Here is a 57,671-nt window from a genome sequence, read left to right as displayed (position 1 = left end):
AAAACATGGTTCCAAACACTCGACTTTATTGCCCCTTGTGTACCGACAGGCTTAATGTTCGGACGCTTCGGTAACTTTATTGGTGGAGAGTTATATGGCCGTGCGGTTACAGATCCGAATTATCCATTTGGAATGATTTTCCCAACGGATCCATTACATTTGGTTCGCCACCCTTCTCAAATTTATCAAGCACTTTGCGAAGGTCTAATTCTATTCATTATCTTGTGGTGGTTTAGTTCAAAACCTCGCCCACGTATGGCCGTTTCAGCGCTATTTTTAATGGGTTACGGCGTTGCACGTTTTGTAATGGAATTCTTCCGTCAACCCGATGCCGACCAAGGCTTTATTTTATTTGGTTGGATGACTAAAGGTCAGATTCTTACAGTTCCAATGTTGCTCATTGGCCTTTGGATGATGTGGTATGCCTATCAAAAGAAAATTTATGACTGGGGCCCACAAAAGAACAGTTAACATCTAAATCAGAGGAGTTTCGGCTCCTCTTTTTTATGCTACAGTTTTTATCTCCCAAGAAAGAAGATACACCATGCTGGAATTCTGGTTTAACAAGCAAGTCCCGACTTTTAAAAAATTAATCATTTTAATTATTACCCTCTTAATCTGTATTGGGTTATATCAATATCAACCATTGCCATTAGATACCATTTTAATGTTTACGGGAACTGGGGTTATTTTTTTAATCTGCCGTTACTTTAAATTGCATTTTGCTCAAAGCAATCCAACCGGTTTACTTTACCGCCTATTTACATGGGTGCCTATTGCCCTCTTGTTTGCTCTTATTTTTGTGAAAGCCATGCCGAACTTGCTTATTTGGGGCGTTCAAGGCATTGCATTTATGGCGCTTGCTGCTTTTATTTTTTCACCACAATCATTATTTAACAAATAGGCTCCCGTTTTATGTTGGCTTATTGGTACAACGCACCGCGTCACATCAAACTCATCTTCATTATTGCGGTTTGTGCTGCAATTTATATAGCCAATCAAGTCCAGCCTTTATCGCCGACTTATACTATTCTTAGCCTTGTGTTAGGTTTCGGGCTTCATTTCGGGCAATATTTACAAACAAAAATTCCAGCTCGTAGTTCATATAAATCTAACTTCCAGTTTCTGCTTAGAATTTACCCTTTCATTATTGTTGCTCTTGTTGTGTGGATGTTACCGCCTCAACACAATTGGATCGTAACGATACAAGCTTTAGGCTTTGTACTGGTTGGATTTTTTCTTGTTTCAATTTATCAAAATCGTGCCAAGCGTTTTGACTAATTATGCCTCCTGAAATGCCATAGAACTATTTTTAGATTTTCATCTTGAGCTACAACAGGTATCATCTTTGAGTATTTACACATTTATGTATTTACACATTTATGTATTTACACATTTATGTATTTACATATTTATGTATTTACACATTTATGTATTTACATATTTATGTATTTATACATTTATGTATTTATACATTTGAGTATTTATATATCATCTGACCTATCTTTCCCTTTTATTTGATGGAATTAATCCGAACTCGAGAGTGTTATGCGTGCATATTTAGACCTACTACAACATATCCTTGATAATGGCGGTGACAAAGGCGACCGTACAGGCACAGGAACCCGTTCTGTATTTGGTCATCAAATGCGTTTTGATCTCTCTAAAGGTTTTCCTTTACTCACCACAAAAAAAGTTCACTTCCGTTCTATTGTGATTGAGTTACTTTGGTTTTTAAAAGGCGACACCAACGTCCAATATCTAAAAGATAATAAAGTTTCAATTTGGGACGAATGGGCTACAGCAGAACAAACAGCTCGTTTTGGCCGCCCAGAACATGAACTAGGCCCAGTTTATGGCCACCAATGGCGTAATTTCGGCGCAACTAAAAATGCTGATGGTACTTATAATCAAGATGGTTTTGACCAAATTAAATGGTTAATTAACGAAATCAAAACTAACCCAAATTCGCGCCGTTTAATCGTTTCTGGCTGGAACCCGAATGAAGCTGGACAAGTTGCATTGCCACCTTGCCACACACTCTTCCAATTTTTCGTACAAGACAACAAATTGTCATGCCAGCTTTATCAACGTAGTGCTGACGTGTTCTTGGGCGTGCCATTTAATATTGCTAGTTATGCTCTACTCACTCATATGATTGCTCAAGTGTGCGGTTTAGGCGTAGGTGATTTTGTTTGGACAGGTGGCGATACGCATCTTTATGCCAACCATTTCGAGCAGGCACGACTACAATTAACACGTGAACCATTACCACTTTGCCAATTAAAACTTAATCCGGAAGTTAAAGACCTTTTCGATTTCAAATTTGAAGATATCGAGATTGTAGGTTACGAGTCACATCCAGCAATTAAAGCTCCGGTTGCAGTATAACGACGGCTTAAATTTCATTAGATTACGGTTTAGAGAATAAGATTATGGCATGGCAAAATGTAGAAGTTGTCCACGTTGTCGCAATGGACAAAAATCACTGTATTGGTAAAGGCAATGCGTTGCCATGGCATATCTCTGCCGACTTAAAACACTTTAAAGAAATCACCCAGCGTGGCGTGGTCATCATGGGCCGTAAAACCCTTGAGTCTATGGGCCGCGCTCTACCGAACCGTGTGAACTGGGTAATTACCCGTGATATTAACTGGCACTTTGACGGCGTAAAAATTGCGTATTCAATTGAAGATGCTTTAAACGCAGCTTTAGAAGACGCCAAAAACACCGAAAAGCAGGCGCTTTTCATCATTGGTGGTGGTGAAATATTTAAGCAAACCTTGTCAATTGCAGACCGTCTCGAGCTCACTCATGTTGACTTAGATGTACAAGGTGATGCACATTATCCAACTATACCGAGTGAATTTCATAAAACTGCGAGTGAGCAGCAAGTAGATGAAAAAACAGGAACTTCATTCGAATTTGCAACTTATAAAAAATAATTTTATGGCCGCCTATGCACAATATCGGAACACGTGAATTTATTATCGCCCTCCTCTTCGGCGCTTTACATGGTTTATTCACGTTGTTTATTGTGCTCTCCAGTATTTGGGTATGTTTAGCGCTTTGGGTGCAACAACCTTTTGGCTGGTTAGGCAGTCGCATTATTATCGGCATATGGATTGCCTTTGCATTAAGTATGGCTGGCTTATACTTCAATGGTCATATCATTAGCCGTCGTACAGATATCTTAATTTATCTTTTAGCTTTTGCTTGTTCTCTGGTTTGGTATTTCTCAATTACTGCGCGTCAAGACCGTGACTGGAACCCTGAAGTTGCCAATATGCTAAGTTACGAAAAACACGGCAACGTTGTTACTTTGCACAATGTACGTAACTTCAACTGGCATCCCGATGGTACTTATGACGCTCGCTGGGAAACCCGTACTTTTGACCTGAACCAGTTAAATGGCATAAATATTATTACCTCTTACTGGATGGGGCCACAAATTGCCCATACACTCGTCAGTTTCGAATTTAAGAATCAACAGCCTTTAGTTTTTTCAATCGAAATTCGAAAAGAAAAGACTGAGGAGTTTTCGGCAGTGGGTGGCTTTTTTAGAAAATATGAACTGAGCTTAATTGCATCTGATGAAAAAGATATTGTCTACACGCGTAGCAACATCCGTAAAGAGCAAGTTTATAATTTCCCAGTCAATATGCCACGCTCAGAACAAAAAGCGTTATTTTTAGAATATCTTAAAAAGTCAGATGAGCTACGTGCACAGCCAAAATGGTATAACACCCTCACAAGTAATTGTACAACCTTGATTTTTGATATGGTTCAAGCCATTAACCCATATCAGCTTCCTAAAGATTATCGGTTAATAGCCTCTGGTTATCTACCTAATTATTTATATGATCTTAAAGCGCTTAATCAAAATATTAGTTTAAAGCAGTGGTATCAAATCGCGCATATCAATCCACGTACTGAGCATTTTGAACAACTTTCAGATCAGAGTAGTGAACACTTCTCTCAAATTGTGCGACAAGGTTTACCCAAAGCTGACTAGAGTCTGCTTGATATTTTATAGACTCATTTTCGCTGACTATCAAAAGTACACTTTGATAGTCAGCGAAAATAATGTGCAAGAATCACAAAGTAACTCCATAACTTAAATTAACCAGTTTTCTAATAAAGGAAAATAATCATGACAGAAAAAATTACACCATTTAGTATTTCTAAAGTATTCAATGCACCTCGTGATCTTGTATTCAAGGTTCATACTGATATTAATCACTTACAAAATTGGATGAGTCCAAAAAATTTCAAAATCATTCATACCTCAATGGATTTTAGAGTTGGTGGAACTTATCACTATGGGTTAGAAGGACCCGATGGAACACAAATGTGGGGGAAGCAGGTGTTTCGTGAGATTGAACCTAATGAGCGATTAACGTTTATTCAATCTTTCTCAGACAAAGACGGTAACAACACACGACACCCTATGTCACCGACATGGCCCTTAGAAATGTTAGCAACCACAACTTTTGAAGATATTGATAATAAAACAAAAGTCACAATTACTTGGCAACCGTGGAACTCTGACGATATTGGGAATTCAACTTTTGATTCTGCTCGCGATGGAATGACACAAGGATTTAATGGCACACTCTCCAACTTAGAAGCATATCTAGAAACCCTTTAAATATAGAGGATCTGTTGGTGGCTATCGAAAACTAAATAAGTTATTCTCTTTTTCTTTACTTTTTTATACACGCTTTACTTTGTAATCTAGTTAGATAGACCCTATTGTAATAGGCAGGAAATAGAGGGAAAAACAATGCAACAGGCATTATTTGGCGGCGGCTGTTTTTGGTGCGTCGAAGCCGTATTTTTACAAATACGTGGTGTAGAAAAAGTAACAAGTGGTTATGCTGGTGGGCATACAACTCACCCAACCTATGAGCAAGTATGTCAAGGAGACACTCAGCATGCTGAAGTGGTCCTTATTGACTTTGATGAACAGCAAGTTACATATTCTCAGTTACTTGATGTCTTCTTTGCAACGCATGATCCAACGACTTTAAACCGCCAAGGTAATGATATTGGTACTCAGTACCGCTCTGTTATTTATTATTATAATGAAGAGCAAAAACAGGCAGCAGAACACACGATTCAAACGTTAAAAGATGACGATCTTGATATTGTGACTGAGCTGTCTCCTGTCCCGACATTCTATCCAGCCGAAGAATATCATCAGAATTACTATGCAAAGAACCCTTCACAAGGTTATTGCAACTTTGCGATTCCACCTAAGTTGCTCAAGCTGTATAGTAAATTCCAGCATCTGATGAAAGATCAATAAATCAGAGCAATAAAAAAGCAACCAAATTGGTTGCTTTTTTATTGAGTAAACTAAACTTTAGTTTTCACTGACAAAGGCAATATCGCTCAGTCCGGCTTCACTGGCGCGAGACATTACCTGAGCCACAGTATCGTACTTCGACTCTTTATCAGCACGAAGTTGAACGGTTGGTTTAACCGCACCTTGACCTGCTTCCTGGAAACGTTTTTGAAGCTCATCAAGGCTAATTACTTGAGTATCCCAAGCCACTTCACCATTTGCATTGATACTAATCGTAATTGCTTTTGGTGGTGGATCAATAATTTCAGCAGTTGTTTTAGGCAGTGTTAATGGAATCGATGGGTTGGCAACTGTTGCTGTGACCAAAAAGATGATCATTAACACCAACATAATGTCGATTAGCGGAATGAGGTTCATCTCATTTATGCCACTATCGTGGTCTTCACCCAATTGAAAAGCCATTAAGCTTGACCTCCAACATAACTTTGTTCTGCAGTTTTAACATCAGACTTTACAGTTGAGTCTTGCTGCAACATCGTATCAATTAATAAACTGTGTGCTTGATCTTGTAAATCATGAGCAAGACCACGATTAGCACGTACACAAATGTTATAAGCCAATACCGCAGGAATCGCAACTGCAAGACCAAGACCAGTCATAATAAGCGCTTCACCTACTGGTGTAGCCACTTGAGCCAATCCTGCTTGTCCGCTCTTACCTACAGCAACCAGCGCGTGGAAAATACCCCATACCGTACCAAACAAACCAACAAATGGTGCAATTGAAGCAATTGTTCCTAAAACAGAAATACCTTTCTCAGCATTGACTTTTTCAGCAGAAATTTGGCGCAATAATGCTTGCTCTGCAACTGCTTTACGCTGTTCAAAACTCAAAGGCTGTAACTTCGCTTTTAGCGAACTAATAGCTTTAGAGAGTTGAGCGTAAGCTTGTTGTTTTAGTTGGCGAGTCCCCATCAAACGTAAGATGAAAACTGTCCAAGTAGCAATCGACATTGCCAATAAGATGAAATACAGGGTTTTACTCACTGCATCTGCATGTTGCCAATAGATTGAAAAGTTCATATTCGAACTCCTGATTAAGGTTAGCCGTTGGGACTCAAATTTCGTTTAAGGGGTTAAATCAAACGGTTGCTCTGCTTTAATTGGATAAGCAACACCGTTTTCCATATAAGGTTTAAATTTTGCACCACGTACAGCACGGACTACTTTGTCATCTAGACTTGAAATGCCGCTGCTTCGGGTTACGCGCACATTGGTAATCTTGCCTTTTTCATCGGCTTCAATGAGTACAACAACTGAACGCGCTTCGCCTTGTAAATCTTTTGGTGAAACAGTCAAACGTGGTGAGCGACTCCACTGCACACCTGAACCACCAATTGAAACGCGTTTTGGTGATGGATCTGGCGCAGGTTGAGCTTTAGGTGCTTCTTGTACCACTGGTTTTGGCTTTTCAACGACTTTTTCAGTCACAGTAGTCGTTGGAGTAACTACTTTTGGTTCAACTTTAGGTTCTGTCTTTACTGTTTGTTTAGGAGTTTCAGCCTTTTTCACCTGCTGAATTTTTTCCACTGGTTTAGGTGGAATCACAGGTTTCTCAACAACCTTTACCTCTTTCACTTCTTTTTTGGGTTCCGGCTTTTTAGGCGGTTCTTTTGGTTTCGGTGGTAAAGGTTTTGGTTGTTCTTGAATTTTTACAAAGCGGACTTGTAAAGGCTTCTTGTCAATTGGCTTTAGTTCAGCAGGCTTAATGTGGCTAACTGCCCATAAGACCCCGATATGACCAATTGCAACCGCAATTAGCGCCGTGATGACTTTCTTTTTCATCGGATTGGGAGAGTTTAAGGCTGCGGAAGATTGACTCATAAGAATCTAATTACCTAATGGATGATGATCTCGACTTCAATTTATAGAAACGATTTCAAACATCGGATAGAACAATAAAGTGCCACAATAATAAATGAGAAGTGTTTTCATTTGCAACTAATTTTTTGCGAAAAACATTTCCTAGTATTGTGCAATCTAACTTCATAAAGTGATATCACCTTACTTTTCTCATGCTTAGACAACACACTAAAATTTGTTAGTTCCATAGACTACTTATCAAATCGTGCTCAACTTAAAAAGACATTAAGTAGTTACAATATTGAGAATAACCAATAGAACATCAAATTAAGGTTATGTTATAACATTTTAAATTTATTTTAGCCATAAAAAAGCACACTCAAAAGTGTGCTTTTAAAAATATAAGCTAATTAGAAAACAACTGTCTTATTACCATCTACAATAATGCGGTCTTCCAAATGCCATTTAACAGCACGAGCCAATACATTACGTTCTACATCTTCACCAAGCTCACGTAACTGCTCAACGTTATAATCATGGCTTACACGTTCAACGTCTTGCTCAATAATCGGGCCTTGGTCTAGGTCAGCAGTCACATAGTGAGCTGTTGCACCAATCAACTTCACACCTTTTTCATAGGCTTGCTTATATGGGTTTGCCCCAACGAAAGCAGGTAAGAATGAATGGTGAATATTGATGATTTTCATTTCCCATTTTGCAACAAAATCTTCGCTTAAAATCTGCATGTAACGTGCAAGAACTAATAAGTCGTTACCTTGCATCATTTCATCAATTTGAGCATAAGCTTCGGCTTTATTGTCTTTGGTTACTTTAATTACAGTAAACGGAATACCAAAGTTCTCAACAGATTCACGTAAATCTTCATGGTTAGAAATCACATGCGTAATTTCACAAGGTAAAGAACCACGCGCATGACGCCATAATAACTCAAGCAAAGCATGGTCGACTTTAGAAACTAAAATACCAACCTTTTTAATTTCGTTTACGAAAGCAAGACGCCATTGCATGCCATAACGTTCAGCAACGTTGGCAGCAAATGTTTGAATTAATGCATCTTTACGCGACTGTAAATGATCAAGTTCAAATTCAACACGCATGAAATAACGTCCGCCTTGAGCTTCCGTCGCATATTGATCAAGCGCGGTAATGTTTGCACCTTGATGGTACAAAAAGCTCGATACAGCCTGTACGATCCCAGGCTTGTCTTCACAAGTAATCAGTAAACGGGCTGTATTGGCAGTGGTCATATTCATTTTGTTAATATCACTTAATTGAGACAAATTTTTAATAAGCCGAGTATTCTAGCGCTCTAAATAAGCAAGCACAACTATTCATCTTTTAAGGATGACAAGCTTGCAAAAAGATCAGAAGGTCCAAGTGATTCGAGCAATTGTTCATAAGTCGCACGGCTTTCACCCATTAAATAAGGGCCCTCTAAGAAAACCATTTGGCGTAATGCTTGCCAAACCCATTTTTCCTCAAGGTGGTTATTGTCACTAATGTGTCCGGACATATATAAAAAGTTGGTCCAGTTGGTTAAGACAATCCAAAGGTTAATAATGAGTGCTTCAATTTCGGAAGCTGTCATTTTCATAAGACCCGCATCGACAAAGGCCTGATAAATTCTTTGTCCTTGCTGCATCACCTGTCCCGCAAAGCGCGGATAGATCTTCTTAAAGTCTTCGTTACTTTCAACTAAGTGATAAACATCGCGATGAATAAAGCGATAGTTCCACAACTGACCGCTGAGCACCTGAAAATAATTAATTTTGTCGTTGGTGGTTAATGGTCTGTCTTCAGGTAAAGAGAGCATTTCTAAAGTCTCGACCTGATACTGATACATTAATTCCTTAATAATTTCATGCTTGTTTCGAAAGTGATAATACAAGTTTCCAGGACTGATCCCCAGCTCTGCAGCAATATGATTGGTAGTGACAGACCGTTCGCCACGCTCATTAAAGAGCTGCAAACTGATTTGTAAAATCCGGTCTTTTGTCTTCAGAGCTTTAGGTAGAGACATTTTAATAACCTTCGTTAATTCATATGGTTAAGACTTGCACACAGAAACCAACTTGACTCTTTAGAGTATTTACTCTAAAAAATAAGTATATCAGTATATTTGGTAAGTACCGATGAACAGTCAAACAAAAACAAATCCAGAGACTCAGGTTCCTTATGATGTTAAGCATTTACAAGATTTGCTTGAGCAGCAAAAGATTGCCTACTTACGTCATCCGGTACCCACTGCTAAAGAGCGTATTGATCGTTTAGCTCGTCTTAAAAAAGTCTTGGTAAAATATCAAGATCAGATTGCCGAAGCAATTAACCTTGATTATGGCAATCGTGCCATTATGGAAACCAAAATTGGTGAGTTACTTACTTGTCTTGAACAAATCAAGTATTACAGTAAGAACCTAACCGGATGGATGAAACCATCAAAACGCCATATCAGTGTATTACATCAGCCAGCAAAAGGTTGGGTACAATATCAACCAATGGGTGTAATTGGCATTATTACACCATGGAACTACCCGTTACTACTGTCTGTTGGTCCACTCATCTGTGCTTTGGCTGCCGGCAACCATGCCATGATCAAAATTTCGAGTGCATCTCCAAATTTTGGACAGATTCTTGAAAATGCACTTTCTGAAGCTTTCCCACAAGAACTGGTTGCTGTAGTAAACGGCGGTGGCGTCATTTCTGATGCATTTAGTCATTTGCCTTTTGACAAAATGATTTTCACAGGCTCGACTTCTGTTGGCAAAACAGTCATGACAGCTGCGGCTCAAAACCTTGTGCCGGTTATTCTTGAGTTGGGTGGTAAATCCCCTGCTCTGGTACATGCTTCTGTAGATATGAAAGATGTCGCACAGCGTATTGCTGTGGGTAAACTATGGAATGCAGGCCAAACTTGCGTTGCACCAGACCATATTTTTTTGCCACGCGGGAAAACTGCCGAGTTTATCGAGAACTTTAAATTGATTGTGGCTGGAATGTATCCTCATTTCCGCAATAACCAAGACTACACTTCTATTATTAATGATAAACAGTACAACCGGATTCAAGGTTATCTTGAAAATGCCCGTGATCAGGGTGCTCGTATTGTTGAAATCAATCCGCAAAATGAAATTTTAGATGATGTCCGCAAAATTCCACCAACTTTAGTGACTGGTGTAACGACTGCAATGGATATCATGCAAAATGAAATTTTTGGCCCTGTGCTACCAATTTTAGAATATGACCAAATAGAAGAGGTCATTGAGTTCATTAATAGTCGTCCACGTCCTTTAGCAATGTATTATTTTGACTATGATCAGGCACGCGCTGATTACATCTCTCAGCATACTCATTCAGGACATTTCGGAATTAACATGGTCATTACCCATGTTGCTCAAGATGACTTGCCATTTGGCGGAATTGGGGCATCAGGTATGGGCAAATATCACGGACCAGAAGGCTTTTTTGGGCTTTCACATGAACGTTCGGTGATGTCAAATCCAAAACTTTATAGCCTGAAATACATTCTTCCACCGTTCAATAAACCAATTCATCGCTTCATTTCGAAAACCTTGTTGCGTTAACTGATCAAGGCATGATCTGTTACACTAGATCATGCCTCGTTTTTACCAATTTCGCTTGTCTTTTAATCGTATTTTTGGTATAAAACGCCCCTTGAATGAATTCATCCGTTTACATTTAGTATGACTGGCCACAGATTTGCTGTTGGCTAAATCAATGGAGTTACACCATGTCTAAGGTTTGCCAAGTTACCGGCAAGCGTCCAGTCGTTGGTAACAACGTCTCACACGCCAACAACAAAACCAAGCGCCGGTTCGAGCCGAACCTGCACCACCACCGTTTCTGGTTAGAAAGCGAAAAACGTTTTGTACGTCTTCGTTTAACCACTAAAGGTATGCGTATTATTGACAAATTGGGTATCGAAAAGGTTGTTGCAGACCTTCGTGCTCAAGGTCAAAAGATCTAAGGAGTCTGAGCAATGCGTGATAAGATTCGTCTCGTTTCTTCAGCTGGTACAGGTTATTTCTATACCACGACTAAAAACAAACGTACTATGCCGGAAAAAATGGAAATCAAAAAATTTGATCCAAAAATCCGTCAACACGTGATTTTCAAAGAAGCTAAAATCAAATAATTTTAGCCTCGAAAAAAACGACTTCTTTAAGAAGTCGTTTTTTTTTGCATTTTTTTTATACCCGCCTTTTTGTTAAACTTTCTACATATTCCGCCTTGGCATTTTTTATGCTTGTCTTTAGCCTAACTCACGTAAAAGGAGTTTTTAGTGCCGCATGACGTAGATTTAATTATTTTACTTGCTGTTGGTTTCGGCGTTGCCCTCTTTTTTGGCTATATTGCTGCCCGACTACGACTTCCCCCTCTTATCGGCTACTTAATTGCCGGAATTATTATTAGTCCCAATACCCCTGGCATAGAAGCAGATATTCATCTTGCCAACCAACTTGCTGAACTCGGTGTAATGTTCCTCATGTTTGGCGTTGGGATGCATTTTTCATTAAATGATCTTTTACAAGTTCGACGTATTGCCTTACCTGGTGCGATTTTACAAATTGCGGTTGCCACCTTACTTGGCGTTGGCGTTTCAATGTTATGGGGCTGGAGCTTTGGTTCAGCACTGGTTTTTGGCTTAAGCTTATCGTGTGCGAGTACCGTTGTATTATTAAAAGCTTTAGGAGACCGTGGTCTTTTAGACTCTGTAAACGGAAAAATTGCGGTAGGTTGGCTGTTAGTTGAAGATTTAGTGATGGTACTTGTTTTAGTACTTCTTCCAGCTACAGCAGTTTTACTCGGTGGAAAAGCACCGGCGGGCGCAGAAGGAAACATCTGGCTAACGCTTGGAATCACCCTATTAAAGGTGATCGGCTTTATTGCCTTTATGCTTATTGTGGGTAAGCGTGTTGTTCCTATCATAATGCAGTTTGTTGCGCGTTTAGGTTCAAGAGAGCTATTTACGCTGACCGTTGTAGCAGCAGCTGTTTCAATCGCCTATGGCTCTTATGCTATCTTTGGCGTTTCAATGGCCTTAGGGGCCTTCTTTGCGGGGATGGTCGTAAAAGAATCAGACTTTAGCCACCGTGCAGAAGAAGAGACTCTTCCCCTACGTGAAATTTTCTCAATTTTATTTTTCGTTTCGGTAGGAATGTTGTTTGATCCACATATTCTTATCGAGCGTCCACTGCATATTTTGGCAGTTATCGCGATTATTATGGTAGGTAAAACACTTGCTGCAATGGCCTTGGTTTTATTCTTCCGCTATCCAATTAATACTGCTTTGACTGTCGGGGCCAGCCTTGCACAAATTGGTGAGTTTTCATTTATTTTGGCTACACTGGGAGTTTCTTTAGGTCTATTAACCCTAGAAGCGCAAAACCTAATTTTAGCGGGTGCTTTATTCTCTATTACGCTTAACTCTTTTGTTTTCTCGGCAGTTGAACCTGTACAACGCTGGATTCGTGAACGCTCTCATTTGGCACGACTTCTTGAACGTAGTGGTGACCCACTCGCTATGTTGCCAGATGAAGTCGATCAGGCTTATCTACGCGATCAAGTGGTAATTGTAGGATATGGTGGCGTTGGACGACGTATTACTGAAAATTTAATTAATCAGAATATTAAAGTCGTGATTGCAGAAGAAAATCGTGAAATTGTAGAAAAGTTACGTCAAGCGAATATTGCTGCCGTAAGTGGTGTAGCAACTGAACCCGGCGTTCTCATTCAGGCCCATATCATGCATGCACGTCTTTTGGTGATTTCCCCTATGGATATTTTAGATATCCACCGGATTGTGGATATTGCCAAACAATTAAACCCTCAAATTCAGGTTTTAATTTGTGCAGAAAGTAAAGAAGAAGCTGCCGTTATTCGAGATGAAAATATTGGCGAAGTCTTCTATGCAAAAGAAGAAATGGCGAAGAATATGAGCCATCATATTTTAAATCAAATCGAGCTTGCGCATCAGTCAACACATCATTAACGCATACAAAAAAGCGTACTCAAGAGTACGCTTTTTTTAACTTAGGAATTTAGGCTGCTCATCTACAACTTCAGCCTGCCATTCATTAACCTGCTTCTCTAGCAGTCCAAATAAAGCAGCTTGAATCATATGCTGGGCAACGATAGGCGTTTGCTCGCCTAATATCTCTTTTAGTTCATCACTAAATTGAATTTTAACCAAAGGCTCTTTTTCAGAACCAGCATTACGCAAGGCGAGCTCACCACCTTCGAGTTGGACTAACTCCAACACTGCTTCTTGATTTCCAAATAACTCTTTCAATTGCTGTATAGACATATACTTCCTCCATGTTTCAACATGGTGGCAAAGCACCCTTGCACTTTGCATCTCTCGTCTTATTTATATAGGCGCACTGGGATTAAATTTCAAGCGCTCAGACAGTTTAATTTTAGAACTCGACCATTTCGTTACGAAAACCATCAATTAAATGACTTAACTCTCTATGCCATTCACGCAAAATTTTCACATCAGGTAACCATGATTGTGGCCCCTGAGTCACTTTAATGATCAAATTAGAAGAAGTTTCTTCTTCCGGTGTCGGTTCAGTAGGTTCCGGTGCATATTGGCACATGCGGTAAGCACGCTTTAACTCTGCAACAAAACCATCTTTTGCCAATTGCTGCAAAACAGAAACTTCAGGAGAAACCTGTCCTTTTGCCGCCATATGTTCTTCAATCGATTTTAATGTCGGCTGTGAATCGTTTAAACGGTAGTAACGTACCAGTTCTTGCAAAAATGCCAGCATCGCACCATGCAAGTGAAAGACAGCTGTTTCACGATACGCTTGCACCTGTTGTACATGATCAGTTTGCTCTGCTTGTTGACACGCTAAGCGTGCAAAATAGAGCTTTTGATTGGTACGATCGGCATGATAACGAGCAACACGTGACATAACTAAACTTTCCTGTTCTAAAATTGCCATCAATATGGCTATTCTTAGCTTAACGACTCCATTGATAAAATCAACGTTATTTATGGAAAATCCAAAGCGACTTGATAAATTTTTCGTTTAGCCTGCACTTTCAACTTCTGCTTCAATGGACGCACATTACTTAGAACCCAAGCGAAATATCCTTCACTCCAACCAGTAGCACAGGCAGGTTCAATCTCATCATTTTGCCAAACATGAATAGAGACAACATCGGCCAAAGCGACAGCTATTTCCTCTTCTTCATCACTATCATTGATTAAAAAATTCTGGTTTTCAACAATTAATAGATCTTTAAGAGGCAACTCTGTAGGCACCCATGAACGAACTTCTAGTGTCTTTACACCTTGGGCTATACGGGTCCCATTTGGAGCAACCACAGAAAGAGCTAAAAATTGTTGCATAAAAGCATTACTCTTCAGCGGCTTTAACGCGAATTCCGTAACCTTTTACTTTAAGTGTATTTAAGCCTTTAATGGCTTTGATCGCTTCACGTGGATTCGGCATTTCGACAAAGCCAAAACCTTTTGATTTACCTGTCTCTTTATCGGTTACAACGACGCAAGACTCAACTTTACCATAAGCCTTAAACAGCTCTAAAACTTCAGCTTCAGTCACTAAACGATCTAAATTACGAACTAATATTTTCATTTTCCAACCTTCATTGGCCTTCAAAATAAAGGTCAATATACATTTGAGTATTTACAGTGTCTTATACAGTAGTTTAGTCGAGATCGATACCAAAACCTAAGTTTACTGTTCGTGAAGTGTTCCATTGTTTTTTGGCAAATGGCTGTGGAACTTGACGATGAATTTTTGCCTGAACTAAATGCGTGGGTAGATCATTTAAGAAATAACTTTCGATTTTACGGCCTTGTTCATCATACGTGTCTTGTGACCATGTATTAAGATTTTGCTTCGTCAAAATCAATTCATTTTCCGCACGTGTTAATGCAACATACAATACGCGGCGCTCTTCTTCGACATCATCAAAATCTCCCTGTGCCCTTGCATAAGGATATTGATTTGGAGATACATGCGGTACATAACATACTTTTTGCTCTGCACCTTTAGCCGAATGAATTGTAATTAAGGTCACTAAATCATCATCACCCGCTTTTTCAATTTCAGAGACTGAAATAGGTTCAAGCACATATTCTTCAAGAAACTCACCAAGCGAGGCATGCTTACGCGCCAGTTGTTTAACTAGATCAAAATCTCTAGCGCGACGTGACCAGTCTTTAGTTTTATAGTTTTGCTCTAACTGTTCACTTAGGGCATCGAGTGCCAAACCAATACTTGCTTCAACATGCTGCTGTAACACATCAAGCTGCTTCAAAATCAAAATAGCCTGTAAAGGAACTTTTCCATGACGCTCCAAACGCTGACAACGCTCTTCAACCTCACCAATGCCCATTAACTCTTGTGCTAACTTACTAGCCCCAACGTCACCAATGCCATCCCATAAGGTTAAAAAGCGCATCCACGCCAAGTCATCCTGTGGGTTACTCACAATACGTAATAGACTGAGCACATCCTTTACATGTGCGGATTCCAGTAACTTTACGCCACCAATAAAACGATACGGAATTTCAGCAGCAATAAATGCCCCTTCCAAATAGCGAGCGCTGTAGCCAGAACGAACCAACACCATATGGTCGTACCAATTTGCGCCCTGCTGATGTCGCTCTATTAAATCTTGTGCAATCCAGTTGGCTTCTTCAAATTCATTACCAAACAAATGCAGTTGTGGCTTTTGCCCTTTGCCACGATGTGCCTGTAGCTGTTTTTCATAATCGATTGGACTATGCGCCAATAACCAATTTGATAAATCTAATATTTCTTGAGTCGAGCGGTAATTTAAATCTAAGGTATGAATAACCGCGTCAGGAATACGTTCTTTAAAAGAATGAATATTTTCGAAATCAGCACCACGGAAACCGTAAATTGACTGGGCATCATCTCCTACACAAAATAATTTCACCTTGCCAATCAAGGGCTGTAAGAGTGCCCACTGTAAAGGGTTGGTATCTTGCATTTCATCGACCAATAAAGCTTGGCAGAAACCAGCAACCCAATCTGTTAGTGGTTCGGAATTTTGCAAATGAACAGCGACAATCGACAAAATATCGTCATAGTCTAAAAAGTTACGCTCTCTTTTACGTTGCTCATAAGTTTTCATTAGCTCCGCAATTTGTGCCTTGTACTCATACGCTTCAGGTAATTGCTTGAGTAATGCCTCAGAAAGCTTAGATTGCGTATTGCGGGCATAAGAATACAAATCACACAGCTCTGCTGCTTTAGGCAAAACGTTATCTTTGTCTTTGCCTCTCAATAAGCGAAACATGAGTAACTGATCATCTCGATCAATAATACTAAATTGGGTTAAACCAAATGCTTGTGGATTACGGCGTAGCAAGTACATGCAAAAGGTATGAAAGGTTGATGCTCGCAGACCTTTGGCTTGTGCCCCAACATGCTGTTCGACCCTTGCCACAATTTCACTCGCAGCACGGCGCGTGAAGGTTAAAATCTGGATTTGATTTGCAGGTAATCCCTGATCAATTAAATAAGCTGCGCGAGCAACAATGGTTTTAGTCTTGCCACAGCCCGCTCCAGCCAAAACCAGACAGTTTTGAGCCGTAGTCGTTGCTGCCTTTTTTTGCTGAGCATTTAATTCATTAATTAACTTTGCAAGACTCATAACACACATCGCTAAAACACCAAGGCCTAGTTTAACAGACCCATGTCACGAGATGGACCTTCGCTCACTAAAAACAAAAAAGGACACCTTAAGTGCCCTTTTATTCGCTATTTAATTTAAGAAACTGTTTTTGAGCTAGAAGGTAAATGTTTAATTGCAGAAGCAAGTCCTAAAAAGTTAATGCCCTGAAATAAAATATCTACTGCCAAAAACATTCCTAACACCCAAAACGGTGAGTCCTTAGAAACTAAAATTAAAATACCTGTAGCGAGGGTTAATAACCCTGAAAATAAGGTCCAGCCCCACCCTGCAATTGGTCTTAATAAAAATGCATTTATGGTGCGGATTACCCCAGCAATAATCAGTGCAATCGATAACAGGCTAGTTAAAACCACAGCTGTAGTCACAGGTGTAGAAAATGCGTAATAGCCAGCCATTAAATACAGCACTCCAAAAAGCGCCCATAGCCATCGGCTACCACCTTTAAATACACTTAAGGCAGCAATCAAATGCAGAACACCACCTATCATCATCAAAATACCGAATAAGAAAACAACCGAAAATGTTGCAAATGGTAATGAGCTAAATAAGACTAAACCGAAAATAATGAGCACGAAGCCTAATATTAGATACCATTTACGATCAGCATGTAGCTGATTACGAACTAAATCATTACCTACAGTTTTCATCATGGCTACTCTTATTATCAGGTATTAGGAAGTATATATAATGTCATTATAGTGATGTACTTCACATTTATTGTCTGTATAAGATGTGCATCGTTTATTAACAATTGATGTGGATAAAACAGTATTTATCCACAATTTTATTTCAACCAACCAATTTCTTGAGCTGTTGGTAAACCTATGACTGTTTCTTGTAAATCACTCGGCATTTTATTGGTCTGCTCAGACAATGCTGTTCGGCCACCCATGATTTCTGCTAACTTTTGTGGGTAAAGAGGCACTTTTTCAGGTTCTGCATAACCTAATGGATAGATCGGCTGGCCTGTTGTTAAATCATATTTATCTTTTGCGCCAAAGCCATGTAATAGCTCATGGACAAGAACGACCTGATTTTGTGAAGCTTGTGTTTTGGTCGCAAACAAATTAACGCTACCAATACGGCCTTTTTCTAAAGCAGTCGAATGCACCAAAACTTTTTGATAACTTGGATCATAATAATTTAAATAAAGTTTGAGTGATGCTCCGCTATCTTCAGACTGTTGTTGTCGCCACGCATAAAAACGAAATTTTAAACTCCACCAAATTATATTCAAAATATTGGCATTTTGCGGAACTACAGGTGGTCTTTGCTGTAGTTCTTGACCTAAACGAATTTCAAAGTTACTTGATTGTCCACGATAATGCTGTGACCATTCACTTAAATAGCTTTTGAGTGTTTGGAAATCAGCGTTTTGTAGCTGATGAATATAAGCTTGTGTAGTTTGTAAGCCATCCGCATTTACTGGATGCAATACCACGATAACAGGCTGATTCCAATCTTGGTTCTGGTCACGCCATGCCTGAACTGCAACGATTAATAAAATAATCAATAAACACAAAATCCGAATGTTTTTCCACATTCTTGTTCCCCATAAAAATTAAATTTTCTTTTATTGTTGTTGATATAAAAAATGCTAGCTGAGCTAGCATTTTTTATCTGTCTTATTTAGCCTTCAATCCATTTACCATCTTGGAAAATTAGGCTCCATTTAGTTTGTTTACCTTCTGGTGTTTCAGATCCCACATATTGTGATTGGTTCTTACGACTAAACTTCACAATAGTTGGATTACCTTCAGGGTCTACATCTGGAGCTTGTAAAATAAACTGGTATTTTGGATCAAGTTGGTCAGCCACGCTACGAAGCTCAGCAACTTTTGGTGCACGTGTTTCACGAATTTTCGGAAACTTACTTGCAGCCAAGAACAGACCAGCCGCGCCATCACGCAACACGAAATAGTCATCATGCTTCGTTGAGCGCAAATGTTCCATCTTGATTGGTTCTACACGCGGAGGCGCAGGTTGACCACTCTTCAAGACTTTACGAGTATTGTCACAGCTTGTACAAGCGAAATACGGACCAAAGCGACCAGTTTTAAGCTGCATTTCGCCGTCGCATTTATCACATGGAATAGTTGGGCCATCATAACCCTTAATCTTGAACTCACCTTCTTCAAGCTCATAGCCATCGCAGTCTGGGTTGTTACCACAAACATGTAGTTTGCGACCACCATCAATGACGTAGCTGTCCATTGCTGTACCACATTTAGGACAACGATGTTTTGACATCAAGTCAGCCGTTTCAGCTCCATCATCATCAGATAACGCTGCTAAAGACTCAACTGGCGTTAAGTTCAAGGTTCCTTTACAACGTTCCTTAGGTGGCAAGTTATAGCCTGAACATCCTAAGAATACGCCGGTTGTACCCGTACGAATTTGCATTGGACGTGAACATTCAGGACAATGTACTGCTGGTACTTCAACTGGCTGGTTACGGCGCATACCTTGCTCGCCTTGAGCATTGGTCAAACGCTTTTTGAAATCACCATAGAATGTATCTAGTAATTCTTTCCAGTTACGCTCACCCATTGCTACACGGTCAAGCTGACCTTCTAAATCTGCTGTAAAGGCATAATTCATCAGGTTATTAAAACTTTCATCAAGGCGGTCTGTCACAATCTCGCCCATTTTCTCTGCAAAGAGACGGCGATTTTCTAATTTGACATAACCACGTTCTTGAATCGTAGAAATAATGGCAGCATAAGTTGACGGACGGCCAATACCGCGCTTTTCAAGTTCTTTTACTAAAGATGCTTCAGTAAAACGAGCTGGTGGCTTGGTAAAGTGCTGACTTGGGTCCAGCTTCTCTAATTTTAAAATTTCACCTACTTTAATTGCAGGTAAAATAATATCGTCGTCAGATTTGTTAGCACCACGAACTTTTGTAAAGCCATCAAATACAAGCGTACGACCTTTTGCCTTTAATTCAACATTGCCAGCTTCAACAGTTAAAGTTGAAGATAGGTATTCTGCTGGTGTCATTTGACAAGCAACAAATTGACGCCAAATCAAATCATACAACCGCTGAGCATCACGCTCTACACCTGCAAGCTGGTCACCTGTAAGTGCAACATTTGATGGACGAATTGCTTCATGGGCTTCTTGAGCACCCGCTTTGTTACCATAGCGGTTTGGCTTAGCTGGTAAGTATTTCTCACCAAACTGGCTTTCAATATGAGCACGAACCATATTTACAGCGTCATCACTCAAGAATGTTGAGTCCGTACGCATATAGGTAATAAAACCAGCTTCATACAAACGCTGCGCCAGCATCATGGTTTTCTTCACAGAGAAACCTAAGCGTGTACTTGCAGCTTGTTGTAAAGTCGAAGTGATATATGGTGCGCTCGGATTCACCTTAGTCGGCTTATCTTCACGCTGTGCAACTTTATATTCTGCGTTCTTTAAAACTTCTAATAAAGCATCAGTTTCAGCTTTATTTTTCAGTTTAAGCGTCTTACCTGCTTGTCGAACTGCTTCAAGACGGATGTCATCTTTTTTGGCTTGCGTATCTGCAAAAACTTGCCAGTATTCTTCTGGAATAAAAGCACGAATTTCACGTTCACGTTCAACAACAAGCTTTACAGCTACAGACTGTACACGACCTGCCGACAAACCACGGGCAATCTTTTCCCAAAGTAATGGCGAAACCATGAAACCCACAACGCGGTCTAAGAAACGACGCGCCTGCTGTGCATTAACACGGTTTAAGTCTAGGCGAGTTGGCTGTTTAAATGCTTCTTGAATGGCATTTTTAGTAATTTCGTTAAATACCACACGATGATAACGACTATCGTCACCACCAATCACTTCGCGTAAGTGCCAAGCGATTGCTTCCCCTTCTCTATCCAAGTCCGTTGCGAGATAGATTGCATCTGCATCTTTTGCAAGTTTCTTGAGTTCAGCAACAACATTTTCTTTGCCAGGTAGAACTTCATAGTGTGCCTTCCAGTCATGTTCCGGATCGACACCCATACGATTAATCAGCGCAGATTGGGCTTTTTGTTCTTTTTCAGCTTCAGTGAGTTTTGTCCGGGCAGCCGGCTTTTTCTCTGTTGATTTGCTGCCACCTGTTGGCAAGTCACGTACGTGCCCCACAGAAGACTTAACAATGTACTGCGAACCTAAATATTTGTTGATGGTTTTCGCTTTGGCAGGCGACTCCACAATCACTAAGGCACGTTTATGTGCAGCAGAGGCAGTAGATGCTGTGCTTTGAGATGCAGAGCGCGAGGTATTCGCCATATAAAATGTTATTCCTATACCAATAAATTTAAAAATCAGGCTTCAGCCAAGGCCAACAGATAAGCCTTCATCTCATCTAATTGCGTGGCTTTTAGGTCCGATTCCTCATCCCAATAAAGGCCTACACAGTTTGCCTGCATATCAATAGCATAAATCCCTTTTAATGCAATGGGAGAATCATTAAATTTCTCATCACCCTGCACTACTTTTAATTTTCCGTCTATAACACGAGCACGCATGAGCGTTAAACGAGCATCGGGGATCAATACACTATAATAAGCAACCATGCTGGCACGCTTTTCAGTTGCCATCGGGACATGTGTCCATTCAGGTGCGGCAATTATGCGTGGATGTAGCCCCATTTTGCGGGCTTTGTCTCGCATAATACCGAGTGCCTTTTCACGTGGACTCACTCTTAAACCAAAAATGGAGCCTAGCACGAAAAGAACAATGATAACGGTAACCCAAATTCCGATATTGTCCATAGCAAAACCTATTAATCTCTTTTATTAGAGTTGCATAAGCTGACCAGAAAACGCAAGTTACATCATAAAAATAATGTCCAATTAACCGACGAGGTTAAAAACTACAACATTTCCTCATAGATATTCTTAGCAATCTAGGCACAATATTTAGGCGCTCTTTTCAGTTTCAAGAGTACATAACTTACCAAACCGATCCAGATGTGCATCTCCCCACGTTTTTAGAGCAAGAAGAATCTGCTCCAGCCCGCGCCCCAAATCAGTCAGACTATATTCCACTTTAGGGGGAACTTGAGGATAAACCTCTCGGTGAATAATGCCATCTTGTTCTAACTCACGAAGCTGATTGGTGAGCATTCTTTGCGTAATGCTTGGAACTCGTTTACGAATTTCATTGAATCGTAAGGTTCCTTCATTTAATAAATGCCAAAGAATGACACATTTCCATTTACCATCAATCAAACTGATTGCGGCTTCAACTGAACAACCTGGTGAGCAGTCAAAACTTGAATGTCGAGCTTTTGCCATTTTACAGTATCCTTTTTGACACTATGAGCGTTATTTGTCTGTAGTCACTATTTTTAAGCTTACGTTATGATCAAACTCTCAACAAGAGGAATAACGATTATGAAAGCTGTGGCATATCAAAAAGCAGGGCCTATTACATCGCCAGAGGCACTCGTAGATATTGAACTCGACACTCCCGTTGCAAAGGGTCATGATTTGCTTGTTCGCGTACAGGCTATCTCGGTCAATCCAGTCGATACCAAAATACGTAAAAATGTAAGTGCTGAATCTGGCTGGAAAGTGCTTGGCTGGGATGCTGTAGGTGTGGTTGAAGCGACTGGAGATAAAGTCACTCAATTTAAAATAGGTGATGTGGTCTGGTATGCAGGCGCTTTAAATCGCCAAGGCAGTAATAGTGAATTGCAATTGGTTGATGACCGTATTGTGGGGCTTAAACCGAAAACTTTAGAAGCAACTGAAGCGGCCGCTCTTCCTTTAACTGCAATCACGGCTTGGGAGATGTTATTTGATCGTCTGCAAGTTCCAAAAAATGCACCAGCTCATACGACTATTTTAGTGATTGGTGGGGCTGGCGGTGTAGGTTCAATTACCATTCAGCTTCTTAAGCAATTAACTAACCTCACGATTATTGCTACAGCTTCGCGCCCTGAAACAAAAGAATGGGTAGAACAACTAGGTGCCGACTATGTATTAGATCATCGCGAGCCTTTAGCCCCACAAATCAAGCAATTAGGCTTAAATGCACCTTTATATGTATTCTCAACTACTCAAACAGATCAGCATTTAGCAGATATTGTAGAGTTGATTGCACCACAAGGACATTTTGGTTTAATTGATGACCCTGAACAGTTAGATATTAAACCGTTTAAATCGAAGTCTGTATCGGTGCATTGGGAGTTTATGTTTACGCGTTCAATGTTCCAAACTGCAGATATGCAAAAACAAAGTGAACTATTAAATGAAGTCAGCAAGCTGGTTGATGAAGGGAAAATCAAAACGACAGTGACTGAAGTTTTAAGTCCAATTAATGCAGAAAACTTAAAACAGGTTCATCAGCAAATTGAGAGTGGTACAACAAAAGGTAAGATTGTCTTACATAGCTTTTAAATAAAATTGAAAATATTTTCAAATAAAAAGGCAAGTACTAAACTTGCCTTTTTATTAATAGTGCGGGGGTTTATTCGTTAATGGATCAAAAGGTGCAATGCCTTCTGATAAATCCGAAGATTCCACACGTTGATAAAGTAATTGCATTTGTTTTTTCAAATCAGCTATTTCCTGAGTTTGAATAGCGAGTTGTTGATTTAATTGTTCAACTAAATCATCCAAAAATGTAATTCGCACTTGCAAATCTTCAATGGGTGCGGAAAATGACGCTTGATCATCATGATATGGTGGTTTAGTCATTTAAATCCTCATTTGAGATTCTGGAAAACATTATGGCCTATATTACCCTAAGGGATGTCCAACTTGCTTTTGGCGGACCTGCCCTGCTCGATGGCGCGAACTTTAATCTAGAACGTGGCGAACGAGTCTGTTTAATTGGGCGTAATGGTGAAGGTAAGTCTACTTTACTTAAACTCATCGAGGGAAGCTTATTACCAGATTCTGGTGAAGTTTCTATTCAAAATGGTTTAACGGTTTCTATGTTAGCCCAAGACGTTCCAATGGACTCTGGCAAAGTTGCTGACATTGTGGCAGACGGCGCAGGAGAAGCTGCTGAAGTACTCAGAGCTTATCATGAAGCAACCGATGCTTGTATGCTAGGAGACATGGAAGCATGTGACCGTATGGGTAACCTTCAGCACAAGCTAGACCAACTAGATGGTTGGGCGCTTGAAAACAAGGTGAATGCCCTATTAAGTAAAATGGGACTCGACCCAAATGCAGATTTGGCAGACTTATCTGGTGGACGTAAACGCCGTGTTTTACTCGCTCGTGCTCTTTTAACGCAGCCAGACGTACTCCTTCTAGACGAACCGACCAACCATTTAGATGTTGAAAGTATTGAGTGGCTAGAAAAATTCCTACTCGATCAAAATAATTTAACACTTCTATTTATTTCGCATGACCGCTCTTTTGTAGATAGCATTGCGACTCGAATTGTTGAACTTGACCGCGGCATCCTACGTGGTTACGAAGGTAACTATTCACGCTATTTAGAGCTAAAAGCTCAGCAAATGGAAGCAGAAGAGAAACAAAATGCTTTATTTGATAAAAAATTAGCTGAAGAAGAGGCTTGGATTCGTCAAGGCATTAAAGCACGTCGTACACGTAACGAAGGTCGTGTTCGTGCATTAAAAGCTTTACGTGAAGAATCGAAAGCTCGCCGTTCACAACAAGGCAAAGTGAGTATGGCGACTCAAGAAGCAAATCGCTCTGGTAAATTAGTATTTGATATTGAGCACTTAAGCGTATCTTATGATGGTAAACCACTCATCAAAGACTTCTCGACGCTTGTCATGCGTGGTGATCGTATTGGCCTAGTAGGTGATAACGGTGTTGGTAAAACTACGTTAATTAAAGCCATTCTAGGTGAAATCGAACATGGCGGTTCTGTTAAGACAGGTACTCAATTAGAAGTTGCTTATTTTGATCAATTACGTAATGCCTTAGATCTTGAAAAAACAGTCATGGCAAACGTTTCAGAAGGCTCTGACTTTGTAGATGTAAATGGCAACCGTCGTCATATCTACAGCTATTTACAAGATTTCTTGTTCTCACCTGAACGCGCACGTACACCAGTAAAAGCCCTTTCGGGTGGTGAGCGTAACCGTATTTTGCTTGCTAAATTATTGCTTAAACCATCGAACCTGATTGTGATGGACGAACCAACCAATGACTTGGATATGGTGACTCTTGAGCTACTTGAAGAGATGCTTTCTGAATATAAAGGCACGCTATTACTTATTTCGCATGACCGTGCATTTATGGATAACGTTGTCACTTCTACTTGGGTATTTGATGGCAAAGGCAATATTGCAGAATACATTGGTGGTTACCAAGATTACTTACTACAACGTCCAGATGACAAAGTAGTAGATCAGAAATCTGACGTTAAGAAAGCTCAAGCAAAAGCTGAAGCGGAAAAAGCTGCGGCTCAAAGTACCGTGAAAAAGGTGAAATTGAGCTATAAAGACCAGCGTGAACTTGAGCAACTTCCTGCTGAAATCGAGAAATTGGAAGTTGAACAAGCCGAGCTTTCTGACAAACTTGCAAATGGTTCGTGGTTTGTGTCCGATGCAGATGCTGCGACTCAAGCAAGCCAACGTCTCGCAGAAATTGAAGAATTACTGCTTGAAAAATTAGAACGTTGGGATGAACTTGAGCAAATGAGTAAAGGCAGTTAATCAATAAAAAAGGGCTTTAATTAAAGCCCTTTTTTTGGATTTAGAATTTCTAGTAATGTCATAAAAGGTTTATAAACGAATAAAGAGATGAAGCGAATTAAACGTTCAAATATCTGTAACTGCAAAACCATACAAGTCAGGATAGCCAAAACAAGACTAATGAAAATGTTAATCTCTACCGAATATTTAAAACTTAATTGATGAGTCAAAACAATAATTACAAAACCATGCAATATATAAACTGGTAGCGTTTTTTGACCTAAACCGATCCAAGGTCGTTTAAATTTTTGAGTGAGTACAAATAAGCTCAAAACACCCATAGCCGATAGCAACATAATTACACTGCGAATCAGTATTCCCTGCCATAGATCTACATGGAGTTGAAAATATGACAAACTGCCAAATAACCAGTAATAACTATAATGACTTATAGCTGCTACAGCAGTAATGATGAATAATGTAATAACGGCAAATAACTTTGCATAAGGCAACTGCGGAATATACTGGAAAATGGTTTTACCATAGATCGCCCCCACCATAAAAAAAGGTAGAAATACGAAAATTCGACCAATCGAATAGCTGTAATTATTGATGGGTGAGCATCCAATAAGTAAAGCTAAAACGATTGAAAACAGAACTGGATATGTCGTCTTTTTTAGGAAAAAAGCGAGAACCGTCCAAGCCACCATACCAAATAAATACCATAGCACCCAATAAGGCTTAGCAAACCATACCAAATGAAACGACCAATTCCATAAACTTCCGTTATAGAAGGCATCAAGCAATTGAAATAAAAATTGAAATGGCAAATACAACGATAAAAAGTAAATTACCTTTTCTAGGATTTTCTCTTCTTTAAAAAACATGCCTGATATAAAAATAAAAGCTGGCATATGAACAAAGTAAATGCCCCCTAAAATTGCTTGATTTAGAGGTTCGTTCCAGCCAATTAACCTTTCAAGGTAATGACCTAATACAACCAGAAAAATTAAGATGCCTTTTGTAGCATCGATATGGAGATTTCTCATAAATTTCTATGAAATCAGGATATTCATATCATACTGAATTATTCTTATTTTTTGATTCAAAAAGACAATAAGTAAAGTTTCGCTGTATACAAATTAATTATGATATACCTATCAGTATAATAATATTTAAGGATATTCCCGTGCTAGATCTCTCTCAAATTTTGGCATTCGGACTCATTTGCTTGGCGATGGTACTCACCCCGGGTCCAAACATGATTTATCTTATATCTCGTTCCATTAGTCAGGGCAAACTCGCAGGTTTTATTTCCCTCGGTGGCGTTGCGGTTGGTTTTGTATTCTATATGCTCTCTGCTTCTTTCGGGATTACGGCACTTGTGGTCGCAGTTCCATATGCCTATGACACGATTCGTATTGTAGGTGCCATATATTTACTCTGGCTTGCATGGAAAGCATTACGTCCAAATGCTGCACCTATTTTCAGTGTAAAAGACTTATCTATCGATTCACCATTAAAATTATTTTTAATGGGCTTTTTGACAAATTTATTTAATCCCAAAATTGCGATTATGTATTTGTCTTTATTGCCACAGTTTATACACCCACAACAAGGCAGTATTTTAGCGCAATCTATTCAACTCGGAACCATACAAATTTTTGTAAGTGTTTCAGTAAATGCACTGATTGTGTTTTCTGCAGGTAGCATTGCGCTCTTTCTACAACAAAAACCGCTTTGGACAAACATCCAACGCTGGATTATGGGTACCGTATTAGCCGGACTCGCTGTTCGTATTCTTTTAGAACACCGCCGATAACCCACTTTATTTTTCTTTACAGACTCTAAACCTTCAATTTACTCCTGTGTATTACGACGATAAATTCAGTTCGTGATACACTTTTGGCAGTTTTAACTTTTTCAATTTTTTATATCGTTATGAGCCAAAAGCAGCCTTATACGCCCGGTGAGTTTCAGTGGTCCTTTTTATTACCCAAATATTGGGGTGTATGGATTGCGATTACTTTCCTCATGCTTTTGGCTATTTTACCGTGGGCGATTCAATGGCGTTTGGCTCACGGGTTAGCAAATATCGCTTGGAAATATTTAAAATCTCGTCGCAAAACTACTATTCGTAATTTAGAAGTTTGCTTTCCCGAATGGTCATCTGAAAAAGTACAGCAACAAGCAAAACAAGTTTTTGTAGATATGATGCTTGGTATTTTTGAGACCTTAAACGCTTGGTATAAGCCGTACTGGTTTAAAAACCGTGTCACGATTGAAGGCTTAGAGCACATTACCAATGCTCAAGCACAAGGCAAAGGTGTTTTATTACTGGGAACTCACAGTACTTTGCTTGATGCTGGTGGTTATGTATGTGCTCAATATTTTGAGCCAGATGTTGTATATCGTCCTCAAAATAACCCTCTACTCGACATGCTTATTTATCGTTGCCGAGCAACCATTTATAAAGCACAAATCGATCATGATGATATGCGTGGCTTAATTCGCCACCTTAAAGATGGTGATGCAATTTGGTATAGCCCCGACCAAGACTTCGGGCTCAAACAAGGTGTTATGGCACCATTTTTTGGAGTACCAGCTGCTACAGTAACGGCTCACCGTCGTTTATTAAAAATTTCAAAAGCAGTTGCAGTCCCTTTATATTTTTATCGTCAGGGCGACGTACACGACCCTAAATATCACATCTTGATTGAACCTGCGGTCGACAATATGCCAAGTGAAGATGAAATCGATGATGCAACCCGCGTAAATAAGATTATTGAGAATCAGCTTCGTATCGCACCAACTCAATATATGTGGTTCCATCGCCGATTTAAAACACGTCCAGAGGGATATGAAGAGATCTATTAAGATAAAGCTGCAATGAGTTTAAATTGGTAGTAGGCACAACATTATTTATATGACTCGCGGAAACGTCATCCACAACCTGCCCAAAATCAGTGAAGATACTGTTTCTGCGATATAATTTGATACACACAAGCAGTGAACAGGTTTTGTGGATGAGAATGGTTTTGCCTACTTTTGCCAAAACAAAAGTAGGTCGAACCGAAGGTTAATCTCTAAATTTCGACTTCAAAATCGCAAGATCCCGCTTTGCTACAATCTAAAGGCAAAAAACAATGAAAGTGATGCAACTTCTCCCAGAACTCAATAGCGGTGGCGTAGAACGCGGCACACTGGAAATTGCACGTGCACTAGTTGCACAAGGCCACCAATCTTTGGTTGTGTCAAATGGCGGACGATTAGTGTCTCAACTTGAAGCCGAGGGCTCTAAACACTTAACACTACCGATTCATAAAAAATCTTTATCGAGCTTATGGCAAATCCGCCCTTTACGTCGACTTATTGAAGAGCATCAGCCCGATATTGTTCATGTACGCTCACGTGTTCCTGCTTGGCTTACGCATTTTGCCTTAAAAGGAATACCAACACATAAGCGCCCTCACCTCATCAGCACAGTACATGGTTTCTACTCAGTCAATCGTTATAGTGCAATTATGACTCAAGCTGAAAAAGTAATTGCTGTTTCTGACAGCGTAGTTAAATACATCACTGACCATTATAAAAACTGTCCACCTCAAGATATTGTCCGGATTTATCGAGGGATTGATCCAGCTGCTTTTCCACATAACTACCAACCCTCAGCACAGTGGTTTAATCAGGTTTTTAATGATTTTCCTGAACTCGAAAATAAATTTTTACTATGCTTGCCTGGCCGTATTACGCGTTTAAAAGGACATGAAAGCTTAATTGAATTGATGCAACAGCTTCAGTCGCAATATCCTCAACTACATGCTGTTGTTGTGGGTGGTGCCGATGCTAAAAAACAGGCCTATTTAAGTGAGTTGCAAAGCACCATTCAAAGCAAAGGACTTGCAGATAAAATTACCTTTGTAGGACATCGCTCAGATATACGTGAATGGCTCGCTTTTAGCGACATTGTGCTCTCTCTATCCAATCAAGCAGAAACATTCGGTAGAACAGCATTAGAAGCGCTCTCAGTCGGTACACCGGTGATTGGCTGGAACCGTGGAGGTGTTGCCGAGATTTTATCGAATGTATATCCACAAGGTCTTGTTGAAGCTGAAAATGAAAAAGCCTTAGTCGAAACAGTAAAACATCATATTGAACAACCTCAAACAGTCGCTCCTGTAACAATGTTTAGTTTAAAATATATGTGCGACCAAACCCTTGAGCTATATCAAAGTGTACTGAAATAACGTAATAAAAAACCCGCGATGATCGCGGGTTTTTTTACAACTAAAAGAAAGCAGTCTTATTTAAATGTTGCTTCATAAGCAGCAGCTTTTTCATAGTCATATTGTTTTTCCCACTTACTGATTACAAGTACCGCAAGCGCGTTACCTACAACGTTCAACGCAGTACGAGCCATATCCATGATACGGTCAACACCAGCAATAAATGCTAAGCCTTCTACAGGAATACCAACACTACCTAATGTCGCTAATAACACAACGAATGATACGCCAGGAACACCTGCGATACCTTTAGAAGTAATCATTAGTGTTACAACCAAAATCACTTGTTGGCTGATTGACATTTCGATACCGTAAAGCTGTGCAATAAAGATTGCTGCAATACTTTGGTAAAGCGTAGAACCATCAAGGTTAAATGAATAACCTGTTGGGATTACAAAACTAGAAATCGCTTTTGGCGCACCGTAAGCTTCCATTTTTTGCATAATACGCGGTAAAACTGTTTCCGAACTTGCAGTCGAATACGCCAAGATTAATTCATCTTTCAAAATCTTAAACAATGTAAAGATATTGATGCTGAACATTTTTGCAGTTAAACCAAGTACCACTAAAGCAAAGAACAAGATTGCACCGTAAACCAATACAACCAATTTACCTAATGGAATAAGTGAAGCGAAACCGAAGTTTGCAACAGTTACAGCGATTAAACCAAATACACCCACTGGCGCATATTTCATGATGATGTGCGTCACACGGAACATTGTTTCCGAGATAGCATGAAATACATTTAATAGCGGGTCTTTCGTCGTAGCTGGCAATGAAGATAAGCCAATACCAAAAAGCACAGCAAAGAAAATCACAGGTAACATTTCGCCATGCGCCATTGAACTAATAATGTTCGTTGGGATAAGCGATAATATTGTCTGCATGATGCCATGAGACTGTGACTGTACTTCTTCAGTTGTATGCTTATATTGAGAAATATCAGTTTGAACCAGTTGAGACATATCAATGCCTGAACCTGGATGGAAGATATTCGCTGCAACCAAGCCAACTAAAATAGCAATAGTAGTAATAATTTCGAAATAGAGAATGGTTTTAAAACCAAGACGCCCTAGACTTTTTGTACTGCCAACACCAGCAATACCTAAAATCAATGTAGAGAAAACGATTGGAATAACAATCATTTTAATCAGGCTAATAAAGATCTTACCTAATGGAGTAAGAACATTAGTTACAATACTATCTTTGATTTCAGGCTGATTATGTAAAACAGCCCCGACAACTATCCCTAGGATTAAAGCAATTAAAATTTGCCACGCAAGGCTAAATTTAAAATTCTTCATAAGACAATCCTTATGCACCGCAAAGTATCAAATATGAGAGGGAGAAGAACACTATTCTTATAGTGAAACCTCAATATGTGCAGTAATTTCCAAACAGAAATTTAAATACACAAGCAAATCACAACCCGCCGATCCGGCGAAGTAAACAACAATGCCTGTTGACGATCCAACATGTCAACGATCGGCACATTCTATTGAGATTTGCCAATTAAACAAGTCCAATTTATGTCTAAATAGACCAAAGCCTATATTTATTCCTCAATAATCTATAAAAACAAAAACTTAACAAAAAAGTTTTTTGTATCTATTTTCATCGGAAAAAGCTCGAATATATAAAAAAATTTATGGACTACTACCTATATTAAATAGATTTTAAAATTAAGATAACCTTAAAAAATTTTCTTTAATTTACAAATAATTAAATGATATTTATATAAATATCAACCCGAGTTCTGCGTCCTGCAAAACTCGGGTAAATGAGGTTGTGCTTTCAGGGTATATAATTCTTTTTATCGCTTCCGTTCTAACATCCTATCCGTGATGTCGTTCCATATCAGCTTAGTGCATCCTTACTTGGGATTATCCATTCCCGCTTCCGTGTGCCGATGAATGTAGAATACGGGTTTTAGCTCCCCCTGCCTATTGGACCTAGACTCAAATCTTTGTACGATATTGCTTACAACTTATTTTTATATACTTTTCTCTTTATAAGGCTCAGCAATTTCATCAGTTACTATTTTTTCTTCTTTTTCAGCTTTAGCAATACCTTCTTGTATCGCAGCTTGAGCTTCCTCTTCATCATCTTGAGTTTGCTCTACTTCTTCTTGAATTTCTTCAAATATTCGACCTGTTTGTAAAACGACGTAGACAGGAAAATGATCTGATCCAATATGAGATAAACGCTGCATTTTTACCAAACCGAAGTCTGTACTGTGAAATATATGGTCGAGTGACCAACGTAATAAAGGATAGTCTGCATGAAAAGTATTTATAAAATGTCGCCCAACTCGCGGGTCGAGCAACCCACTAATACGCTGAAATAAACGGGTTGTCCGTGACCACGCTACATCGTTTAAATCCCCCATCACAATACAACTTTCATCTAAATCCTTAATTTGATCTCCAACAATCAGAAGCTCTGCATCTCGCAGTGTTGAATCTTTTGCTTCAGTTGGACTAGGCGGCTTTGGATGTAAACAGTAGAGCTGAACAGGCATACCAGAACGTAAGATAACCGTAGTATGGATAGAAGGAATTTCATTACTTAAAATGAATTTGACCTCAACATTTTTAAGCGGTAGTCGACTATATAAATGCATGCCATATAAGTTATCGAGAGGTACAGGCACACGGTAAGGGTAATCCCCTTCAATTTCTTTTAAAGCATTTTCCCACGTTTTATCTGTTTCTAAAGTAAGGAGTAAGTCAGGTTTGAGTGACCGCACATGCTCAAGAAGCAAATGATATTTATCATTAGGCATGAGCACATTGGAAACGATAAGTGAAATTTGCTTTTTGGGATCTACTTGCTGTTGTTTGACCTTTTTAACCTGCTTTTTCCAAAACAATGTATAAGGCAAAACCATTTTAAGTTGATAAGCAATTGCCGCGATGAGCACCGCAAGCAAAAGCTCACGCCCGATATTCCATTCATCCGGCCAAAACAGCATGCCAATTAGAGCAATTAAGCCAATAAATAGAATTTGTAGCCGTGGAAAATCAGCCCCTCTAAACCACCACTCATCACGAGGGATAAGTGACCAGAAAGTCAACCAAATCACCACCACAGATAGAACTTCGATATAAATCATTGAAATTACTCTTTTAAGATGATTTGTTTTTTAATGTTTTTGTCATCTTTATCAATTTTGTATGTAACATAAACAAGATATTCTACTCAATAAAATTGCTGTTTTGATTCTGTAACGCTTGCAGTTGTGAGCACTTTTGATACACTCAACTCCCCCTAACAATTTTAACGCACCGAGGCAAAATGACATGAAAGTAGGTCTGGTCGGTTGGCGCGGGATGGTCGGTTCCGTCCTTATGCAACGTATGGTTGAAGAGAATGATTTTGCTCATATTGAGCCATTCTACTTCTCTACCAGTAATGCAGGTGGTGAAGCTCCTTCATTTGGTGGTAAGACTGCCCCAGCACTTATGGAAGCTACAGACATTAATAGTCTGAAGCAAATGGATGTCATTATTACCTGCCAAGGTGGTGACTACACGTCTGAAGTTTTCCCACAGTTAAAAGCAACTGGTTGGGATGGCTACTGGATTGATGCTGCATCTACTTTACGTATGTCTGATGATGCAATCATTGTTCTTGATCCAGTTAACCTTAACGTGATTAAAGACGGTTTAGCGAAAGGTACTAAAACTTTCGTGGGTGGTAACTGTACAGTATCACTTATGTTGATGGGTGTGGGCGCACTTTTCCAAAATAATTTGGTTGAGTGGATGACTGCAATGACTTATCAAGCGGCATCAGGCGCTGGCGCACAAAACATGCGTGAGTTGTTAACAGGTATGGGTTATTTATACAACAATACCAAGACCTTGTTAGATGATCCTAAATCTGCAATTCTTGATATTGACCGTCAAGTTGCTGAGTTACAACGCGGTGAAGGTTTCCCTTCTGCAAACTTTGGTGTGCCACTTGCGGGTTCATTAATTCCTTACATTGATAAACAGCTTGAAAGCGGTCAATCTAAAGAAGAGTGGAAAGGTCAAGTTGAAACCAACAAGATTTTAGGTAACTCTCAAATCGTTCCTATTGATGGTCACTGTGTTCGTATCGGTGCAATGCGTTGCCACTCTCAAGCATTAACGATCAAACTGAAAAAAGATGTTCCGCTTGATGAGATCGAAGATATGATTCGTAACTCAAACCAGTGGGCTAAAGTCGTACCAAATACACGTGAAGCATCTATGACTGATCTTACACCTGTAGCTGTGACTGGTACCTTAACTGTACCTGTAGGCCGTTTACGTAAACTCAATATGGGTAAAGAGTATCTCGGTGCATTCACAGTAGGCGATCAGCTACTTTGGGGTGCTGCTGAACCTTTACGTCGTATGTTACGTATTTTAGTAGAATACAAAAGCTCATAATTTGACCTGAATCATTCAGTCAAAATAAAAAGCCGATCACATTTGATCGGCTTTTTCGTAACTGGTTTGTGAAAAATTAACAATTTATTTACATTTCATTATTGTATAATTTTGAACGACTTTACGACTGATCAGGTCATGGATTGAGATGACTGCATATAACAAATTAAAAATTGCCATTTTCACCATTATGTCTTCGCCTTCTGTTTATGCGATTACATTAGATCCTATTCAAATTCAATCTGCGCCTGGGGAATTACTGTATGCAGAAATGAATTTTCAGCAAGCCGATCCAAATACGCCCTTGCAAGTCAGTTTAGCCACGCAAGAAGATCTCAATGGTTTAGGAGTCACTCATCAACCTCCTGGTAACTTGAATTTTTATACGCGACAAAATGGCCAAGGTTCTGGCGTTATTGTAATTACCTCATCTCGCCCTATTATTGATCCTGAACTGAATATTGTCGTAAAAGTCAGTGAAGGTAATGCAACTCGTCTTCAACATATTAAAACCGTTTTAAAGCCATCGCCTATAAAAAAGGTCGCTGCTAACGAAAGTCTACTTTCACCGCAATTTATCGTAAATGAAAAAGACATCGCGTTAAACTTACCTGAAAGTACTCGATACACACCTGCTGAGACAGCAACAACCGTAGCCGAAACTCCAGCTAATGAACGTAATCTAAACATTAGTACTGGATCTGCTCCGGCTTTGAATAGCTCTACTCCTGCGACGCCTTTTACCGAAAAACCTTCGACTCAAGCGCCACAGCAAACTATCGCAGCAATGAGTACTGAGCAGCCATCTGCACCTCTTAAAACAAGCAATGACAATCAAACAACTACAGTCAAAAAAGCAGCCCAAGCTAAGCCTGCTCAACAAAAAAATGTATTAAGTAAAAATACACCGAAAAAGCAAAAAATCAGCACCTATAAAGGCCCAGCACCTACCGGTAAATATGTTGTACAACGGAATGAGTCTTTATGGACTATTGCCAATCGTATTGCAGCACAGACCAAACAACCTGTGTCTAAAGTCATGCGAGATATCCAAGCTCAAAACCGACATGCATTTATTCAAGGTGATGTAAACCGCTTACGTCAGGGAATTTCACTAAACTTAACAGCAGCAAATACAGCTAAAGCTTCACATCCAAAACCTAAATCGAGTGAAGCCAACTTAGCAAAACCATCTTCTGGCAGAGCTAAATATCGTTTACAACAAGCTGAAATGAGCATTGTGGCAGAGAACAGCCCAAATTCTACTCATGGAAGTGCAAAAAAGAGCACACAACAAGGTCAAAACAATACTGAGTTAGCAGTAAAAGTTATGACAACTCGAGAAAAAACCGTTACATTACAAAGGAATGTAACCAAACTAAATCAAACTTTAAGTTTAAAAGACCAACGTATTCAACTTCTGAATGCGCGTTTGGCAGAGTTACAACAGCAGTTACAGGCACAGCAACGAACTCACAAGCAAAAACATTAAGTTAAAACCAGAGTTAGCTCGCTTTATATTGCAAAATTTTATTTTTTAAGGGGAAAGTAATGTTATATGTGATTCCGTTTATCATATTACTCGTGGTCGCCGTTGTTTTAAAAAAGCGTGAGAATGGCCAAAAACAAGAGACCACCTCCTCAAAAAGTATAAGTAAAAAAGCGGGTAAAAAAGCGAGTACAAAAACGAGTAAAAGCTCTCGCGAAAAAAGTAAAGTTAGTGTAGTTGAAGAAGTCGCTCCTGCTCTTCCACAAAGTAGTCCGGTACCAGAAGCTGTTCGTCAAAATATTCAACAACTCATTCAAGAAAAACAGTTTTCTGCGGCCGAAGCTCAAGTCAATCAGGCACTAAAGAAAGACAATACCCAACACGAATTGTATTTATTACTTCTTGAAGTTCATATTGCTCAAAAAGATGAATTTGCGATTCAACAACTTATTAGCCATATTCGCAGCTTGGCATTAAATGAAATCGCAATTAAAGCAGAAGCAAGACAAAAAGAATATGAGTCTTCAAGACAACCTGATGCTATTGATTTTCCTCAGGCTCAAACGTATGAAGAGCCAAAAAATACACCTGATACAACAGCTCAGTTTGACCAGTTAACAACAAGTTCTTCTGAAGCTTCTTTTGATGACTTGCAGAAAGACTATACACCGGTAAAACAAGAACCTGCTGTTGAAGTTGAGCCGTTAGAATTTAACTTTTCATTCGAAAAAACTGCGGCTACAGAAAATACCAGCCAACCTGTACATGAACCAGAAGTATCAACTTCTCCGCAAGAACCAGAAGTATCGCCATCTCAGGAAACAAATGAGCTAGCTGATTTAGAGTTTTCTTTTGACTTGGCCCCTCAGCATGAAACTGAGGAAAAAACTCAAGCAGTAGAGGTAAAAGCAGATCAAGAGAGTAGCGTTAGTGCATTAGATTTCAACCTTGACTTAAATCCTTCAAGTTCAGAGACGAAATCTGTTGAACAAACTCCTTCATTAGATGAACTTACACTCGTAGAACAAGCGCCATTAGAAGCGACTTCGATCGCACCACTTGAGTTTTCGTTAGATGAGCCTACGTTAGTTACAGCACCAGAGCTTGAAACTCAAAACCCTATAGATGTAGTCAATGAAGCAGTTACGCAAGCTCAAATAGAAGATCCACTTCTAGAAGCTTTTCCAGAATTAAAACAAGTAAATGAAAGTGAGCTCGATTTGAAATTGGCTGAGCAATACATTAAGTTTGGAGCGAACCAAGCAGCGCGCAATTTACTACAGGCTGATGAGCAAAAATTCAACACAGAACAACAACAACATGCGAAAAACCTACTTAATCGCATAGCTTCTTAGAACTGTTCGATTTACCATAAGCAGTCAGAGATGACTGCTTTTTTATGCCTGCAAAAATATGAAAAAAATAGCCTTATTTTATATGGGTGGTACTTTTGGTTGCATTGGTGAACCTTTAGCGCCTATGCCTTATGACCAATTCTTGCCTCAACTTGAAAAAGTGATTCCCCCACACTTAACGGTTGACTGCTTCGCTGCACCCAATATTGTCGATAGCAGTGCATGTACGGCACCTGATTGGTTACGCCTCATTCAACGCATACAACAACTACAACTTGAAGGCTATCAACATTTCGTTGTTATTCACGGTACAGATACACTTAGTTATGCGGCTGCAACCCTAGCCCGCTTTTTAGGCCAAAGCTGTCATATTGTGATTACTGGTAGCCAATACCCGCTACTTAATATTCAAGGTGATAATACTCGTGAATTTACTGATGCAATTGAGAACTTATATCTTGCATTAGAACAGGTGATTGCCCTACCTGTAGGTGCATATCTTGCATTCCATCATCAAGTATTCCATGCACAAACTGCTTTAAAAACGCATACAACTGAACTCGATGCATTTTCAGGTTTAAGTAGTGAAGCTGAGTTTACGCCTCAGCAAAATGAATTGATCGTACAAAATGCTCAAATTGAAAAAGCAGCTTCATTCCAAATTTTAAACTGGATGATGCAACCGATTGCAACACAGCACTTGGTACAGCAATTACGTCACTTACTTCCTGCTCCACCACACTTTTTGGTGTTACAAGGCTTTGGTACAGGCAATATCGCAGTAAACCCTGAACTATTGGCAACCTTAGATGAACTGTATGCTCATGGTTGTGTTCCAATCTTGGCGACACAGGTGACCTTTGGCGGCATTGATCAACGTTATGCAATTAGTGCTTGGGCCAAAACTGCAAAAATTGTCATTAATGATGCGCATAGTCATGCAGATCTTTATGCAAAAGCACTTCAAATCTATTTAAAATACCCAACCCCAGAACAATGGCTCAGCCATTGGAATGAAAATTTGCATTAAATAGAGGTAAAGCTATGCAACGTTATGCGGTCGGTATTGAGTTTAGCGGAGTTCAATATCGAGGATGGCAAACACAACAGCCAGGCGTTGCCAGCGTTCAGGAAACCATTGAGCGTGTACTCAGCAAAATCGCAGATGAACCTATTGCACTTCACGGTGCGGGCCGAACAGATGCGGGAGTACATGCAACGAATATGGTGGCACACTTCGATACGAACGCCATTCGTCCAGAAATGGGATGGTTGAGAGGAGCAAATAGCCAGTTACCTAAAGATATTTCCATTCAGTGGATTAAACTGATGGATGAAAACTTTCATGCACGCTTTAAGGCGACGGCTCGACGTTACCGCTATGTTATTTATAACGCTCCTTGTCGCCCAGCCCTCTTACATAAACAGGTCACGCACATTTACCAACAGCTAGATGTGCAAAAGATGATTAAAGCTGCCAGCAAATTTGAAGGAACACATAACTTTGAAACCTTCCGCGCAGCAGCATGCCAGTCCAATAAGCCTGTACGACATGTAACGCATTGCCGTCTATTTGAACATGGCCGCTACTTGGTCTTAGATATTCAAGCAGATGGTTTTTTACACCATATGGTGCGTAATATTGTTGGATGCTTACTCGAAATTGGTCAAGGTATGTATGAAATAGACCATATCGATGCGATGTTTGCGGCACAAGATCGTAAAGCTGCAGGTGTCACTGCTCCACCTGATGGTCTCTACTTTATTCAATGTTATTACCCTGAGCAATTTGACTTGCCACAGCCACCACTTGGGCCACATTGGTTAAACCTACCTGAGTAGGCTTAACCCATTTTTATTAACGGTGTTGTTTACGCTTACGGTACTCAACTGGTGTTTCATTGGTCCATCGTTTAAACGCACGATAGAACGTACTTGGTTCAGAGAAACCCGTTAAATACACAATACGTTCCACGCTCTCACTGGTATTTGCCAAAAGTTTTTTAGCCAAACGACAGCGATAGTCAGAAAGTATTTGCTGGAAACTAGTATTTGCTTCGCTTAACTGTGTCCGTAAACGGCGCGGTGTAATATTTAATTGAGCTGCTACAGTTTCTAGCGTGGTTTCTCCACTTTCAAGTGTCGAACCAATCGCACGACGAACTTCACCCACTAAATCATAACGAGCAAGTTCTTGTAACTTTTCAATTGCGAGCTGCTCATGCAATTGCAATAGTTCAGGCTCTGCTTGCCAAAGCTGGAAGTCTAAAATGGCAGGGTCAAAATATAGTCTTGTTTCTTTTTGCCCTAAACTTACCGGACAGCCATAAACTCGGAAATATTCGTCCTCCGAAGCACCTTCACTAAAGTTAAAATCGATGAAGATAGGATGAAACTGCCCTTCAGTAATAAATTTGAAGAATCGAAGCACACCAGAAATCGCACATTCTGAAAAATGACGATTTACAAGATTGTCGGCTCCCACTTGCTCACCATTAGTCAAATAGCAGCGTCCATCTTCAACCACTAGTTTCGCATCGAATGCATCACTAATTAGACGTTGGTAAGCCAAAGCTCGCTTAAGCCCTTCACCAAAGGTCTCACTACTAATGAATAAATGTTCAATCACCTGACCACGGTATAAAGGCAAATGTTCACCTAAATGCAAACCGATGTCTGGATCATTACTGACTTCCTGAGCTGCAGTCCAAAAGGCATACTGTGCACTTAACGGAGTACGTGCATTAGTATCGACCTGATTTAAAGCGACTCCCGCTTTAGTTAATATTTCTTCTGTTGGCAATCCTGCACGACGAATTGCTTGATAGCCAAAACGTAATACAACTGATGCATCTGTTAGCTGACCCACGCAGTGCCCTTCCATGTAGATACTTCATTGATACTTAGGAGCTGTTGACTCTTTTTTCATGAACAGTCCCTAATAACTATGATTTTAGATTAGCGTTGATTGACCAAACTGACAACAGAATTAGAGTTGTTTTGTGAAAAAAATTACATCTTTTTTTACTAGTCATAGTTTAACCAGATGCTTTAACAAGAAGATGTCTATCTTGTTTTTTTTAAATAAATTGACTATAATTTGCGCCTTTCCAATTTGATCATCAGGTAGGCTATGGCCAATAAAGAGGAACTCATTGAGTTCGAAGGCGTTGTCACCGAAACGCTTCCTAATACGATGTTCCGTGTACGTCTTGAAAACGGTCACGAAGTTATTGCACACATTTCTGGTAAAATGCGTAAACACTATATCCGTATTCTTACTGGCGACAGTGTGAAAGTCGAAATGACTCCATATGACTTAACTAAAGGTCGTATTACGTACCGTGCTCGCTAATTAGTGAATGCAAAAAAGCCACATCATGAAGTGGCTTTTTTATTGCGTTATTTATTCACTTAATCGACTGGTTTTACATCCAACTGTTTGGCATTCACGCAATCTTTCTTGCAGCCAATGGTTTCTTTCTTGCGTTGTCTGTAAACGACATTGCACGTCTACACTATTTCTATTTGAATCTGTACATTCAGCATCACGTTGACGTATCCAAGCAAGTTGAGACTTCTTAAGCGTATTTTTTTGCGCCGTATTCAATTTTGCTCTTAATGCCTGATAGTTTTTATTCAGATCCGCATCAGCACTCGCATAGATTTTATTTGTACAGTAAATATCATCATAAGTATTACGAGTAGTGTCACAATTATCGGCATATACCGCTGTTACTCCAAAGCTGCATAAAAATGCTAAAAGTATTTTTTTCATCATGTTTTCCTTAAGTTTTTTGAAAAATAATTATAAAGCCTTTTGGATATGAGTATGAATCCCTAGATAAACTCATTCTCCATTTATCATAAACTTCCTTTTTTTCTTTACAAGCTAGGCAATCCAACCTACCGTTATCTAATAATAAATATAATGTGATAGAGAGAAAAATGAATATACAGACCTTATGTCGAATAAGCTTACTCTCAGTAATACTTATTCATTTTAACGGTTGTGCAAATGTCCCACGCCAATCTGTCGACTTACAGGAATATTTAAAAGGCTTTCTGGGCAAATCATCGACCGTCATTCAGCAAGAAATAAACTTGCGTGGTCTTGGTTTTCAAATTGCTCATGTTCCACAAAAAACACCAAATCAACTCATATACACAATTTTACGGCCATTAAGTATTCCCATTCCTATGGTGAGTAATGTAGAGATGGGTGGTAATCCAGTCCCTATTCAATCGGGGTCTTTAGGAAGCAATTCTTACGATGTTAATTTTAGTTGCAAAGTTATTTTTCAGCTTAAAAATGACATTGCTGAATCAATCCAATATCAGGGCAAAGCCTGTTAAAACCTTTCGACAATAAAAAACGCAGCTTCAAGCTGCGTTTTTTACCAAAGTAGCGATTAAGCAAGAGCAGCAACAACTGCTGCACCCATCTCGGCTGTACCTACTTTAGTCATGCCTTCAGACATAATATCGGCTGTACGGAAACCTTGATCAAGTACTTGTCCTACTGCATCTTCAATTGCTTTAGCAGCAGCTTCTTCACGGAAGGTATAACGAAGCATCATTGCAACAGAAAGAATGGTTGCTAATGGGTTTGCCACATTTTGACCTGCAATATCAGGCGCCGAACCATGACAAGGTTCATACATGCCTTTACCGCTTTCATCCAAAGAAGCTGATGGCAACATACCAATTGAGCCTGTAAGCATTGCTGCTTCATCAGACAAGATATCGCCAAACAAGTTGCCTGTAACGATTACGTCAAACTGTTTAGGTGCACGTACAAGTTGCATTGCAGCATTGTCCACATACATATGTGAAAGCTGAATATTTGGATAGTTCGCTTGCTGTAAGTCAGTAACCGTTTGCTTCCAAAGCTCTGTCACTTCTAAAACGTTTGCTTTATCTACAGAACACACTTTACCGCCACGTAATCCTGCAAGTTCAAAAGCCACTTTTGCAATGCGTTTAATTTCACTTTCAGAATAAACGTCAGTGTTATAGCCTTGTTTTTCACCATTTTCGAGTTCACGAATACCACGTGGTTGACCAAAGTAGATACCACCAGTTAATTCACGAACAATTAAAATATCTAAACCAGCAACAATCTCAGGCTTTAAGCTAGAAGCATCGGCTAATTGTGGGTATAAAATCGCTGGGCGCAAGTTAGCAAACAAGTTAAGTTCACTACGAATTTTTAAAAGACCACGTTCAGGGCGAATAGAGCGTTCAATGGTATCCCATTTTGGTCCACCAACGGCACCTAATAAAATGGCATCAGCTTTCTTTGCTTGCTCGCTTGTTACAGCTGGGTACGGTTCACCATGAGCATCAATCGCTGCACCACCCAATAGGCCATGTTCCCAAGTCAACGACAAATTAAATTTTTCATTTACTTTATTTAATACTTTTTCTGCTGCCCCAACAATTTCAGGACCAATTCCATCACCAGCCAAAATTAAAATCTGTTTAGACATGAAGTTTTCCATTTTCAAAGACAAGACAGCGTTATGACTGTCGTGGTGTTAGTTTTTTCTGTTCGAGAAATTCACCGAGTCCTGTGGTTACATCAAATGGTCGACAAAAACGGCGAATTACACGCCCATCCTGCTCTAAGTCAACACATAATGGATCTGGTACAGAAACATTCAGCAAACTACCCGAACGGTTAGATTTGTCTCGGTACATTTTAAACATATAGCGGTGATTAGCTTTGAATTGGTGAATAACATGGATCGTTTCTGCCCGATCTGGAGAAATCGGATAGTAACGAATCACCACTTCATATTGTTTCGCAGGCACAGATAGATACAAGCTATTGCTTTGACTCAACACCGAACCATTTAATCTTACAATTCCTTGATGAATTGCCTGATTACTAATTCTGCGTGTCTGTGCATCAACAACAGTAATATCATTTAGCCGTTCAAATTCGCAACTTTTTGCGCCCGAACAATATATTGCTGCATTTTGCCCCAAATTTTCTTGTTCAGCCTGCTTAATACGAACAGTATCCACTACATTATGAGTGCTCTGACAAGCACTCAGTGTTATTGCGCACAGGCCCAACAAAAAGCTATGAGTAACGTTCCTCTTCATTGTTCAAGCCCAATCCTCATCTAGTGCATAATTTTAAGCTGTTGTTATGCTTTAGCATGTTAGCAAGAGTTTGAACACGACGCCATGACTATGTTTAAAATGTACCAAAAGGTTAATTTATCTCTTGGAATACCCAAGGACGAACCTGTTTAGTTTTTTCTTCATAAGCGCGAATTGCGTCCGCATTTTGAAGCGTTAAACCAATATCGTCCAAGCCATTTAACAAGCAATGCTTACGAAATGGATCTACCTCGAATTTAAACGCTTCGCCAGTTGGTGTACGAACTTCTTGCGCAGCTAAATCAATAGTTAATTGATATCCTTCATTTACAGCACATTCTTTAAATAACTGGTCAACAATGTTCTCAGGCAAAATGACTGGTAACATGCCATTTTTAAAACAGTTATTAAAGAAGATATCAGCAAAGCTTGGTGCAATAACGGTACGGAAACCATATTCATTTAATGCCCAAGGTGCATGCTCACGACTTGAACCACAACCAAAGTTAGTACGAGCAATTAAAACTGTTGCGCCTTGATAACGTGGCTGATTCAAAACAAAGTCCGGATTTTTTGGACGTACCGAGTTATCTTGGCCTGGGTAACCTTCATCTAAATAACGAAGTTCATCAAATAAGTTGTCGCCAAACCCAGTACGTTTAATCGATTTTAAAAACTGTTTTGGAATAATTAAATCTGTATCGACATTGGCACGATCTAATGGTGCAACGATACCTTGTTCAACTGTATAAGCTTTCATGGTTTGCTCCAGACCGAATTAAAATGAACGAACGTCAACAAAATGACCTGCGATTGCAGCAGCAGCTGCCATTGCCGGACTGACCAAGTGAGTACGACCACCATTACCTTGACGACCTTCAAAGTTACGGTTTGATGTCGATGCACAGTGTTCGCCTGGTTGTAATTTGTCTGCGTTCATTGCTAAACACATTGAACAACCCGGTTCACGCCATTCAAAGCCAGCTTCCAAGAAAATTTTATCCAAACCTTCTTTTTCTGCTTGCTGCTTAACTAAACCAGAACCCGGAACAATCATCGCTTGTTTAATGCTAGATGCCACTTTACGGCCTTTAACTACTTCAGCAGCAGCACGGATATCTTCAATACGTGAGTTAGTACAAGAACCAATAAACACACGATCAAGTTGAATATCACCCAATGCTTGACCTGCATTTAAACCCATATATTGATAAGCACGCGTCCAGTCACTGCGTTGTACGTCATCTTTGGCTTGTTCTAAGGTTGGTACAGCTTTCGACACTGGAATCACCATCTCAGGTGAAGTACCCCAAGATACTTGTGGTTCAATCTCTGCGCCATTTAATTCAACAACTGCATCAAAAACAGCATCATCGTCTGAATGTAAAGTATTCCAGTAAGCAACCGCTTGTTCCCACTGCTCACCTTTTGGTGCGTAGCTACGGCCTTTTACGTATTCGATAGTCTTATCATCAACTGCAACCATACCCACACGAGCACCCGCTTCAATCGCCATGTTACATACCGTCATACGTCCTTCAATCGACATATCACGGAAAACTTGGCCACCGAACTCAATTGCGTAACCCGTACCACCTGCGGTACCGATTTTACCGATAATCGCCAACACGACATCTTTTGGTGTTACGCCCTTACCTAAAACGCCATCAACACGAACCAACATATTTTTTGATTTTTTCTGAATCAAACATTGCGTCGCTAAAACGTGTTCAACTTCAGATGTCCCAATACCATGCGCCAAACAACCAAAAGCACCATGAGTTGCTGTATGCGAGTCACCGCATACCACCGTCATGCCCGGCAAAGTTAAGCCTTGTTCAGGACCAACAACATGCACAATACCTTGGCGAATGTCATTAATACCAAATTCAACAATATTAAAAGCCTTACAGTTATCATCTAAAGTTTGAACTTGAATACGAGACGTATCATCTTCAATACCTGCAATGCCCTGATCTCGCTCTTTTTTAGAGGTTGGAACGTTATGGTCTGGTGTAGCCACGTTTGCACTTAAACGCCATGGTTGACGACCAGCAAGTTGCAAACCTTCAAATGCTTGTGGACTCGTTACTTCATGCAATAAATGACGGTCGATATAAAGTAAGCACGAACCATCATCACGCTCTGTAACTACGTGGTCATCCCACAATTTGTCATATAAAGTTTTGCCTGCCATGTCGTCTTGCTCCATTGGACTGGGTAATTCTAATCTTTCTTCGATTATAGCCAGAGTTTCACATAAATCTAATTTATCATTTTTATAAATTAGAAAACTTTTAGGAATCATTCCCGTATTTATTAATATCACACAAAATATATAAATCGGATTTATTAATGATTATCATTTGCATAATCCATTTTTAATCTTATACTCTCATCTCTATACTAAAAATATCAAATATAGGTAGAGAGAATGATGATGGCTAATATTCAAAAATTCGTTGTAAAAAACCAACGTACATTAAAGAAAACCTTAAGTTACTACATTATGCATATTACGGTAGCAATGCTAGTTGCATACTTTGTAACAGGTAACATTTGGATGGCTTTAACCTTAAGTATGTTAGAACCAACCGTACAAGCATTTGCATTTTTCTTTCATGAAAAAGTATGGGCAGCAAAAGACCGTCGTATTTCAGCCTTAAACGAAAAAGAGACAACTGCTTAGGTTAAGATTAATACGCCAAATCACAAGTTTATAGAACGTTTAGCTGCAAGCATGATACGATTTTGGCTTGGCGACTTTAGCCTCTCTCGATTTTTCTATCCCAAGTAGAGTTGTATTATGAATCTTGCAGCCTTTGAAGCTTTTGTAAAAGTTATGGAAACAGGGTCTATCTCTGTGGCTGCAGATCAACTCTTTATTACCCAGCCTGCTGTCACCAAACGTATTCATAGTCTCGAAGAATATTTCGGCGTAAAGCTATTTGAGTCGGCAGGACGTGGGGTTCAAGCCACTCATGCTGCACATTCATTATTGCCAAAAGTCAAAAACTGGTTAAATGAACTTAAAGATATTCACCACACACTGAGTCATGAACAAACGCAAATACAAGGCCGTTTAAAAATCGGGACGAGCCATCACATCGGGCTGCATCACTTGCCTGCCCCACTTAAGCATTTTGTTCAGCAGTTTCAACAAGTTACGCTTGACGTGCATTTTGTTGATTCAGAACAAGCGCATGAACAGGTCCTTGCTGGTGATTTAGAGCTTGCATTTTTAACGCTTCCTCCTTCAGGAGATGAGCGTCTTAACTACATTACCATCTGGAATGATCCTTTAGTTTTTGTAGCTGCTCCATTTCATCCATTGGCTCAAAAAAAGAATTTGACCTTACAAGACTTAATCGAATACCCAAGCTTATTGCCTGCCGCACAGACTTATACAGCTCAAATCACTTTGGCTGAGTTCGAAAAACAAGGGCTTAAACCAAAAATCACCATGAGTAATAACCCTCTTGAGTCTATTCGCATGTTGGTGTCGATTGGTTTAGGTTGGTCAGTTTTACCAAAAACCTTGCTGAATCAAGATATGCAACAGCTTGATTTAGATGTCGAGATGAATCGCCAATTAGGTATGGTATGGCACCCTGCACGTACACAATCTAGAGCTATGCAAGAGTTGATTAAAATGATGCAAGAATAACGCTATTAATGACTATATTTTTTAAGAAGAATATAAATCAGAACAGCGAAAGGTAGTAGTAAAAATAATACGCCCCAACCAAAGAAGATAGCGGCAAAGATAATACCGAGTAAAGTACCTGAAAATAATAAAAAAATAATGTAAATGAAGAGTTCACCAATGAGTGTGATGAAACCGTCAATCAGTTGTCCACCAAATTCTTCAAGAAGATTACCTTTACGAGTCTTCTTTTCTTCGGTCTCATTCTGATTATCCATCATATCCTCCACAAATCATCACGACCGCTTTAAATCGCCCTTACTCTCAATGCAGCAAAAGCGATTTAAATATAAGGCTCATTTCAAGTTGATAAAAAACTCTCATTTGATGCACATAATTTAATTTATCAAAGCTGCAATAGGCTTCGAATTTGTTGCACCATTTGGTTTTCATCAAGCATATGATGTGGAATGGTCATCGTTAATAGTTGATCTGATCGAAAATGACGGTCAACTTCAAGCATAACGTGAGTTTGATTAGGTTCTGCAACGAAAGAGACTTCAACCTCATTAAACCCACTAAACATACGTGAAGGGACAAATTCAAGTTCTTGGTAACAACCAATTGTTGATCTAAAATTTCGTGCAGTAAGTTGACCTTTTTCTACATCAACTGTTGATAAAATAAAGCTACATCGCTGCATGGCCTGTAAAAACATTTGCATAGCGGGAATTGGCAGTACTTTTAAATAATCACGATCAGTTGCATCTAATCCCCAATCAACATCCATATGAGTTTGAATCCAAACACGTGTACCATTTCTTCGACAAGCGACTTCGGTAATCGGTGTCTCAAATGGTAATTGAATACTGAAAGGGAAAGAATAAGCTTGATGTGCAGGCAATAAAAAACGAGAATTTACTAACCACTCTTGTAAGACCAAAGGTTGATTAAACTCATGGTCACCAGATTCAACTTCTGCCATTGTCATCAACTTCAAATAAAGACCATTAATCTCTTTATCAGATGATCCCCCTTTGAAGCTAATTTCCCCATGCAGTGTCTCACCTGCTTGCAAGTTTGGATTGTGTAAAACGGTTTCTACCGTTACGCCTTGAAGACCCAAACCAGACATAATTTTATTAAACATTTTTTCTCTAACCTTTCGAATTATTTCATGTCATCTGTAACAGCATACTTATTCTTAAAGCGCATCATCTCCAGCGAGTGGAATTTTACCCTCTGCAACTTCATTCATAAATTGTTGATAATCGTTTAAATTGCGCTCTGCATATTCTTCTGCATACGTTTGTAATACGTCTACAATCGTATCGCCCTCTCCAAGATATCCCATAAGTACATCTGCATTTCCAGATTTTGCATGGGCATGCGCTAAAGCCAAGCCACAATCTTCAGCATACTTATAGAAATACTGCTCATCCATATCATTAAGATTAAAAGAGATTTTCATATCACGTAACTGACGGACATGAAAATGTTGATTCGATATTGAAGAAAATCCAAGAAATATATCACTTGCGGCCTGCATCAGTTGCTGGCCATGTATCACACGTTCCCCTTCGTGATTTACTTTTTCTACAAATAACGGACTAAGAATTGATGGATTCGCTTCTTTCATTTGTAAAATTAACGGTTCCCGATCTGCATCTTGAAATAATGCTATGGCTGATCGTGTACCAACACTTCCAATACCCACCACTTTAAAAGCCACATCTGTACATTGATAACGATCAAAAAGGACTTGGCGATCATATTTCAAAGAGTCACGGTATTGTTGAAAGAATACATCAACATCTTTACTAAATGCTTCATCTGCACTTGGATGCCATAATAACGGCGCATCATCTACAAAATGACGTAAACCTGTAACTTGGTCTTGCTGTGTAAGCTTTGGCAAAACAGAATACACCGTTTTTTTCTGCGCTGAATTAATATCCTTTTCGCTTTTCTTTCTGAGTTTCCGGCATTCAGTATTTTCTAATAAGGTAATGGCATCAATTTTTTCATACCAAACTTGTAGTGGTGAAAGTTTCGCACTTTCTAATAAGTGCTGACGATAACTACTCAGCATTATTTTAATTGCTCTTAAACCTACTTTATCTGCAAGATTAATATCACGTGCCGCAATCACAAAACTGGTTGCTAAACGTTTTACATCCCATTCAAACGGGGCAACTAAAGTTTCATCAAAATCATTAATTCCAAATAACAGGTTACGTTCTGGACTTGCAAAACCACCAAAATTACTTAAATGACAATCACCACAAATTTGTTGAAATAAACCTGTATTTACCTGCTCCCATGCTTGGTCAAATAGCATCAAAGAAGGCATGCCACGATAAAATGTAAATGGTGAAACACTCATCCGTTTTGCACGAATCGGTTTGAGTTTCTCTAACCGTCCTTGATTACTCCAATCATAGATCGTTAAAGCAGTTGTACCTTGTGGTCGTTCAGAAAGCTTTGATAACTGTTCACGCGGTACTTTTTTACGTTGAGCTTTACCTAATTTAAAGCCTTCACTTTTACTCAGTAATTTTCCCTGATAGCGATGGCGTGTTAAATCAACACTTTGATCATTCCAAAGTTGTTTTGGTAATTTAATCTGTGGTGTTTTTGACATTATTACCTCATTTTTAAAATTTATTTTTATTGAACTTATCAATATTTATTTTTGGATTAGAATTTTCAAGAAATATAAAAAATAATTTAAATATAATGAATTAAGAGCTGAAAGAGCTTATCTAATACATAGCTCTTCCAACTCTATAATCTTAAATCGACCAGTCCTGAATTTCCCAGTTGTGCTCTTGAGCTAACTTTTCAAGACGATCATCAGGATTTACCGCAATCGCATGCGTTGCATATTCAAGTAAAAAACGGTCATTGATTGAATCTGAATACGCCCAAGACTCAGAGACGCTACGTCCAGCTAACCAGTCATCAAGACGTGCAAGTTTACCTTTTTGATAACATGCCAAGCCCGCAACTTTACCCGTATATTTTCCATCAGCCACTTCGGCATTGGTCGCTAAAATTTCAGTAATACCAAATTCACGGAAAATTGGCGCGGTAATAAAATCACTTGTTGCCGTAATACCCACAATGGTATGACCTAAGTCTTGATGTTTCTTAATCGCATCGAAACCTTTAGGGCGCATTTGTGGACGAATCACTTTTTGCATGAACAATTGGTGAAGCTCTGTTAAGTAGTTATTGTCATGCTTTGTTAAGAAACCGAAAACGAATTCATTATAAGCATATGGGTCAAGTTGGCCAGCTTTGTAATCTTCATAAAATTTATCATTCATCTGACGATGATGAACCGGATCAACCAAACCTTCGTTGACTAAAAATTCACCCCACGAGTGGTCTGAATCGGTATTTAACAAGGTATGGTCTAAATCAAACAACGCCAGTTTCATGAAAATTCTCGTTTAAACTGAAATTTAAGAAAAAAAATGTAAATCTATCTCCGCTAGTCGATAGAAATTCGTTAAGATCGTAGCAATTTAAACATTTTACTTTGATCTTTTCGAGCTGGACATAAAAAAGTGTTTGTCCCCGCGATTAAAGTCAACGATATAGATAAATATTTAGGTAGCCAAATGATCGACTCAGAAGGTTTCCGACCCAATGTCGGGATCATTTTGGCAAACGATGATGGACAGGTTTTATGGGCAAAGCGCATTGGTCACAATGCTTGGCAATTTCCACAAGGAGGCATCCAGTTTGGAGAAACCCCTGAACAGGCACTTTTTCGAGAACTGAGAGAAGAAATCGGCTTATTGCCCGAACATGTCCAGATTATTGCGCAAACCAAGGGATGGCTGCGTTATCGTTTGCCACATCGGTACATTCGGTCAGACTCTGACCCCGTATGTATCGGACAGAAACAAAAATGGTTTTTACTGAAGTTAACTGCGCCTGCAAAAAATATTCAGTTAAACCTCTCAGACCCACCCGAATTCGATGAATGGCAGTGGGTTAGCTATTGGTATCCTCTTGGTCAAGTGGTGAACTTCAAGCGTGATGTTTACCGGAAAGCCATGGTGGAGTTGTGTACACAGTTGCCGTTGCAACAATTACCCTAAAAATCATTTATCTAGCAAATGATTTTTATTAAAAGTGCTGTTATAAATACATTCATAGTCTAAAAAATACTGGAGTATACATCCATGTCAAACATGCAACTCGACACTCTAAGACGCATTGTCCAAGAGATTAATGCGTCCGTGAGTTTGCATGAATCGTTAGACATTATGGTCAATCAGGTTGCTGAGGCCATGAAAGTGGATGTTTGCTCTATTTATTTACTCGATGAACGCAACCAGCGTTATGTCTTGATGGCCTCAAAAGGCTTAAATCCAGAATCAGTTGGTCATGTCTCATTGCAGTTAGGTGAAGGCTTGGTCGGTCTGGTTGGGCAACGTGAAGAAATTGTCAACCTTGACAATGCACCAAAGCACGAGCGCTTCTTGTATTTACCTGAAACGGGCGAAGAAATTTATAACTCATTCCTCGGCGTACCTGTCATGTACCGTCGTAAGGTTATGGGCGTTTTAGTTGTCCAAAATAGACTTCCTCAAGACTTTAGCGAAGCAGCCGAATCCTTTTTAGTTACGCTCTGTGCTCAGCTTTCTGGGGTAATTGCGCATGCTCACGCGGTTGGCAATATCGATGTATTTCGTAAGCCAAGTAATGGGCCTGCCTATAAAACCTTCCAAGGTGCTTCAGGTGCAGGTGGTGTTGCGTTAGGTCGCGCTATTATTTTATATCCACCTGCCGATTTGGGTGCAGTACCTGACCGTGAAGCAGAAGATATTAGCCATGAACTTCGTCTTCTAGATCAAGCGATCTCATCAGTTCGTTCAGAGATTCGTTCTTTAGACGAAAAAATGCATGATTCACTCATGGCAGAAGAACGCGCTTTATTTAGTGTTTTCTTAAGAATGCTAGATGAAAATGCATTACCTGCAGAAATTAAAGATCTGATTCGTGATGGTCATTGGGCGCAAGGTGCTGTACGCCGTGTGATTGAAAAGCACACTGCCCTATTTGCGCAAATGGAAGATGACTATCTTCGCGAACGCGTTTCCGACCTTAAAGATTTAGGACGTCGTATTTTAGCTTCTTTGCAAGAAGAAGATTCAAGCCACCGTGAACTCAGCCCAGACAGTATTTTAATTGGTGAAGAAATTAGTACTGCTGCGCTCGTGGAGTTACCAGTAGATAATATTGCAGCCATTGTAACCTCAGAAGGTGCAGCCAATTCACATATGGTGATCGTGGCACGTGCATTGGGAATTCCAACAGTGGTTGGTGTAACTGAGTTACCTGTTAACACGCTTGATGATGCAGAAATGATTGTGGATGCGTATCAGGGCCGTGTTTTTGTAAACCCTCCACGTCGTTTACGTCAACGCTATAAAGAAATTCAAAAAGAAGATGAGCAAATCGCAAAAGATCTCAAACAATATGAGACCAAAGAAGCGATTACTCCAGATGGAGTATCAGTTCAACTTTTTGTAAATACAGGTCTCATGATTGATGTTGTTCGCGGCGTACAACGCGGCGCGCAAGGTGTGGGCCTATATCGAAGTGAAATTCCATTCATGTTGCGGGAACGTTTCCCAGGTGAAGAAGAACAACGTGCTATCTATCGTCAACAGTTGAGCCACTTTGCCAATAAACCAGTGGTGATGCGAACTCTCGATATTGGTGCCGATAAAGACTTACCATACTTCAGTATTGAAGAAGAAAACTCGGCGTTAGGATGGCGTGGTATTCGTTTTACGCTCGATCATCCAGAGATTTTCTCGGCACAAATCCGTGCAATGCTCAAAGCCAGTATTGGTTTAAATAACTTGCATATTCTGTTGCCAATGGTGACAACAGTCAGTGAAGTCGAAGAAGTGCTTTATTTACTTGAGCGTGACTGGATAGCTGTGCAAGAAGAAGAGCAAGTTAAAATCACTAAACCAAAAATCGGGATTATGGTAGAGGTACCAAGTGTACTGCTACAAATTGATGAGTTTGCAGAGCTTGTCGATTTCTTCTCGGTTGGTTCAAATGATTTAACGCAATACTTACTTGCAGTGGACCGTAATAACCCGCATGTTGCCAGTGTATATTCACACTTCCATCCATCCATTTTACGTGCCTTGACCCGACTGGTGAAGGAATGTCACAAATACCAAAAACCGGTAAGTATTTGTGGTGAGATGGCAGGTGACCCATTATCCGCAATCTTACTGATGGCAATGGGCTTTAATACCCTTTCTATGAGTTCAAGCAACATCTTACGTGTGCGTAAAGCAATTTGTCATGTACCAATGACAGATGCCCAAAAGTTACTTGATGATGTCATGAAAATGAATAACCCGCTTATTGTAAAAAGCTGGCTTGAGTACTACTTTAAAACGCATGGTTTAGCCGATATGGTTAAATCTAACCGTCTTGTCACCGTATAAATACTTTAAAAGGAGAGTTTTAACTCTCCTTTTTTATTGAACTATTTTTTAGATTTTCTCTTTTATTTTCAGATTCACATTTACCGTACTCAACAATTTTACTTCACCGTTAAAATCGGTTTTATCTATTAATATGGACAATTTAATCCATTTGAAAAATAAACAATCAGATTCTAGTATATTTAAAGAACGAAATTGAAAGATATTGCGATGTTTCAATGATTAAGGAGCTCATGCCGTGCATCATTATTTGCAAAAGTCGAACCATTTTCCCTCTTGTTTTTTAGCCTTCATGCAGTAAATTGGAGGAATAATAAACAAAGGAAACTCATGTATTGTTGAGTAAAAATGATGAGCTGACATAACAGTGAAAAATTTTAAAACGGTTTATCTCACCACTTGTTCTCTCATTCCTTTATTCGATATGCATCATTTTTTTAACCCAGAAGTCCAGGAAAATGAGCCTTCGGTTCCATTAAGAGCTCAAATAAATATTACCCAGAGAGAATATAATCATGTCAAACGAATCAAAATGTCCTTTTTCAGGTCATAACTCAAAACCGCAAGTCACAGTCGGTGGTGGCACGACTAATTTGCACTGGTGGCCAAATCAATTACGCGTTGACTTGCTCAATCAACACTCGGAACGCTCTAACCCACTTGGTAAAGATTTTAATTACCGCGAAGAATTTAAAAAAATTGACTACTACGCACTCAAAGCCGATATCAAAAATGTATTAACCGATTCTCAAGATTGGTGGCCAGCCGATTGGGGAAGTTACACAGGTTTATTTATTCGTTTAGCATGGCATGCTGCCGGTACTTATCGTATGGGTGATGGCCGTGGTGGTGCGGGTCGTGGTCAACAACGTTTTGCCCCTTTAAATAGCTGGCCTGACAATGCAAGTTTAGATAAAGCTCGTCGTTTATTATGGCCAGTTAAACAAAAATACGGTCAAAAAATATCATGGGCAGATTTATTTATTCTTGCCGGAAATATTGCACTTGAGTCTTCTGGCTTCCGTACCTTTGGTTTTGGTGCTGGTCGTGAAGATGTGTGGGAACCAGACAACGATGTAAACTGGGGCGATGAAAAAGAATGGTTAGCTCATCGTAACTCTGAAGCTTTGGCAGGCAGTAATCTTGCTGCAACCGAAATGGGCCTAATTTATGTAAACCCTGAAGGTCCAGAAGCCAGTGGTGACCCAAGATCAGCTGCACCGTTTATTCGTGCGACTTTTGGCAACATGGCAATGGATGATGAAGAAATTGTTGCCTTGATTGCAGGTGGTCATACTTTAGGTAAAACCCATGGGGCAGCCTCTGCTGATCATGTTCATGCTGATCCAGAAGGAGCACCAATTGAGCAAATGGGCTTTGGCTGGTCAAATAGCTTTGGTACAGGTGTTGGTAAAGATGCAATTACTTCAGGTTTAGAAGTGATTTGGTCACAAACTCCAACACAATGGAGCAATCACTTCTTTGAAAACCTATTCAAATACGAGTGGGTACAAGAGCGTTCACCTGCTGGTGCAATTCAATGGGTCGCAGCAGATGCTGAGGCAATCATTCCTGATCCTTTCGACCCATCAGTTAAACGTAAGCCAACAATGCTGACTACAGATTTGACCTTACGTTTTGATCCTGAGTTTGAAAAGATCTCTCGTCGCTTCCATGACGACCCTCAAGCGTTTGCAAATGCTTTTGCTCGTGCATGGTTCAAATTAACTCACCGCGATATGGGTCCCAAAGCGCGTTATTTAGGTCCTGAAGTCCCTGCTGAAGATTTAATTTGGCAAGACCCATTACCTGCTGCCAGCGCTATTCCATCTGCTGCAAGCATTGCTGATGCAAAAGCAAAAATCGCTGCATTAGGATTATCTGCTGGAGAGTTAGTTTCTCTTGGTTGGGCATCAGCATCAACATTCCGTGGTGGAGACAAACGCGGTGGTGCAAACGGTGCACGTATTGCTTTAGCTCCTCAACGTGGTTGGGAAGTCAATAAAAAAGCTGTTGAGACTTTAACTAAAATTGAAGAACTCAAACCATCAACTCAATTGTCATTGGCTGACTTAATTGTGCTTGCAGGTAACGTTGGTGTAGAGCAAGCTGCTCAAGCGGCAGGTTTTAACGTTAGCGTTCCATTTGCTTCTGGTCGCGTTGATGCATTACAAAGTCAAACTGATATCGAAACTTTCCAATTACTACTCGGCGCTGCTGATGGCTTTAGAAACTGGAAGAAAGAAGGTATTAACACACCAGCTGAAATCTTATTGATTGATAAAGCCCAACAACTGACTTTGACTGCACCAGAGTTAACTGCATTAATTGGTGGTTTACGTGTACTGGGCACCAATTGGGATGGATCACAACATGGTGTATTCACTCAGCAAGTTGGTGTACTCAGCACAGATTTCTTTACGAACTTACTCGACATGTCGAATGTATGGGCACCTGTTGATTCAACAAGTGAAGTATTTGAAGGCAAAGACCGTAAGACAGGTGCAGTCAAATTTACTGCAACACGTAATGATTTAGTCTTTGGTTCGAACTCAATCTTACGTGCATTAGCAGAAGTTTATGCTCAAGCCGACGGTAAAGAAAAATTTGTTCAAGACTTTGTTGCAGCATGGACAAAAGTTATGAACCTTGACCGTTTTGACTTAGCTTAATTTTAGTCAAAATAATAAAAAGCCAGTTCAAATTGAACTGGCTTTTTTAATATAAAAATAATAGCGTTTTAGACAGTCAATTTATGCCCTTCTCGAATGCAATAAAAAGGATTAGCAAGTTTTGATGATGCTTTAATCGCTTGAGCTAACGCATGTTCAGGATCTTCCCGATCTTCATCTGTTAACTGAAAAGTTCGATAGTGAATCGCAACAGACCGATGCGCTTGTAAATCTAAATGTGCATGAACTGCATCTTGAGGATTCATATGAACATAGCTCATTAGTTTACGCGGTTCATAAGCTCCGATTGGAAGTAAGGCAACACGCGGTGCGCCATAACGTGCATGTATCTGTTTGAAGTGCCCTGCATAGCCAGTGTCACCAGCAAAAAAACAATGTCCTGTTTTTGCTAAAACCGAAAAGCCACCCCAAAGTGCTTTATTTTGGTCACGTAAGCCCCGCCCCGAACCGTGTTGAGCAGGTGTATAAACAATTCTTAACTCGTGATAAGGAATTTCCTGCCACCAATCCATTTCAATCACATGGAACTCTTTAGGCAAATAAAACCCGTTGCCAAGCCCTGTATAAATCGGCATAGCGAATTTTTTATGTAGCCATTCAAGCGTTGCTAAATCCATATGATCGTAATGATTATGGCTCAATAAAACCCCATGAATGGTTGGCAACTGTTCCAATGCAAAACCCGCTGGACATACACGGCGCGGGCCACGGCCATGCAGTGGACTCGCATAATCACACCAGACTGGGTCAGTAATAAAGTTATATGGTCCAATTTGAATGAGTACAGTGGCGTGACCTACAAACCAAACTTGCCAATCATCTAAGTCTGCATGAGGACGATTCTGCGGTAAAGCAATTGGCGTATTAACACGTACCTCATACTCATTCTGAATATCGACGTTCCATGTATAAGATTCACGAGTCACTAACCAACGCAATAATTCTTTCGATCCTCGTGCAGGCGATCTAGGCTGCTGATTATAAAAACGTGTGTCTTTTTCATGGCCCAATTCAGGATGACAAAAAGGTGGTTTTATCCATGTATGCGTCCAACAGGACTGAGTCGGCAATTGATAAGTTAATGTCGGCTTGTCTTTCATGGGCTTATTCTACGGTTGTAGCATCAGGAGGATGAATCATTCTGTTTTCTATCTTAGCGATTTAAATAAATTAAGCTATGACACTTACACTTATTTATCATATAAATATCCCTTTATTTTGTCGCCGCCGACATACGTCAATCTAAAGTGCCACAAAAAAATGTTTAGATGTGTTGAGTTTGTGATTCGTTACTTACAGTTGTTATTAAAAGCTACTGTATAACATAACAATAGTATATAATAGGTAACCTATAACTGAGGGGTGAACTACTTTTATCTTAGTTAATCCATTATTTTTAAAGTTGCTTAAATTCATCAAATTTTATTGAACATAAATAAAATGAGAAAAACTGAAAAAATATAGAAATATAAGCATGATACATTTACTAAAAAAATACTCTAGACACATTTTTTGTTCGAAAAATCAGAGCCTCAACAATTGAATTAATTATTCTTTTTTCATAATATGAGAAAACTTTAAGTGATTTCCTAAAACTAATTAAAATTTATTACTAAAATTTAAAATAAATTTGATTGTGAAGGTAGATTAA

59 protein-coding genes (1 of these 59 running past the window's edge) are annotated in these 57,671 nt (G+C 39.6%); 29 read left to right on the top strand and 30 right to left on the bottom strand.

The features are described from left to right. The 8 genes from lgt to msrA all read left to right on the top strand — a co-directional run. On the top strand, positions 1 to 471 hold the 3' portion of the coding sequence (lgt, locus tag ACIF8R_RS09495; protein ID WP_200000190.1) for a prolipoprotein diacylglyceryl transferase. The gene continues 348 nt to the left of window position 1, outside the view; the window shows 471 of its 819 coding nt (coding positions 349-819); its start codon lies off the left edge, out of view; it ends in the stop codon at positions 469 to 471. A gap of 73 nt (positions 472 to 544) precedes the next feature. Beyond that, positions 545 to 904, top strand: a complete 360-nt coding sequence (locus tag ACIF8R_RS09490) for a hypothetical protein (protein WP_209048604.1) — start codon at positions 545 to 547, stop codon at positions 902 to 904. A gap of 11 nt (positions 905 to 915) precedes the next feature. Beyond that, positions 916 to 1,281 (top strand): hypothetical protein, encoded by a 366-nt coding sequence (locus ACIF8R_RS09485; protein ID WP_396480422.1) that lies wholly within the window; start codon positions 916 to 918, stop codon positions 1,279 to 1,281. A gap of 267 nt (positions 1,282 to 1,548) precedes the next feature. After that, complete coding sequence (thyA, locus tag ACIF8R_RS09480; RefSeq protein ID WP_002115009.1) at positions 1,549 to 2,391, top strand: thymidylate synthase; 843 nt, start codon at positions 1,549 to 1,551, stop codon at positions 2,389 to 2,391. A gap of 44 nt (positions 2,392 to 2,435) precedes the next feature. Next, positions 2,436 to 2,945, top strand: a complete 510-nt coding sequence (locus tag ACIF8R_RS09475) for a dihydrofolate reductase (protein WP_396480420.1) — start codon at positions 2,436 to 2,438, stop codon at positions 2,943 to 2,945. A gap of 14 nt (positions 2,946 to 2,959) precedes the next feature. Next, positions 2,960 to 4,015: a DUF4105 domain-containing protein gene (locus ACIF8R_RS09470; protein WP_396480418.1), complete on the top strand. Its 1,056-nt coding sequence runs from the start codon at positions 2,960 to 2,962 to the stop codon at positions 4,013 to 4,015. Positions 4,016 to 4,153: 138 nt separating this feature from the next. Next, on the top strand, positions 4,154 to 4,651 hold the full coding sequence (locus ACIF8R_RS09465) for an SRPBCC domain-containing protein (RefSeq protein WP_396480416.1): 498 nt from the start codon (positions 4,154 to 4,156) through the stop codon (positions 4,649 to 4,651). Positions 4,652 to 4,786: 135 nt separating this feature from the next. Next, entirely contained in the window at positions 4,787 to 5,311 is a 525-nt protein-coding gene (msrA, locus tag ACIF8R_RS09460; RefSeq protein WP_396480414.1) for a peptide-methionine (S)-S-oxide reductase MsrA, read from the top strand. Positions 5,312 to 5,368: 57 nt separating this feature from the next. Here msrA and ACIF8R_RS09455 read toward each other — a convergent pair whose 3' ends face one another. The 5 genes from ACIF8R_RS09455 to ACIF8R_RS09435 form a co-directional block, all read right to left on the bottom strand. Further along, complete coding sequence (locus tag ACIF8R_RS09455; RefSeq protein ID WP_002053449.1) at positions 5,369 to 5,773, bottom strand: biopolymer transporter ExbD; 405 nt, start codon at positions 5,771 to 5,773, stop codon at positions 5,369 to 5,371. Beyond that, the gene (locus ACIF8R_RS09450) at positions 5,773 to 6,393 is read right to left on the bottom strand and encodes a MotA/TolQ/ExbB proton channel family protein (RefSeq protein WP_002053291.1); all 621 of its coding nucleotides are present in this window, start codon (positions 6,391 to 6,393) and stop codon (positions 5,773 to 5,775) included. The genes ACIF8R_RS09455 and ACIF8R_RS09450 overlap by 1 nt, the downstream gene beginning before the upstream one ends. Positions 6,394 to 6,438: 45 nt before the next feature. Next, positions 6,439 to 7,194 carry an energy transducer TonB gene (locus ACIF8R_RS09445; protein ID WP_263612871.1) on the bottom strand — a complete coding sequence of 252 codons (756 nt, stop codon included), beginning with the start codon at positions 7,192 to 7,194 and terminating at the stop codon, positions 6,439 to 6,441. Between the two features lie 389 nt (positions 7,195 to 7,583). Beyond that, positions 7,584 to 8,447 (bottom strand): formyltetrahydrofolate deformylase, encoded by an 864-nt coding sequence (gene purU, locus ACIF8R_RS09440; RefSeq protein WP_005066088.1) that lies wholly within the window; start codon positions 8,445 to 8,447, stop codon positions 7,584 to 7,586. Positions 8,448 to 8,521: 74 nt separating this feature from the next. Then, positions 8,522 to 9,214, bottom strand: a complete 693-nt coding sequence (locus tag ACIF8R_RS09435; protein WP_002053350.1) for a TetR/AcrR family transcriptional regulator — start codon at positions 9,212 to 9,214, stop codon at positions 8,522 to 8,524. Positions 9,215 to 9,326: 112 nt separating this feature from the next. Here ACIF8R_RS09435 and ACIF8R_RS09430 point away from each other — a divergent pair, with 112 nt between their 5' ends. From ACIF8R_RS09430 to ACIF8R_RS09415, 4 genes are all read left to right on the top strand, one after another. Beyond that, positions 9,327 to 10,775: a coniferyl aldehyde dehydrogenase gene (locus tag ACIF8R_RS09430; RefSeq protein ID WP_396480412.1), complete on the top strand. Its 1,449-nt coding sequence runs from the start codon at positions 9,327 to 9,329 to the stop codon at positions 10,773 to 10,775. Between the two features lie 167 nt (positions 10,776 to 10,942). Next, positions 10,943 to 11,179: a 50S ribosomal protein L28 gene (gene rpmB / locus ACIF8R_RS09425; protein WP_000048256.1), complete on the top strand. Its 237-nt coding sequence runs from the start codon at positions 10,943 to 10,945 to the stop codon at positions 11,177 to 11,179. A gap of 12 nt (positions 11,180 to 11,191) precedes the next feature. After that, a complete protein-coding gene (rpmG, locus tag ACIF8R_RS09420) occupies positions 11,192 to 11,347 on the top strand; it encodes a 50S ribosomal protein L33 (RefSeq protein WP_001205031.1) in 156 nt (51 codons plus the stop codon). 147 nt (positions 11,348 to 11,494) lie between these two features. Further along, entirely contained in the window at positions 11,495 to 13,204 is a 1,710-nt protein-coding gene (locus ACIF8R_RS09415) for a cation:proton antiporter (RefSeq protein ID WP_004698868.1), read from the top strand. A 36-nt stretch (positions 13,205 to 13,240) separates the two neighbouring features. Here the strand turns inward: ACIF8R_RS09415 and ACIF8R_RS09410 are convergent, their stop codons facing one another. From ACIF8R_RS09410 to ACIF8R_RS09365, 10 genes are all read right to left on the bottom strand, one after another. After that, positions 13,241 to 13,519, bottom strand: coding sequence for a hypothetical protein (locus tag ACIF8R_RS09410; protein WP_002053465.1), 279 nt, complete (start codon positions 13,517 to 13,519; stop codon positions 13,241 to 13,243). A 112-nt stretch (positions 13,520 to 13,631) separates the two neighbouring features. Beyond that, entirely contained in the window at positions 13,632 to 14,135 is a 504-nt protein-coding gene (locus ACIF8R_RS09405) for a DUF6586 family protein (protein WP_004710685.1), read from the bottom strand. Between the two features lie 80 nt (positions 14,136 to 14,215). Continuing rightward, complete coding sequence (locus ACIF8R_RS09400; protein ID WP_396480409.1) at positions 14,216 to 14,575, bottom strand: ASCH domain-containing protein; 360 nt, start codon at positions 14,573 to 14,575, stop codon at positions 14,216 to 14,218. A gap of 7 nt (positions 14,576 to 14,582) precedes the next feature. Continuing rightward, positions 14,583 to 14,822, bottom strand: a complete 240-nt coding sequence (locus ACIF8R_RS09395) for an RNA-binding protein (RefSeq protein WP_004698872.1) — start codon at positions 14,820 to 14,822, stop codon at positions 14,583 to 14,585. A gap of 73 nt (positions 14,823 to 14,895) precedes the next feature. Continuing rightward, positions 14,896 to 16,875 carry an ATP-dependent helicase gene (locus ACIF8R_RS09390; protein ID WP_396480407.1) on the bottom strand — a complete coding sequence of 660 codons (1,980 nt, stop codon included), beginning with the start codon at positions 16,873 to 16,875 and terminating at the stop codon, positions 14,896 to 14,898. Positions 16,876 to 16,991: 116 nt separating this feature from the next. Continuing rightward, positions 16,992 to 17,564 carry an HdeD family acid-resistance protein gene (locus tag ACIF8R_RS09385; protein WP_049066792.1) on the bottom strand — a complete coding sequence of 191 codons (573 nt, stop codon included), beginning with the start codon at positions 17,562 to 17,564 and terminating at the stop codon, positions 16,992 to 16,994. A 137-nt stretch (positions 17,565 to 17,701) separates the two neighbouring features. After that, positions 17,702 to 18,460: a hypothetical protein gene (locus tag ACIF8R_RS09380; RefSeq protein WP_396480405.1), complete on the bottom strand. Its 759-nt coding sequence runs from the start codon at positions 18,458 to 18,460 to the stop codon at positions 17,702 to 17,704. An 86-nt stretch (positions 18,461 to 18,546) separates the two neighbouring features. Next, on the bottom strand, positions 18,547 to 21,183 hold the full coding sequence (gene topA / locus ACIF8R_RS09375; RefSeq protein ID WP_396480403.1) for a type I DNA topoisomerase: 2,637 nt from the start codon (positions 21,181 to 21,183) through the stop codon (positions 18,547 to 18,549). 35 nt (positions 21,184 to 21,218) lie between these two features. Further along, positions 21,219 to 21,668, bottom strand: coding sequence for a hypothetical protein (locus ACIF8R_RS09370; RefSeq protein ID WP_002053270.1), 450 nt, complete (start codon positions 21,666 to 21,668; stop codon positions 21,219 to 21,221). A 147-nt stretch (positions 21,669 to 21,815) separates the two neighbouring features. Then, complete coding sequence (locus tag ACIF8R_RS09365; protein WP_311087150.1) at positions 21,816 to 22,193, bottom strand: winged helix-turn-helix transcriptional regulator; 378 nt, start codon at positions 22,191 to 22,193, stop codon at positions 21,816 to 21,818. Between the two features lie 99 nt (positions 22,194 to 22,292). Between ACIF8R_RS09365 and ACIF8R_RS09360 the strand changes: the two genes are divergently transcribed. Further along, the gene (locus tag ACIF8R_RS09360) at positions 22,293 to 23,300 is read left to right on the top strand and encodes a zinc-binding alcohol dehydrogenase family protein (protein ID WP_396480402.1); all 1,008 of its coding nucleotides are present in this window, start codon (positions 22,293 to 22,295) and stop codon (positions 23,298 to 23,300) included. Positions 23,301 to 23,354: 54 nt separating this feature from the next. Here ACIF8R_RS09360 and ACIF8R_RS09355 read toward each other — a convergent pair whose 3' ends face one another. Further along, positions 23,355 to 23,600: a SlyX family protein gene (locus tag ACIF8R_RS09355; protein ID WP_002053395.1), complete on the bottom strand. Its 246-nt coding sequence runs from the start codon at positions 23,598 to 23,600 to the stop codon at positions 23,355 to 23,357. Positions 23,601 to 23,632: 32 nt separating this feature from the next. Between ACIF8R_RS09355 and ACIF8R_RS09350 the strand changes: the two genes are divergently transcribed. Next, entirely contained in the window at positions 23,633 to 25,543 is a 1,911-nt protein-coding gene (locus tag ACIF8R_RS09350; protein ID WP_396480400.1) for an ATP-binding cassette domain-containing protein, read from the top strand. A 20-nt stretch (positions 25,544 to 25,563) separates the two neighbouring features. On the opposite strand, the gene ACIF8R_RS09345 is transcribed toward ACIF8R_RS09350, so the two are convergent. Continuing rightward, the gene (locus ACIF8R_RS09345; RefSeq protein ID WP_396480398.1) at positions 25,564 to 26,571 is read right to left on the bottom strand and encodes an acyltransferase family protein; all 1,008 of its coding nucleotides are present in this window, start codon (positions 26,569 to 26,571) and stop codon (positions 25,564 to 25,566) included. A gap of 140 nt (positions 26,572 to 26,711) precedes the next feature. On the opposite strand from ACIF8R_RS09345, the gene ACIF8R_RS09340 reads away from it, so the two are divergent. The 3 genes from ACIF8R_RS09340 (at position 26,712) to ACIF8R_RS09330 (ending at position 29,769) form a co-directional block, all read left to right on the top strand. After that, positions 26,712 to 27,344: a LysE family translocator gene (locus tag ACIF8R_RS09340; protein ID WP_396480396.1), complete on the top strand. Its 633-nt coding sequence runs from the start codon at positions 26,712 to 26,714 to the stop codon at positions 27,342 to 27,344. Between the two features lie 119 nt (positions 27,345 to 27,463). Then, positions 27,464 to 28,399 (top strand): LpxL/LpxP family Kdo(2)-lipid IV(A) lauroyl/palmitoleoyl acyltransferase, encoded by a 936-nt coding sequence (gene lpxL / locus ACIF8R_RS09335; RefSeq protein WP_396480394.1) that lies wholly within the window; start codon positions 27,464 to 27,466, stop codon positions 28,397 to 28,399. Positions 28,400 to 28,668: 269 nt separating this feature from the next. After that, a complete protein-coding gene (locus ACIF8R_RS09330) occupies positions 28,669 to 29,769 on the top strand; it encodes a glycosyltransferase family 4 protein (protein ID WP_396480392.1) in 1,101 nt (366 codons plus the stop codon). 56 nt (positions 29,770 to 29,825) lie between these two features. Here the strand turns inward: ACIF8R_RS09330 and gltP are convergent, their stop codons facing one another. Together gltP and ACIF8R_RS09320 are read right to left on the bottom strand one after the other, a co-directional pair. Continuing rightward, on the bottom strand, positions 29,826 to 31,112 hold the full coding sequence (gene gltP, locus ACIF8R_RS09325; protein ID WP_087605936.1) for a glutamate/aspartate:proton symporter GltP: 1,287 nt from the start codon (positions 31,110 to 31,112) through the stop codon (positions 29,826 to 29,828). Between the two features lie 689 nt (positions 31,113 to 31,801). Further along, positions 31,802 to 32,923, bottom strand: coding sequence for an endonuclease/exonuclease/phosphatase family protein (locus ACIF8R_RS09320; RefSeq protein WP_396480390.1), 1,122 nt, complete (start codon positions 32,921 to 32,923; stop codon positions 31,802 to 31,804). 187 nt (positions 32,924 to 33,110) lie between these two features. On the opposite strand from ACIF8R_RS09320, the gene asd reads away from it, so the two are divergent. From asd to truA, 5 genes are all read left to right on the top strand, one after another. After that, a complete protein-coding gene (gene asd, locus ACIF8R_RS09315) occupies positions 33,111 to 34,229 on the top strand; it encodes an aspartate-semialdehyde dehydrogenase (RefSeq protein WP_311069523.1) in 1,119 nt (372 codons plus the stop codon). 148 nt (positions 34,230 to 34,377) lie between these two features. Further along, entirely contained in the window at positions 34,378 to 35,721 is a 1,344-nt protein-coding gene (locus tag ACIF8R_RS09310; protein ID WP_396480388.1) for a FimV family protein, read from the top strand. 59 nt (positions 35,722 to 35,780) lie between these two features. Then, positions 35,781 to 37,073 carry a hypothetical protein gene (locus ACIF8R_RS09305; RefSeq protein ID WP_396480387.1) on the top strand — a complete coding sequence of 431 codons (1,293 nt, stop codon included), beginning with the start codon at positions 35,781 to 35,783 and terminating at the stop codon, positions 37,071 to 37,073. A gap of 58 nt (positions 37,074 to 37,131) precedes the next feature. Next, positions 37,132 to 38,103 (top strand): asparaginase, encoded by a 972-nt coding sequence (locus ACIF8R_RS09300; RefSeq protein WP_396480385.1) that lies wholly within the window; start codon positions 37,132 to 37,134, stop codon positions 38,101 to 38,103. 14 nt (positions 38,104 to 38,117) lie between these two features. Beyond that, on the top strand, positions 38,118 to 38,915 hold the full coding sequence (gene truA / locus ACIF8R_RS09295; protein WP_019458030.1) for a tRNA pseudouridine(38-40) synthase TruA: 798 nt from the start codon (positions 38,118 to 38,120) through the stop codon (positions 38,913 to 38,915). Positions 38,916 to 38,931: 16 nt separating this feature from the next. Here the strand turns inward: truA and ACIF8R_RS09290 are convergent, their stop codons facing one another. Continuing rightward, entirely contained in the window at positions 38,932 to 39,942 is a 1,011-nt protein-coding gene (locus ACIF8R_RS09290; protein WP_396480559.1) for an AraC family transcriptional regulator, read from the bottom strand. Positions 39,943 to 40,206: 264 nt separating this feature from the next. Between ACIF8R_RS09290 and infA the strand changes: the two genes are divergently transcribed. Next, complete coding sequence (gene infA / locus ACIF8R_RS09285; protein ID WP_001284370.1) at positions 40,207 to 40,428, top strand: translation initiation factor IF-1; 222 nt, start codon at positions 40,207 to 40,209, stop codon at positions 40,426 to 40,428. Positions 40,429 to 40,479: 51 nt separating this feature from the next. Here the strand turns inward: infA and ACIF8R_RS09280 are convergent, their stop codons facing one another. Then, positions 40,480 to 40,854: a lysozyme inhibitor LprI family protein gene (locus ACIF8R_RS09280; RefSeq protein ID WP_086495926.1), complete on the bottom strand. Its 375-nt coding sequence runs from the start codon at positions 40,852 to 40,854 to the stop codon at positions 40,480 to 40,482. A gap of 167 nt (positions 40,855 to 41,021) precedes the next feature. On the opposite strand from ACIF8R_RS09280, the gene ACIF8R_RS09275 reads away from it, so the two are divergent. Continuing rightward, positions 41,022 to 41,429 carry a hypothetical protein gene (locus ACIF8R_RS09275; protein ID WP_396480382.1) on the top strand — a complete coding sequence of 136 codons (408 nt, stop codon included), beginning with the start codon at positions 41,022 to 41,024 and terminating at the stop codon, positions 41,427 to 41,429. Between the two features lie 56 nt (positions 41,430 to 41,485). Here ACIF8R_RS09275 and leuB read toward each other — a convergent pair whose 3' ends face one another. The 4 genes from leuB to leuC all read right to left on the bottom strand — a co-directional run bounded on the left by leuB (position 41,486) and on the right by leuC (position 45,384). Further along, the gene (gene leuB / locus ACIF8R_RS09270) at positions 41,486 to 42,565 is read right to left on the bottom strand and encodes a 3-isopropylmalate dehydrogenase (RefSeq protein ID WP_077164956.1); all 1,080 of its coding nucleotides are present in this window, start codon (positions 42,563 to 42,565) and stop codon (positions 41,486 to 41,488) included. Positions 42,566 to 42,596: 31 nt separating this feature from the next. Then, entirely contained in the window at positions 42,597 to 43,187 is a 591-nt protein-coding gene (locus ACIF8R_RS09265) for a hypothetical protein (protein ID WP_396462538.1), read from the bottom strand. 112 nt (positions 43,188 to 43,299) lie between these two features. Further along, the gene (gene leuD / locus ACIF8R_RS09260) at positions 43,300 to 43,947 is read right to left on the bottom strand and encodes a 3-isopropylmalate dehydratase small subunit (protein WP_396480380.1); all 648 of its coding nucleotides are present in this window, start codon (positions 43,945 to 43,947) and stop codon (positions 43,300 to 43,302) included. An 18-nt stretch (positions 43,948 to 43,965) separates the two neighbouring features. Next, entirely contained in the window at positions 43,966 to 45,384 is a 1,419-nt protein-coding gene (gene leuC, locus ACIF8R_RS09255; protein WP_213033544.1) for a 3-isopropylmalate dehydratase large subunit, read from the bottom strand. A gap of 237 nt (positions 45,385 to 45,621) precedes the next feature. Here leuC and ACIF8R_RS09250 point away from each other — a divergent pair, with 237 nt between their 5' ends. Beyond that, entirely contained in the window at positions 45,622 to 45,876 is a 255-nt protein-coding gene (locus ACIF8R_RS09250; RefSeq protein ID WP_200000243.1) for a DUF2061 domain-containing protein, read from the top strand. Between the two features lie 117 nt (positions 45,877 to 45,993). Continuing rightward, the gene (locus ACIF8R_RS09245; RefSeq protein WP_396480378.1) at positions 45,994 to 46,854 is read left to right on the top strand and encodes a LysR family transcriptional regulator; all 861 of its coding nucleotides are present in this window, start codon (positions 45,994 to 45,996) and stop codon (positions 46,852 to 46,854) included. A 5-nt stretch (positions 46,855 to 46,859) separates the two neighbouring features. On the opposite strand, the gene ACIF8R_RS09240 is transcribed toward ACIF8R_RS09245, so the two are convergent. The 4 genes from ACIF8R_RS09240 to ACIF8R_RS09225 all read right to left on the bottom strand — a co-directional run bounded on the left by ACIF8R_RS09240 (position 46,860) and on the right by ACIF8R_RS09225 (position 50,279). Then, complete coding sequence (locus ACIF8R_RS09240) at positions 46,860 to 47,111, bottom strand: hypothetical protein (RefSeq protein ID WP_396480376.1); 252 nt, start codon at positions 47,109 to 47,111, stop codon at positions 46,860 to 46,862. Between the two features lie 128 nt (positions 47,112 to 47,239). Continuing rightward, positions 47,240 to 47,983, bottom strand: a complete 744-nt coding sequence (locus tag ACIF8R_RS09235) for a sporulation protein (protein WP_396480374.1) — start codon at positions 47,981 to 47,983, stop codon at positions 47,240 to 47,242. A gap of 54 nt (positions 47,984 to 48,037) precedes the next feature. After that, on the bottom strand, positions 48,038 to 49,477 hold the full coding sequence (locus ACIF8R_RS09230; RefSeq protein WP_396480372.1) for a DUF2252 domain-containing protein: 1,440 nt from the start codon (positions 49,475 to 49,477) through the stop codon (positions 48,038 to 48,040). 151 nt (positions 49,478 to 49,628) lie between these two features. Continuing rightward, positions 49,629 to 50,279, bottom strand: a complete 651-nt coding sequence (locus ACIF8R_RS09225) for an HAD family phosphatase (RefSeq protein WP_199943537.1) — start codon at positions 50,277 to 50,279, stop codon at positions 49,629 to 49,631. A gap of 183 nt (positions 50,280 to 50,462) precedes the next feature. On the opposite strand from ACIF8R_RS09225, the gene ACIF8R_RS09220 reads away from it, so the two are divergent. From ACIF8R_RS09220 to katG, 3 genes are all read left to right on the top strand, one after another. Further along, a complete protein-coding gene (locus ACIF8R_RS09220; protein WP_019458019.1) occupies positions 50,463 to 50,948 on the top strand; it encodes an RNA pyrophosphohydrolase in 486 nt (161 codons plus the stop codon). Between the two features lie 84 nt (positions 50,949 to 51,032). Continuing rightward, positions 51,033 to 53,327, top strand: a complete 2,295-nt coding sequence (gene ptsP, locus ACIF8R_RS09215) for a phosphoenolpyruvate--protein phosphotransferase (RefSeq protein ID WP_263612849.1) — start codon at positions 51,033 to 51,035, stop codon at positions 53,325 to 53,327. A 515-nt stretch (positions 53,328 to 53,842) separates the two neighbouring features. Next, positions 53,843 to 55,999, top strand: a complete 2,157-nt coding sequence (gene katG / locus ACIF8R_RS09210) for a catalase/peroxidase HPI (RefSeq protein WP_396480370.1) — start codon at positions 53,843 to 53,845, stop codon at positions 55,997 to 55,999. Between the two features lie 68 nt (positions 56,000 to 56,067). On the opposite strand, the gene ACIF8R_RS09205 is transcribed toward katG, so the two are convergent. Continuing rightward, positions 56,068 to 57,120, bottom strand: coding sequence for an MBL fold metallo-hydrolase (locus ACIF8R_RS09205; RefSeq protein WP_263612847.1), 1,053 nt, complete (start codon positions 57,118 to 57,120; stop codon positions 56,068 to 56,070). Between the last annotated feature and the right edge of the window lie 551 nt (positions 57,121 to 57,671).

Origin of the sequence: Acinetobacter sp. ABJ_C4_1, assembly GCF_044538495.1 — a bacterium.
GTDB classification, from domain to species: domain Bacteria; phylum Pseudomonadota; class Gammaproteobacteria; order Pseudomonadales; family Moraxellaceae; genus Acinetobacter; species Acinetobacter nosocomialis_A.
This window is presented reverse-complemented; position numbering and strand designations above follow the sequence as displayed.

Coding starts and splice junctions, on each gene's coding strand:
- ACIF8R_RS09490 (WP_209048604.1), top strand. CDS start 545: ATGCTGGAATTCTGGTTTAACAAGCAAGTCCCGACTTTTAAAAAATTA.
- ACIF8R_RS09485 (WP_396480422.1), top strand. CDS start 916: ATGTTGGCTTATTGGTACAACGCACCGCGTCACATCAAACTCATCTTC.
- thyA (WP_002115009.1), top strand. CDS start 1,549: ATGCGTGCATATTTAGACCTACTACAACATATCCTTGATAATGGCGGT.
- ACIF8R_RS09475 (WP_396480420.1), top strand. CDS start 2,436: ATGGCATGGCAAAATGTAGAAGTTGTCCACGTTGTCGCAATGGACAAA.
- ACIF8R_RS09470 (WP_396480418.1), top strand. CDS start 2,960: ATGCACAATATCGGAACACGTGAATTTATTATCGCCCTCCTCTTCGGC.
- ACIF8R_RS09465 (WP_396480416.1), top strand. CDS start 4,154: ATGACAGAAAAAATTACACCATTTAGTATTTCTAAAGTATTCAATGCA.
- msrA (WP_396480414.1), top strand. CDS start 4,787: ATGCAACAGGCATTATTTGGCGGCGGCTGTTTTTGGTGCGTCGAAGCC.
- ACIF8R_RS09455 (WP_002053449.1), bottom strand. CDS start 5,773: ATGGCTTTTCAATTGGGTGAAGACCACGATAGTGGCATAAATGAGATG.
- ACIF8R_RS09450 (WP_002053291.1), bottom strand. CDS start 6,393: ATGAACTTTTCAATCTATTGGCAACATGCAGATGCAGTGAGTAAAACC.
- ACIF8R_RS09445 (WP_263612871.1), bottom strand. CDS start 7,194: ATGAGTCAATCTTCCGCAGCCTTAAACTCTCCCAATCCGATGAAAAAG.
- purU (WP_005066088.1), bottom strand. CDS start 8,447: ATGAATATGACCACTGCCAATACAGCCCGTTTACTGATTACTTGTGAA.
- ACIF8R_RS09435 (WP_002053350.1), bottom strand. CDS start 9,214: ATGTCTCTACCTAAAGCTCTGAAGACAAAAGACCGGATTTTACAAATC.
- ACIF8R_RS09430 (WP_396480412.1), top strand. CDS start 9,327: ATGAACAGTCAAACAAAAACAAATCCAGAGACTCAGGTTCCTTATGAT.
- rpmB (WP_000048256.1), top strand. CDS start 10,943: ATGTCTAAGGTTTGCCAAGTTACCGGCAAGCGTCCAGTCGTTGGTAAC.
- rpmG (WP_001205031.1), top strand. CDS start 11,192: ATGCGTGATAAGATTCGTCTCGTTTCTTCAGCTGGTACAGGTTATTTC.
- ACIF8R_RS09410 (WP_002053465.1), bottom strand. CDS start 13,519: ATGTCTATACAGCAATTGAAAGAGTTATTTGGAAATCAAGAAGCAGTG.
- ACIF8R_RS09405 (WP_004710685.1), bottom strand. CDS start 14,135: ATGTCACGTGTTGCTCGTTATCATGCCGATCGTACCAATCAAAAGCTC.
- ACIF8R_RS09400 (WP_396480409.1), bottom strand. CDS start 14,575: ATGCAACAATTTTTAGCTCTTTCTGTGGTTGCTCCAAATGGGACCCGT.
- ACIF8R_RS09395 (WP_004698872.1), bottom strand. CDS start 14,822: ATGAAAATATTAGTTCGTAATTTAGATCGTTTAGTGACTGAAGCTGAA.
- ACIF8R_RS09390 (WP_396480407.1), bottom strand. CDS start 16,875: ATGAGTCTTGCAAAGTTAATTAATGAATTAAATGCTCAGCAAAAAAAG.
- ACIF8R_RS09385 (WP_049066792.1), bottom strand. CDS start 17,564: ATGAAAACTGTAGGTAATGATTTAGTTCGTAATCAGCTACATGCTGAT.
- ACIF8R_RS09380 (WP_396480405.1), bottom strand. CDS start 18,460: ATGTGGAAAAACATTCGGATTTTGTGTTTATTGATTATTTTATTAATC.
- topA (WP_396480403.1), bottom strand. CDS start 21,183: ATGGCGAATACCTCGCGCTCTGCATCTCAAAGCACAGCATCTACTGCC.
- ACIF8R_RS09370 (WP_002053270.1), bottom strand. CDS start 21,668: ATGGACAATATCGGAATTTGGGTTACCGTTATCATTGTTCTTTTCGTG.
- ACIF8R_RS09365 (WP_311087150.1), bottom strand. CDS start 22,193: ATGGCAAAAGCTCGACATTCAAGTTTTGACTGCTCACCAGGTTGTTCA.
- ACIF8R_RS09360 (WP_396480402.1), top strand. CDS start 22,293: ATGAAAGCTGTGGCATATCAAAAAGCAGGGCCTATTACATCGCCAGAG.
- ACIF8R_RS09355 (WP_002053395.1), bottom strand. CDS start 23,600: ATGACTAAACCACCATATCATGATGATCAAGCGTCATTTTCCGCACCC.
- ACIF8R_RS09350 (WP_396480400.1), top strand. CDS start 23,633: ATGGCCTATATTACCCTAAGGGATGTCCAACTTGCTTTTGGCGGACCT.
- ACIF8R_RS09345 (WP_396480398.1), bottom strand. CDS start 26,571: ATGAGAAATCTCCATATCGATGCTACAAAAGGCATCTTAATTTTTCTG.
- lpxL (WP_396480394.1), top strand. CDS start 27,464: ATGAGCCAAAAGCAGCCTTATACGCCCGGTGAGTTTCAGTGGTCCTTT.
- ACIF8R_RS09330 (WP_396480392.1), top strand. CDS start 28,669: ATGAAAGTGATGCAACTTCTCCCAGAACTCAATAGCGGTGGCGTAGAA.
- gltP (WP_087605936.1), bottom strand. CDS start 31,112: ATGAAGAATTTTAAATTTAGCCTTGCGTGGCAAATTTTAATTGCTTTA.
- ACIF8R_RS09320 (WP_396480390.1), bottom strand. CDS start 32,923: ATGATTTATATCGAAGTTCTATCTGTGGTGGTGATTTGGTTGACTTTC.
- asd (WP_311069523.1), top strand. CDS start 33,111: ATGAAAGTAGGTCTGGTCGGTTGGCGCGGGATGGTCGGTTCCGTCCTT.
- ACIF8R_RS09310 (WP_396480388.1), top strand. CDS start 34,378: ATGACTGCATATAACAAATTAAAAATTGCCATTTTCACCATTATGTCT.
- ACIF8R_RS09305 (WP_396480387.1), top strand. CDS start 35,781: ATGTTATATGTGATTCCGTTTATCATATTACTCGTGGTCGCCGTTGTT.
- ACIF8R_RS09300 (WP_396480385.1), top strand. CDS start 37,132: ATGAAAAAAATAGCCTTATTTTATATGGGTGGTACTTTTGGTTGCATT.
- truA (WP_019458030.1), top strand. CDS start 38,118: ATGCAACGTTATGCGGTCGGTATTGAGTTTAGCGGAGTTCAATATCGA.
- infA (WP_001284370.1), top strand. CDS start 40,207: ATGGCCAATAAAGAGGAACTCATTGAGTTCGAAGGCGTTGTCACCGAA.
- ACIF8R_RS09280 (WP_086495926.1), bottom strand. CDS start 40,854: ATGATGAAAAAAATACTTTTAGCATTTTTATGCAGCTTTGGAGTAACA.
- ACIF8R_RS09275 (WP_396480382.1), top strand. CDS start 41,022: ATGAATATACAGACCTTATGTCGAATAAGCTTACTCTCAGTAATACTT.
- leuB (WP_077164956.1), bottom strand. CDS start 42,565: ATGTCTAAACAGATTTTAATTTTGGCTGGTGATGGAATTGGTCCTGAA.
- ACIF8R_RS09265 (WP_396462538.1), bottom strand. CDS start 43,187: ATGAAGAGGAACGTTACTCATAGCTTTTTGTTGGGCCTGTGCGCAATA.
- leuD (WP_396480380.1), bottom strand. CDS start 43,947: ATGAAAGCTTATACAGTTGAACAAGGTATCGTTGCACCATTAGATCGT.
- leuC (WP_213033544.1), bottom strand. CDS start 45,384: ATGGCAGGCAAAACTTTATATGACAAATTGTGGGATGACCACGTAGTT.
- ACIF8R_RS09250 (WP_200000243.1), top strand. CDS start 45,622: ATGATGATGGCTAATATTCAAAAATTCGTTGTAAAAAACCAACGTACA.
- ACIF8R_RS09245 (WP_396480378.1), top strand. CDS start 45,994: ATGAATCTTGCAGCCTTTGAAGCTTTTGTAAAAGTTATGGAAACAGGG.
- ACIF8R_RS09240 (WP_396480376.1), bottom strand. CDS start 47,111: ATGGATAATCAGAATGAGACCGAAGAAAAGAAGACTCGTAAAGGTAAT.
- ACIF8R_RS09235 (WP_396480374.1), bottom strand. CDS start 47,983: ATGTTTAATAAAATTATGTCTGGTTTGGGTCTTCAAGGCGTAACGGTA.
- ACIF8R_RS09230 (WP_396480372.1), bottom strand. CDS start 49,477: ATGTCAAAAACACCACAGATTAAATTACCAAAACAACTTTGGAATGAT.
- ACIF8R_RS09225 (WP_199943537.1), bottom strand. CDS start 50,279: ATGAAACTGGCGTTGTTTGATTTAGACCATACCTTGTTAAATACCGAT.
- ACIF8R_RS09220 (WP_019458019.1), top strand. CDS start 50,463: ATGATCGACTCAGAAGGTTTCCGACCCAATGTCGGGATCATTTTGGCA.
- ptsP (WP_263612849.1), top strand. CDS start 51,033: ATGTCAAACATGCAACTCGACACTCTAAGACGCATTGTCCAAGAGATT.
- katG (WP_396480370.1), top strand. CDS start 53,843: ATGTCAAACGAATCAAAATGTCCTTTTTCAGGTCATAACTCAAAACCG.
- ACIF8R_RS09205 (WP_263612847.1), bottom strand. CDS start 57,120: ATGAAAGACAAGCCGACATTAACTTATCAATTGCCGACTCAGTCCTGT.